This window comes from Streptomyces sp. NPDC048434, from assembly GCF_043200375.1.
Classification (GTDB): domain Bacteria; phylum Actinomycetota; class Actinomycetes; order Streptomycetales; family Streptomycetaceae; genus Streptomyces.
Genome location: NZ_JBICXQ010000031.1, coordinates 1 through 57,671, shown reverse-complemented (window position 1 = coordinate 57,671; position 57,671 = coordinate 1). Strand labels below are relative to the sequence as shown.

Here is a 57,671-nt window from a genome sequence, read left to right as displayed (position 1 = left end):
GGTCGACGCCGTGGTGCTGCCCGGCGGTTTCTCCTATGGCGACTATTTGCGGGCCGGGGCCATTTCCCGGTTCTCGCCGGTGATGGAGACCGTGATCGAGCAGGCCAAGGCCGGTATGCCGGTCCTTGGTATCTGCAACGGTTTCCAGGTGCTCACCGAGACGCACCTGCTGCCCGGCGCCATGCTGCGCAACAACCACCTGCATTTCATCTGCCGCGACCAGAAGCTGCGGGTGGAGAACGCGGAGACCTCCTGGACGTCGGACTATGCGTCCGGCCAGGAGATCAGCATCCCGCTGAAGAACATCGACGGCCGGTACGTCGCCGACGGGCGCACGCTCGACATGCTCGAGGCCGAGGGCCGGGTGGCCTTCCGCTACCTGGACGGCAACCCCAACGGCTCGCTCCGCGACATCGCCGGCATCACCAATGAGGCGGGCAATGTCGTCGGCCTCATGCCGCACCCCGAGCACGCCGTGGAGCCGCTGATCGGTACGGGCCGTACCGACGGCCTCGGATTCTTCACCTCGATCCTGAAGAAGCTGGTCAACGCATGAGCGACGCACGCGCGGCCGCCGGGCCGCAGCCGAAGACGAATGCCGCACCTCTGCGCCGCGCGGGCGGAGAAGCGAGTGAAAGGTGCGCGGCATGACTCTCGACACCGTCAAGCACGCAGCCGAGACGCCGGACACCGGCCAGCCGTGGGCCGAACTCGGCCTGAAGCAGGACGAGTACCAGCGCATCCGTGAGATTCTCGGCCGCCGTCCCACCGGCGCCGAACTCGCCATGTACTCGGTCATGTGGTCCGAGCACTGCTCCTACAAGAGCAGCAAGGTCCATCTGAAGCAGTTCGGCGAGAAGGCCCCCGAGAACGACGCGCTGCTCGTCGGCATCGGCGAGAACGCCGGTGTCGTCGACGTCGGCCAGGGCTACGCCGTCACCTTCAAGGTGGAGTCCCACAACCACCCCTCGTACATCGAGCCCTACCAGGGCGCGGCCACCGGCGTCGGCGGAATCGTCCGCGACATCCTCGCGATGGGCGCCCGCCCCGTCGCCGTCGTGGACCCGCTGCGCTTCGGCGCCGCCGACCACCCCGACACCAAGCGCGTCCTGCCGGGCGTGGTGGCCGGCATCGGCGGTTACGGCAACTGCCTGGGCCTGCCCAACATCGGTGGTGAGGTCGTCTTCGACGCCTGCTACCAGGGCAACCCGCTGGTCAACGCCGGTTGCATCGGCGTCATGAAGCACGAGGACATCCACCTCGCCAAGGCGTCCGGCGCGGGCAACAAGGTCATCCTCTACGGCGCCCGCACCGGCGGCGACGGCATCGGCGGCGTCTCCGTGCTGGCCTCGGAGACCTTCGACGACACCAAGCCCACCAAGCGCCCCGCCGTCCAGGTCGGTGACCCCTTCCAGGAGAAGCTGCTCATCGAGTGCACCCTGGAGATCTTCAAGGAAGACCTGGTCGACGGCATTCAGGACCTCGGCGGCGCCGGGCTGTCCTGCGCCACCAGCGAGCTGGCCTCGGCCGGCTCCGGCGGTATGCGCGTCGAGCTGGACACCGTGCCGCTGCGTGACTCCTCCCTCTCGCCCGAGGAAATCCTCATGAGCGAGTCGCAGGAGCGGATGTGCGCGATCGTCGAGCCCGGGAAGGTCGACCGCTTCCTGGAGATCTGCGAGAAGTGGGACGTCATCGCGACCGTCATCGGTGAGGTGACGGACGGCTCGCAGCTGGAGATCTTCTGGCACGGCGAGCAGATCGTGGACGTACCGCCGCGCACCGTCGCCCACGAAGGCCCGGTCTACGAGCGCCCGTACGCCCGGCCCGAGTGGCAGGACGCCCTCCAGGCCGACGACGCGGCCAAGCTGCCCCGCCCGACGGGCGCGGACGAGCTGCGCGCGCAGGTCCTGAAGCTGGTGGCCTCGCCCAACCAGGCCTCCAAGGCGTGGATCACCGACCAGTACGACCGGTTCGTGCAGGGCAACACCGTCCTCGCGCAGCCGGAGGACGCCGGCATGGTCCGCATCGACGAGGACAGCAACCTCGGTGTCGCGCTCGCCACGGACGGCAACGGGCGCTACGCCAAGCTCGACCCGTACGCGGGCGCGCAGCTGGCGCTGGCCGAGGCGTACCGCAATGTCGCCGCCTCCGGCGCCAAGCCGCTGGCCGTCTCCGACTGCCTGAACTTCGGTTCGCCCGAGGACCCGGCGGTGATGTGGCAGTTCGCCGAGGCCACCCGCGGTCTCGCCGACGCCTGCCAGACCCTCGGTACGCCGGTCACCGGCGGCAATGTGTCGCTCTACAACCAGACCGGCGAGGTGGCGATCCACCCGACCCCGGTCGTCGCGGTGCTCGGCGTCATCGACGATGTGAACCGCCGTACCCCGATCGCGTTCGCGGACGAGGGCCAGCTGATCTACCTCCTGGGTGACACCCGGGAGGAGCTGGGCGGCTCGGCGTGGTCGCAGGTCGTGCACGATCACCTCGGTGGTCTGCCGCCGAAGGTGGACCTGGAGCGCGAGCGGCTGCTGGCCGATGTGCTGATCTCCGCCTCGCGCGACGGCATGGTCGACGCCGCGCACGACCTCTCCGACGGCGGTCTGATCCAGGCCCTGGTGGAGTCCTGCCTGCGCGGCGGCAAGGGTGCGCGCCTCGTCGTTCCCGACGGGCTGGACCCGTTCGTGCTGCTCTTCTCCGAGTCGGCGGGCCGGGCGGTCGTGGCCGTGCCGCGCAGCGAGGAGCTCCGCTTCACCGACATGTGCGGTGCGCGGGGGCTGCCGGCCACCCGGATCGGTGTGATCGACGGCGACGAGATCGACGTCCAGGGGCAGTTCAGCCTCCCGCTGAGCGAGCTGAAGGACGCGCACGAGGCGACGATCCCGGGGCTGATCGCGTAGTCAACTCCTCCGGGCCATGACCCGGGAAGCCTGAGCCGAAGCGGCCCGCCGGTACGTCCGGCGGGCCGCTTCGGCTGTTTCCGGGGCTTCCGCACACCGGCCTCCTGGTGAGCCCTTGCCTGCAATTACGTAATTACGTAATCTCTCGCCATGGATCTCGAACAGCGGGTGGCCGAGCTGGAACGACGGCTGGCCGCTCTGGAGCGGTCCGCCGGTCCGGCCGCCCGTCCGCCCGAGCGCGAGCCCGACGACGACCTGTGGGCCCTGCACGGCCTGCAGGCCCAGCTCGCCGAGCTGGGCGCCGACAACGGCGGAGTGCTCTTCACCGGCGCCGTACGGACACCGGCCGGACAGCGCTACGAGTGGCAGTACGGACTGGCCACCGACACCGTGCTGGACGCCGACTGGGCGGCAGCCGCCGAGCCGTTCGCGGCGCTCGGCCGGCCCGTACGGCTGCGGCTGCTGCGCGAGATCCTCGGCGGCCGCAGCACCGCCGCCGAACTCACCGAGCTGGACGATACGGGCACGACCGGCCAGATCTACCACCATCTCCGGCAGCTCACCGCCGCCGGCTGGCTGCACGCGGCCGCCCGTGGCCGCTACGAGGTACCGGCCCACCGCGTCGTACCGCTGCTGGTGATGCTGACCGCCGCCGGGCGCTGACGCCCGGCCGATCTCAGGGGGACAGGAATGAAGTCCATATCCATGCGGAAACTCTCCGAACAGGCCGCTCGCCTCTGCTTGTTCGCCTTCTTCGCGGTGATCGTGGCGAGCTTCTTCGTCGACATTCCGTACTGGTGGGGCTGGGTCCCGCTCGGCCTCTGGCTGCTGCTCCGCCTGGACATGAACCGCCGTGCGGCGCGCGCGGAGGCGAAGGGTCCGGCAGGCGCCGCCCCCGAGCCGGTGGAGGTCGCCGCGCCGGTCACCGGCCGCTGGAAGGCCCTCAACAGCCCCGCCGACAAGGTCCCCAGTCACGGCACCCGGGCGTACGGACAGGCCTACGCCATCGACATCGTGGCGGAACCCGAGCCCCACTCCCGCCCCGGTTTCGGCTGGTGGCCCCTGGTCCGCCGCAACGAAGCCTTCCCGGCCTTCGGCGCGCCGCTGCTCGCCGTCGCCGATGCCACCGTCGTACGGGCCGACGACCGTCAGCGCGACCACCTCAGCCGCACCTCGTGGCCCGCGGCGGTCTACCTGCTCGCCATCGAGGGGCCGGCCCGTGTACTGGGGGGCGCCCGCCGGGTCATCGGCAACCACGTGATCCTCGACCTGGGCGACGGGACGTACGCGCTCTACGCCCATGTCCGGCGCGGCTCGCTCACCGTCCGCACCGGCGACCGGGTACGGGCCGGGCAGCAGCTCGGCCAGTGCGGGGACTCCGGCAACAGCTCGGAGCCGCACGTCCACTTCCAGCTCATGGACGGCGCGGACCCGGAGGCCGCCGACGGTGTCCCCTTCACCTGGCGGGGGATCGGTGTCCCGCCCAACGGCGAGCTCTTCGACACCGAGGCGCCGGCGGAGACGCCCGCGAGCTGAGGGCCCCCGCCCGCTTGAGCGAGGAGCGGGTGAGGCCGGGCCGGGGCCGCGTGGGGCGGCCCGGCGCCGGCATCCCGGTCTCGTTCTCGCCGGTATCCCGGGCTCGTTGTCAGAGGCGCCGCCTAGGCTGATCGTCATGCCTCCTGCCACCCGGAAGCCGCGCGCCCGCCAGTACGACGCAACGAAGACCCGTGCTGCCGTCACGGCCCAGCTCGCGCACGTCCGGGAGGCCGTAAGCGGTCTTGCGCCGGAGCAGTTCGCGCTGCCGACCCGGCTCGGTGACTGGACGGTGCGCGAGCTGGTGGCGCATCTGTCCATGACGGTCGGCAGTGTGGCGCGCAGTCTTGAGCAGCCGGCCCCGTCGCGAGCCGAGGCCGCCCTGGTGGACTGGCCGTCCGTCGCCGCCCCGCTCGCCTCCTCCGTCGACGACCGCACCCGGGCCCTGGCCGCCGCTCACGACCCGGTGGAGCTGCTGGAGCGCACCGCCGAGGAGTTCGCCCGGATCCTCCCGCCGGAATCCGACGACCGGGTGCTGGCCGCCCGGCCAGGTGCGATGCGGCTGACCGACTACCTGGTCACCCGCTGTGTCGAACTCGTGGTGCACAGCGACGATCTGGCGGCGGCGACCGGTCTGCAGATCCCGTACGACCGCCAGGCCCTGGCCGCCACCACCCGGCTGCTGGCCGATGCGCTGGCCGCCAAGGCGCCCGGCAACTCGGTCGAGGTCCGGGTGCCGCCGTTCGCCGTGGTGCAGTGCGTCGAGGGCCCCAGACACACCCGCGGCACCCCGCCGAATGTCGTCGAGACCGACCCGCTGACGTGGATCCGGCTGGCCGCCGGCCGTACGCCATGGGCCGAGGCACTGGACGCGGCGACGGTCAGCGCCAGCGGGGAGCGGGCCGACATCGGCGGGTATCTGCCCGTGCTGAGCTGAGGCCACGGGCGCGGGCGCGGCGGCGAGGGGCGCGCGGTCCACGGCCGGTGAGCGGAGGTGGACGGCAGGCGGGCGGGGAGTGCGTCGCGTATCTCACACCGGCGGTACCGCCCACCTTGATGACAAGCGTCATAAAGAGAGCAAAGGGCCCATGTCGAGCTGCCCCCGAAGGAGCGGGAAGCGGAACCCGGAAATCCGCCACGGTGTGCGGAAGCCGCAGCTCAGCGAGGCGAGCGCAAGATCGGCTGAGCCGCGGAACGCGGCCGTTCAGCGGCCTGCGGAGGCAGAATTCCCGACGCACCGGCCGTGACCACGTCCCGCACGCTCAACGCGTCGTTCATGCACTCATCCAGGTATGCGGGCATCCCCGGTTCGGATGAATGCGCGACCTGCCCTAGACTCGGTGCCGTGCCACGTGGTGACGGACGACTCAGCCACGACCTGCTCCCCGGTGAGAAGGGCCCCCAGGACGCTTGCGGCGTCTTCGGTGTCTGGGCTCCGGGTGAAGAGGTCGCCAAACTCGCCTATTTCGGACTGTATGCGCTGCAGCACCGTGGACAAGAGTCCGCGGGCATCGCGGTGAGCAACGGCTCCCAGATCCTCGTTTTCAAGGACATGGGCCTGGTTTCCCAGGTCTTCGACGAGACTTCGCTCGGTTCCCTCCAGGGCCATATCGCCGTGGGCCATGCCCGCTACTCCACCACCGGTGCCTCGGTGTGGGAGAACGCCCAGCCGACGTTCCGTGCGACCGCGCACGGCTCGATCGCGCTCGGCCACAACGGCAACCTGGTCAACACCGCGGAGCTGGCGGATCTGGTCGCCGCGCTGCCCCGCGAGGGCGGCCGGGCGACCCAGGTCGCGGCCACCAATGACACCGACCTGGTCACGGCGCTGCTGGCCGGCCAGGTCGACGAGGACGGCAAGCCGCTGACCGTCGAGGAGGCCGCACCCCGCGTCCTGCCGCAGGTCAAGGGCGCCTTCTCGCTCTGCTTCATGGACGAGCACACGCTCTACACCGCCCGCGACCCGCAGGGCATCCGCCCGCTGGTCCTCGGACGCCTGGAGCGCGGCTGGGTGGTGGCCTCCGAGACCGCCGCCCTCGACATCTGCGGCGCCAGCTTCATCCGGGAGATCGAGCCCGGTGAGATGGTCGCGATCGACGAGAACGGTCTGCGCAGCAGCCGCTTCGCCGAGGCCCGTCCCAAGGGCTGTGTCTTCGAGTACGTCTACCTCGCCCGCCCGGACACCGACATCGCCGGCCGCAATGTGTACCTCTCCCGTGTGGAGATGGGCCGCAAGCTGGCCGCCGAGGCGCCGGCCGATGCCGACCTGGTGATAGCGACGCCGGAGTCCGGTACTCCCGCCGCCGTCGGATACGCCGAGGCCAGTGGCATCCCCTACGGCTCCGGCCTGGTCAAGAACTCCTACGTCGGCCGGACCTTCATCCAGCCCTCGCAGACCATCCGCCAGCTCGGTATCCGTCTCAAGCTCAACCCGCTCAAGGAAGTCATCCGCGGCAAGCGCCTGGTGGTCGTCGACGACTCGATCGTCCGCGGCAACACCCAGCGCGCCCTGGTCCGGATGCTGCGCGAGGCCGGCGCTCTCGAGGTCCACATCCGGATCTCGTCCCCGCCGATCAAGTGGCCGTGCTTCTTCGGCATCGACTTCGCCACCCGCGCGGAGCTGATCGCCAACGGGCTGAGCGTGGAGGAGATCGGCAAGTCGCTGGGCGCCGATTCGCTCGCGTACATCTCCATCGACGGCATGATCGAGGCGACCACGATCGCCAAGCCGAACCTGTGCCGCGCCTGCTTCGACGGCGAGTACCCGATGGACCTGCCCGACCCGGGGCTGCTGGGCAAGCACCTCCTGGAGTCGGAGACCGCGAGCGGGGCCACGTCCGACGTGGACGGCGTCCAGACGCTCACCGCCGGGATCGGCGGAGCCGACGCGCTGCGTCGCCCGTAGAGCTCGTCCCCACCCGACACGAAAGTTCTCCGTCATGTCAGAGACCACTGGTGCCAGCTACGCGAGCGCGGGCGTCGACATCGAAGCCGGCGACCGCGCCGTGGACCTGATGAAGGAGTGGGTGAAGAAGGCCACCCGCCCCGAGGTCGTCGGCGGCCTGGGCGGTTTCGCCGGCCTCTTCGACGCCTCCGCCCTCAAGCGGTACGAGCGCCCGCTGCTGGCCTCCGCGACCGACGGGGTCGGCACGAAGGTCGACATCGCCCGCAAGATGGGCGTCTACGACAGCATCGGCCACGACCTCGTCGGCATGGTCGTCGACGACCTGGTCGTCTGCGGCGCCGAGCCGCTGTTCATGACCGACTACATCTGCGTCGGCAAGGTCTACCCCGAGCGGGTCGCCGCGATCGTCAAGGGCATCGCCGAGGGCTGTGTGCTGGCCGGCTGCGCGCTGGTCGGCGGCGAGACCGCGGAGCACCCGGGGCTGCTGGGCGCGGACGAGTTCGATGTCGCCGGTGCCGGCACGGGCGTCGTCGAGGCCGACCGGGTGCTGGGCGCGGACCGTATCCGTACGGGCGACGCGGTGATCGCGATGGCGTCCTCCGGGCTTCACTCGAACGGGTACTCGCTGGTCCGCCATGTGCTGTTCGACCGCGCGGGAATGGCCCTGGACCGGGACATCCCGGAGTTCGGCCGCACGCTCGGCGAAGAGCTCCTGGAGCCCACCAAGATCTACTCGCTGGACTGCCTGGCGCTGACCCGTACGACCGAGGTGCACGCCTTCTCGCACATCACCGGCGGCGGCCTGGCCAACAACCTCGCCCGGGTCATCCCGGAGGGCCTGCACGCCACCGTCGACCGCGCCACCTGGACGCCGGGCCCGGTGTTCGACCTGGTCGGCTCGGTCGGCTCGGTCGACCGCCTGGAGCTGGAGAAGACCCTGAACATGGGCGTCGGCATGATCGCCGTCGTCCCGCAGGGGTCGGTGGAGGCCGCCCTGACCACGCTGGCCGACCGCGGCGTGGACGCCTGGGTCAGCGGCGAGATCACCGACCGTGGTGACCGTGCAGAGGCAGTGACCCTGACCGGTGACTACGCGAGCTGAGCGGACGGACCTGCCCCATGGCCCTGAACGGGCCATGGGCGGGAGTGCCCCCGGTGCCGGCCGGGGGAGTGCTCCCCTGTCCGGCAGCCGTCCTTGCGGCCGGCGCCCCCGCGGCCATCCGGGCAGCACAGAACCCGGTCCGGGTGATGCCCAGGACCGGGTCCGTAATGCTGTTATGGGTGCCGCGAGCGCGCAGAGTGGTCAAGCGCGACGACGTTGCTGGGACGAGTCGCCCTCGTCCTCTTCGTCGTCGTCGCCGTTGTACAGATCTGCGTACCGTGCGTACGGGTCGTCGTCCTCGTCCTCCTCGAACGGCTCTGCGTTCGGAGGCTGCTGGTTCGACGGTGATGCACCCAGCTCGTCGGCCAGTCGTGAGAGATCCGTCCCACCGCTGCTGTACTTCAGCTGGCGGGCGACCTTTGTCTGCTTGGCCTTGGCCCGGCCGCGCCCCATGGGTCGACCCCCTCAATGACGGGGCTCGATGGCCCCAGAGTCTTGACACGCGTTCATGGATCAGAGCGGGCTCTCGACAGAGAGACCGGCCCGTAGGGCTTTAACGGTACCTGCTTCCGCGGCCATACGGTACGTCGCCCGCATCACCCGCCGCTCGGCACGACCTGCAAGGCGCCCCGTCCCCGCTGGTCAACTGCGATTTTAACCTGTCCTGTACGGCGACCCGCCGACGGGTGGTGAGGGAAGTCTCCCCCGACCGCCCGTGGCGGGCCGCGCAAGGCTGCATTTCCGGCTGACAAGGCCGCATTTCCGGCCTGGGTCAGGCGTGCCGCGCCTCCGCCATGCGCTGTTCGGCCAGACGGTCGGCGGCCGCGGCGGGCGGAATGCCGTCGACCTTCGCGCGAGCGAATATCGCCAGGGTGGTGTCGAAGATCTTCGCTGCCTTGGTCTTGCAGCGGTCGAAGTCGAAGCCGTGCAGCTCATCGGCCACCTGGATGACACCGCCGGCGTTCACGACGTAGTCGGGGGCGTAAAGGATGCCGCGGTCGGACAGATCCTTCTCGACGCCGGGGTGGGCGAGCTGGTTGTTGGCCGCGCCGCACACCACCTTCGCGGTCAGCACCGGCAGCGACTCATCACTCAGCGCACCGCCCAGCGCGCACGGCGCATATACGTCCAAGCCCTCGGTGCGGATCAGCGCCTCGGTGCCCGCGACTGCCGTGACCTGCGGGTACTTGGCGCGGACCCGCTCCATGGAGTCGGCCCGGACGTCCGTGATCACGACCTCGGCGCCGTCGTTGAGGAGATGCTCGACGAGGAGGTGGCCGACCTTGCCGACACCCGCGATGCCGACCTTGCGGCCGCGCAGCGTCGGGTCGCCCCAGGCGTGCTGGGCCGAGGCGCGCATGCCCTGGAAGACGCCGTAGGCGGTCAGGACCGAGGAGTCGCCGGCGCCGCCGTTCTGGGGGGAGCGGCCGGTGGTCCACTTGTTCGTACGGGCGATGACGTCCATGTCGGCGACGTACGTACCGACATCGCAGGCGGTGACATAGCGGCCGCCGAGCGAGCCCACGAACCGGCCGTAGGCGAGCAGGAGTTCCTCGGTCTTGATCAGATCGGGGTCACCGATGATCACGGCCTTGCCGCCGCCGTGGTCCAGCCCGGCGAGGGCGTTCTTGTAGGACATGCCGCGCGACAGGTTCAGGGCGTCCAGCACGGCCTCCTCCTCGGAGGCGTAGGCATGGAAGCGCGTGCCACCGAGCGCGGGGCCCAGGGCGGTGCTGTGGATGGCGATCACGGCCTTCAGGCCGCTGGCGCGGTCCTGGCAGAGAGCCACCTGCTCATGGCCCCCCTGCTCCGACCGGAACAGGGTGTGCAGAACGCCGCCGTCGGTGCCGGCGTGGGCCGGACGTACGTCAGTCACTGTGGTGACTCCCATAAGTCGCGAAGGATGCCCTCCTACGGGTGGGGAGGGCCGGTTGAAAAGAGCGTAAGACCTGCCGGGCCGGTTGATCGGTCGGGTGCCCAGGATCACCCTCTCCCGGGGGACGGGCATGGGACGATCTGGTCGTATCGCAGGCCGGCGGGGGCCCTCGGGATCTCCCGGCGGTGGATTTCCCCTTTGAAGGAGCGGGCGTGGCCCTGGCGTCGTCGGTGAAGGTCCCGTACATGGCATATCTACGGGTCTACGAGCCGCTGGCTGCGTTTCCCGAGCCGGAGCGCAGTCACTGGGCGCGCTATGCCAAACGGGAGGACACCCCCACCGCCCAGGACGAGCAGCGCCGGGCGCTGGCCGATCTGCTGGCGACCCCACCGGCGCCGGTGCCGGTCCATGAGAGTGCGGACGCCTTCATCGCCGTCGTGAACGAGGTGACATGCGTCTGTCCGTGGCGCACCCGGCTGCGCGGCTGGCAGGCCCTGGAGGCGCTGGACGAGCTGCTGCCGGCGTCGGTACTGGATGTGGCGCTGCCCCCGGTGGTGCGTCTGCAGGCGGCCACCGACTACGAGCGGTGGCGGGAGCGCAACCCGGACGCCAGGCCCTGGATCCGCGGGGCGGCCTGGCACGTCCCGGTCCGCTGGTTCGTGCTGTTCGACGACGACGAGCGGGAGTACACGAAGGGTGACCAGGCCCCTGTACTGCGTTACCGGACGCCCATGGTGCAGGCGCGGCGACGGGTCGCACGGGGGCTGCGCACGCTGCGGGACGCCCTGGAAGAGGGGCTGCTGATCGACGGCCTGGTAGATGTGGGGCGCTGGCTCGAGGAATTCCATCCGCGCTCGCTCGTGGAGCTGGACTACGGAGGGCTGGTGCACGCGGTGCCCGAGGAGCAGCTCGCCGAGGACCGTTCCGCCGCCGAGGTGGCGGAGGGGCTGGCGGCGCTGCGCGACGGGGACGGCGAGCGGGCCGGGGTCGCGTACGAGAAGCTTTCCCAGCGGTGGCGTGCGGTGCGAGAACGTCAGTTCTCCAGCTGAGCGGCGACGCGGTGGCAGAGGTTTACTGAGCGGAAGCTTTGTGTCCGCTTTTCGGTGGTCGGACGGTAGGGGACGTAGGCCCTGATCCGGGCGATTGCCTCAAGCGTGACCTAAAGCACTGACATCGGGTCTTGCTCCCAAGCCATACCCTCGTGCCAAAATAGGACAAGGAGCCCGAGGTGGGCTCCTTCCGTCCAACTAAGGGCGGATAGATCGGTATTGCGGTCCTTGAGGGGTCTCGTGGCGGCTGATCACGTTGTGACTGATCGTCACGGACGGGTGACTGTCCGCTATGACACGGTCCATCGGCTTCCGTCGAGGTTGAACACCTGAGAGGGCAATTCCATCGGTTTGGCCGACGTGGCTGGACAGATGGTGTAGTTGTAGTGCCGAGGACAAGCCGTTCGTCCTATAACCGACTCGGCCCGCGTCCGCCATTTCGGGCAACGTGGGTCAAGGTGCAGAATTTAGAGGAAAGAACCGTGATGGTTCGGTTCTCCCGAGGAGGCCGCTCATGACCGCTCGCACCCCTGACGCCGAGCCGCTGCTTACCCCTGCCGAGGTCGCCACGATGTTCCGCGTGGACCCGAAGACGGTGACTCGCTGGGCCAAGGCAGGCAAGCTCACGTCCATCCGCACGCTCGGAGGGCATCGGCGTTACCGCGAGGCTGAGGTCCGCGCACTGCTCGCGGGTATCCCGCAGCAGCGCAGCGAGGCCTGAATAACCGCATAACCAGGCCGTTTTCGGGGCCCCCAACCCGAAAATGCCTGCTTTGCACCCCTGGCTCGACCTGCTTCACCATGCTTCACACAGCTTCATACGACGCGGCGCCTGCCCCAACAGGCCCCACACCCGCTCCATCTGGGTACGTCATCGATCGCGCTGGACTCCGCCGGGTCCAGCGCGATCTTTTTGTGTGCGCCCGCTTCAGGGCTCGTCAGAGCGGTCGGGTCGCCCCGGCGCCGACACCCCTCCGGATGCCGGTCACGGTGCCTTCACGGGTCCTGTGGGGGCCTTTGTGCGCGGACCCTGTGGGCTCGTTACTGACCCGTTCACAGGTAGTGCAATTGCACATATTAAATTGACCGGTTGTATGGGGGGTGTAAGTTCCACATCCCGCCAAACTTGTTCGGTGACACCCGTCACACTACGCGGCGCTTGAAGACGATACGTCCGCTGCGGTAGAGAACTTCCCCCCGCCACGCCCAACAGCCTGCCGCCGCGCAGGCGGTGGCACATCCGTCGTTGGTCATCGGATCGCGGGACTTCCGTCCTCGGCCGCCGGCGGCTCACAGGCAGCCGAAGGCGGGACGGTGGCGGACGCGGCCGCCGGATCCCCGGAGCGGGCCGTGTGCGGCTCCATGGCGAGCCGCAGCAGCTGGTGGCAGATGGGGCAGTGCCGCGTCAGATGGCGATAGCCCGTGGCCGCCGACAGATGAGCCCGCAGCAACGCCCTGGTCTCGTGTCGTACCGCAGTCGTCATGGTGCATACCTCCCCGGCCCCCGTGCCCTCCCTCAGTGAGTACCGGCGGTACGTGCCGCCGTCAATACGGCGGGCAGCAAACCGGCTACGCACCGCATTCGGTGGGGGCGGATGTGGACAGAGGTACGGCCCGCGTTCGGTGGGGCCGCGAGCGGAGCGCGGCGGTACAGCCAACCGGTCCGCCAGGGGGAGGGGCGGAGAGGTGTTCGCATCGGCCCGCGGTACGAGCAGGGGAAGCGGTACGACCCCCAACGGCTCGCGGTGCGGGCGGGGCAAGCGGCACGGCCCGCACCGGTTCGCGATGCGGGCCGTACGGGAGTGTCCTGACGGGATGTGCGGTGTCCGGGGCCGGCCGCGCGGTGGGATGCGGGCGGTCCGGAACAGCAGTACGGCCCGCATCCGAGAAGGATGCGGGCCGTAAAAATGCGGTCCTGACGGGATTTGAACCCGCGGCCTCCACCTTGACAGGGTGGCGAGCACTCCAAGCTGCTCCACAGGACCTTGCGTTTCGCTTTCCGCTTGCGGCGGGCTGCGAAGCAAGACTGTACAGCAGGTCAGGGGGTGCGGTCGAACTCGATACCGGCAGCCCTGGTTCCTACGGCGCGGCGGCGTCCACGGCCTTCACGATGCGCTTGTCGGAGACCGGATACGCGGTGCCCAGAGCATGCGCGAAGTAGCTCACCCGGAGCTCCTCGATCATCCAGCGGATCTCCAGGGCCGCGGCCGGTACCGGGCGGCCCTGCGGGAACTGCTCCAGCAGCCAGGCGTATTCGTCCTGCATCTCCTTCACCTTCGCCATACGGGTGCGGTCCCGCTCGGCGTGGGTGGGCAGCTGCTGCAGCCGGCGGTCGGCGGCCACCAGATAGCGCATCAGGTCCGGCAGCCGCTTGGCGCCGTGCGCCGTGACGAAGCCCGGCTTGATCAGCGCCGCCAGCTGCTCCTTGACGTCCGCGAGCGACGGCAGCAGGGAGGGGAACGTCGTCTCCTTCAGCCGGCGCTCGCACGCCTGCCAGGCGGCCAGCACCTCCTGGACCTGCTGGATGGTCCTGAGCGTGACGTCCACCAGGTCGGTGCGGACCGCGTCGAACAGCTTCCGGAAGGACTCCTCGTCCCACGCCGGACCGCCCCGGGCCGCGATCAGGCGGTCGGCGGCGGCGGTCACACAGTCCTCGAAGAGCGCCGTGATGGAGCCGTGCGGATTACGGGACAGCGCCAGCTTCTGCTGATTGCTGAGCTTGCCCTGCGCGAACTTGGCCGGATTGGACGGGATGTTGAGCAGGATGAGCCGGCGGGTGCCCGCCCACATCGCCGTGAGCTGCTCGGCCTCGGTGTCGAAGAGGCGTACGGCGACGCTGCTGCCCTCGTCGACCAGCGCCGGGTAGGCCTTCAGCGGCTGGCCCCCGCGCCGGGTCTCGAAGGTGCGCGCCAGGGTGCCGATCGTCCACGACGTCAGCCCGGTCCGCTGCTCCGGGCCGGCCGGCGCCGGTCCGTCGCCCGCGCCGCCCTTGCGGTCCCCGGCGGGCCGGTCGGCGGCCTGCTCGAAGGCCTTGGAGATGGCCGCCCTGGTCTTCGGTTTGAGCTTCAGCCGCAGCGCCTCCAGGTCCTTGTCCTCGGCGAGCTTGTGACGGCGCTCGTCGACCACCCGGAAGGTGATCCTGAGGTGGTCGGGGATCTTGTCCGGGTCGAAGTCGGCGGCGTCGACCGGTACGCCCACCATCCGCTGCAGCCCCGCGGCCAGAGACGTCGTCAGGGCGCCCTGCAGGGGGACCGTGGAGTCCAGGAAGCGGGCCGCGAAGTTCGGCGCGGGGACGTAGTTACGGCGGATCGGCTTGGGAAGTGACCGGATCAGCTCCGTCACCAGCTGTTCGCGCAGGCCGGGGATCTGCCAGTCGAAGCCCTCGGAGGAGACCTGGTTGAGGACCTGGAGGGGGATGTGGACGGTCACGCCGTCCGCGTCGGCGCCGGGCTCGAACTGGTAGGTGACCTTGAACTTCAGCTTTCCCTGCCGCCAGGAATCCGGATAGTCGTCCTTCGTGACGGCCTCGGCGGATTCATTGATGAGCATCGAGTGCTCGAAGTTCAGCAGCTCCGGCTCTTCCCGGTGCTGCTTCTTCCACCAGGCGTCGAAATGCGCACCGGAGACCACATCGGCCGGAATGCGCTGGTCATAGAAGTCGAAGAGGGTCTCGTCGTCCACGAGAATGTCGCGGCGCCGGGCGCGGTGCTCCAACTCCTCGACCTCGCCGAGAAGTTTGCGGTTGTCATGGAAGAACTGGTGATGGGTGCGCCAGTCGCCCTCGACCAGGGCGTTGCGGATGAACAGATCCCGCGAAGTCTCCGGGTCGATACGGCCGTAGGCGATCTTGCGCTGGGCGACGATCGGGACGCCGTAGAGCGTCACCCGCTCGTACGCCATCACCGCGGCCATCTTCTGTTCCCAGTGCGGCTCGCTGTACGTCCGCTTCACCAGATGCTGGGCGAGCGGCTCGATCCACTCCGGCTCGATCTTCGCATTCACCCGCGCCCACAGGCGGGACGTCTCGACCAGCTCGGCGGACATCACCCAGCGCGGTGGCTTCTTGAAGAGCGCGGAGCCGGGGAACACCGCGAACTTGGCGCTGCGGGCGCCCAGATATTCGTTCTTGGCGTCCGTGTCCTTGATGCCAATGTGCGAGAGCAAACCGGAAAGCAGGGAGGTGTGGATATGGTCCGGCGCCGCATCCTCCTCGCTGAGGTGAATGCCCATGGTCTTGGCGACCGAACGCAGCTGGGAGTAGATGTCCTGCCACTCACGTATCCGCAGGTAATTCAGGAACTCGCTCCGGCACATCCGGCGGAAGGCGGAGGAGGACAGCTCCTTCTGCTGCTCGCGGATGTAGCGCCAGAGGTTGAGGAAGGCGAGGAAGTCGGAGGTCTCGTCCCTGAAGCGGGCGTGCTGCTGATCGGCCTGCTGCTGTTTGTCGGCGGGCCGCTCGCGCGGGTCCTGGATGGACAGCGCCGCCGCGATGACCATGACCTCGCGGACACAGCCGTTGCGGTCGGCCTCCAGCACCATCCGTGCCAGCCGCGGGTCGACCGGCAGCTGGGAGAGCTTGCGGCCGAGCGGGGTCAGGCGCTTCTTGGGGTCCTTCTGCCGGGCGTCGAGCGCCCCGAGCTCGCTCAGCAGATCGACGCCGTCCTTGATGTTGCGGCGGTCCGGCGGGTCGATGAACGGGAACTTCTCGATGTCGCCCAGGCCGGCCGCGGTCATCTGCAGGATGACGGAGGCGAGGTTCGTACGGAGGATCTCGGCGTCCGTGAACTCGGGACGGGAGAGGAAGTCGTCCTCGGAGTAGAGGCGGATGCAGATGCCGTCGCTGGTACGGCCGCAGCGGCCCTTGCGCTGATTGGCGCTGGCCTGCGAGACCGGCTCGATCGGCAGCCGCTGGACCTTGGTGCGGTAGCTGTAGCGGGAGATACGGGCCATGCCCGGGTCGATGACGTACCGGATGCCCGGGACGGTCAGCGAGGTCTCGGCGACGTTCGTGGCCAGCACGATCCGTCTGCCCGTGTGCCGCTGGAAGACGCGGTGCTGCTCGGCGTGCGAGAGCCGCGCGTACAGGGGGAGGACCTCGGTGAACGGCAGGGCCTTCTTGTTGAGTGCGTCCGCGGTGTCGCGGATCTCCCGCTCGCCGGAGAGGAAGACCAGGATGTCGCCGGGGCCTGCCGACTGCAGCTCGTCCACGGCGTCGCAAATCGCGGTGATCTGGTCGCGGTCGGAGTCCTGGCCGCCCTCTTCCAGCAGCGGGCGATAGCGCACCTCCACCGGATACGTACGGCCGGAGACCTCGACGATCGGGGCACTCGGCTTCGCCCCGTCCTCGCCCCCGGAGGCGCCCGACGGACCCGGAGCACCCTCGTCGTCCGTCGCCGCCACGGCGGCGAAGGTGCCGAAGTGCCGCGCGAACCGCTCCGGGTCGATGGTCGCGGACGTGATCACGACCTTCAGGTCCGGGCGCCGGGGCAGCAGCTGGGCCAGGTAGCCGAGGATGAAGTCGATGTTGAGGCTGCGCTCGTGCGCCTCGTCGATGATGATCGTGTCGTACTGGCGCAGCTCGCGGTCCGTCTGGATCTCGGCGAGCAGAATGCCGTCCGTCATCAGCTTGACGAGGGTGTCGCCGCCGACCTGGTCGGTGAAGCGGACCTTCCAGCCGACCGCCTCGCCCAGCGGGGTCGCGAGCTCCTCGGCCACCCGCTCGGCGACCGTACGGGCCGCGATCCGGCGGGGCTGGGTGTGCCCGATCAGCCCCCGGATTCCGCGGCCGAGCTCCAGACAGATCTTGGGGATCTGCGTCGTCTTGCCGGAGCCGGTCTCACCGGCGACGATCACGACCTGGTGGTCGCGGATCGCGGCGAGGATCACGTCCTTCTTCTGGCTGACCGGCAGCTCTTCCGGATACCTGATCCGGGGCACCGCGGCGCGCCGCTGGGCGACCCGCAGCTCCGCCTCGTCGATACCGTCGGCGATCTCGGCGAGTACGGCCGTCCGGGCGTCGGGCTTACGGATCCGGCGCGCGCCGTCGAGCCGTCGCCCCAGCCGCTGCTGGTCCCGGAGCATCAGCTCGGGCAGACGTTCCAGCAGTGCGGGGAGGGTGGGAGCGGAGGTGCCGGACACGGCGGGAGCTTTGCCGTCGGGCAGGGCGGAGGCAGGCTGACTGGACATACGTCCCCCAGGATCTCACCTCACGTAATCGACTGGCGAACCATTTGCCCGCACGGCCGGATCGCGGGCACCGAGGCCGCCGCGTACGGGGTATCTGCCCGGGTATGTCCGGCATCGCTGCTTTAGCGTGTTCCTATGTCTGATCATCGCGGCGATTCCGGCCCGCCCGAGGACTCCGGCCCGCGCGACGGTGGACCCGCTCCGGACGGCGCACACGGCGGGCCGCGGACCCCGGCGGAGAAGTGGACGGCCTTCAAGAAGTCGCCCTACTTCCCCGCGGTCGTGCTGATCTTCATCGTCGCCGCGGCGGCCGGGCTGTTCGCCGGCTCGTACACCTACGCCATGGCCAATCCGACCCCGCGGTCCATCCCCACCGCCGTGGTCGGCTCCCCCGACACCCCGCCGGTGAAAGCGTTCACCCAGGGGATGGAGAAGGCGCTGAGTGCTTCGCTCCAGCTGACCGGCTACGCCACGTACGGCCGGGCCCGGCGGGCCGTCGACGAGCAGGAGGAGTTCGCGATTCTGCGCGCCCGCGGCAAGGGCGTGGAGCTGGATGTGTCCGGCGCCTCGGGCGCCACGGTGGCGCAGCTGCTCGCCCAGTCCGGCGCGAAGGTCGGCAAGGCGATCGGCGTCGACGTCCGGATCCGGGACATCAAGCCGCTGCAGAAGGGCGATCCGCGCGGGCTTGCGCTGTTCTACATCTCGCTGGCCGCGGTGATCATCGGCTTCGTCGGCGCGATCCAGCTCAGCGTGCATGCCAGCGCCCTGGAACCGGCCGAGCGGATCGCCTGCACCGCGGTCTATGCGCTGCTGGGGGGCTTCTCCATTGCGGCGGTGGTCGACTGGTGGCTGGGTGCGCTGCGGCTGCCGTTCATGGAGTCCTGGCTGATCCTCGCGCTGACGATGTTCACGTCCGGCATGGTCTTCTCGATGTTCAACGCCCTCATGGGGCGCTGGGCGATGATCCCCACCTGGGGACTGATGGTGCTGCTGGGCAACCCCTCCTCGGGCGGCGCGGTTTCCTGGCCGCTGCTGCCCTCCGCCCTCGGCCTCGTCGGCCGCTGGCTGCCTCCGGGCGGCTCGGTCAACGCCCAGCACACCGCCGTCTACTTCGGCGGCCACCAGCACGCCTTCCCCTTCCTGGTGCTGGCCGGCTGGTCGGTGCTCTCGTGCACGGTCTTCTGGGTCTGGCGGCACCGCCACCCGGGTGGCCGCGACACGACGCCGGCGCCTGCCGCGGACGCGTGAGACAGCGGGCCCGCGGGCGAGGGCGCCGGGCGAAAAGCGATTTCGACGCCCGTGCGCATGCGCGAGGATGACCGCATGGACAAGGGATTACGGCAGATGGCGGGTATCGCCGTGATGGCCGCCGGTATCGCGTGCGCCGCCTGGCTGGTCTTCGGCGCGCCGCACGGCTGGGAAGGCGATGTGCGGCTGGTGCGGATGGCGATGGGCCTCGGGGCCACGGGGGTGATCAGCGGCGGCGCCCGGCTGATCTTCTGGAAGCCGGAGAGCGAGCGCGCCGGGAAACCGTCGCCGACCGGATAGGAAGAAGGCCCCGATTCGAGGAATCGGGGCCTTCTTCCAATGGGTGTGGCTGGGGCCGGGGTCGAACCGGCGACCTATCGCTTTTCAGGCGATCGCTCGTACCAACTGAGCTACCCAGCCGCAGCGGTCCTGACGGGATTTGAACCCGCGGCCTCCACCTTGACAGGGTGGCGAGCACTCCAAACTGCTCCACAGGACCTTGCATTGTGCGAAAGCGGCGTGAACCAGTCTCGCACACGGTGATGCGTGCCCCCAACGGGATTCGAACCCGTGCTACCGCCTTGAAAGGGCGGCGTCCTGGGCCACTAGACGATGAGGGCTGGTGGCCACCTTGGCGTCGTTACCGGCGCCGTCGGGGACGTGAGAAGCATATGGGATGGGAGGACCGTTCGCCAAAACGGTTTACCGGGGGCTGCCGGAAGGGCTCCTGGCCGGGTGGGAAGGGGTGCCGGACGGCGAGCCGGACGAGGGCCTGGCCGAGTGCGGAGAGCCGGACGGCGAGGGCGTGGCGCCGGGTTGGTTCTCGCGGGGGAGGTGGCGGCTGACCTCGGCCCGCGACAGGCCCAGTCCGCCGAGGGTGATCTCGTCCCACGCCTGCAGCCGTTTCGTCGTCCGGTCCAGATAGAGCACCGACGCCTCGACCGGTGCGGGCTTCTTGTTCTGCACCGCGCGCAGCCCGCCGCCGCCCGTGGAGCCCTCGACCATCAGCCGGGTGCCCTGGGGGAGCGTGGTGTTCTCGCGGTGGTGGATATGGCCGGCCAGCGCCAGCGGGGCCAGGCCGTCCGCCTCGGTCGCCGCGGTGGGGTTGTGGGCCAGCGCGATATCGACGGGGGTGCCGGCCAGCCGCTCGGTGCGCAGCGAGTCGGCGAGCCGGCCGCCGGCGGTGCGCTCGGCGGGGTCGCCGGCCGCCACCACGGAGCGGTCCGGAGTGAACTGCGGGTCGCCGACACCCGCGATGCGTACGCCGGCGACCCGGGCGACCTTGCCGTGGTCGAGGACGGTGACGTGGGTGCGGCCGGTCAGGTACTTCTGCGTGCTGTGTGAGTCGTGGTTGCCGCGCACCCAGACGTACGGGGCGCCGAGGGCGGAGGCCGGGTCCAGGAAGTGGTTCTCGGCGGCCGAGCCGTGGTCCATGGTGTCGCCGGTGTCGATGATCACGTTGATCCGGTACTGCTTCACCAGGGAGGCGATGATCCGCCAGCTGCCCGGGTTGAGGTGGATGTCGGAGACATGCAGAACCCGGATGGTGGTGGGGTCCGGCTGGTACACCGGCAGCGTCGAGGTGGCGTCGTAGAGCTTGGTCACGTTGGTGACCAGGCGCGCCAACTCCTTCTGGTAGACGTTGAATTCGCTGACGATGTTGCGGGCGTTGCCGACCACGGACGGGGCCGAGGAGAGCAGTCCGGAGAACTTCGGTTCCAGTACGGACTTGGGGTTCCAGGTGGCGTACGCGGTCCCCGCGGAGGCGGCGAGCAGGGCGAGCGCCAGACCCCCGGCGGCCAGCGCGCGGCGCGGGCGGCGGTAGACGGCCAGCCCCAGCGCCGCTGCGCCGGACGCCACGGCGACGCAGGAGTGCAGCGCGAGCCCCAGGGTGCCGCGGGTGACGTCGTGGGTGACCTCGTCCTGCAGGCCGGCGAACCTCTCGGGGTGGTCGACCAGCGTCCGGGAGCGGACCGGATCCAGCCGGTCGACATCGACATCGAGCCGTACGGGTGCGTAGTGGCTGCTCAGTTCCAGGTCGCCGAGGGGCGGGACATTGATCCTGGTGCCGCCGGTCAGCGAGGGGCGCAGCGCCATGCTGGTGTCCATGGGGCCGACGGGGGCGTGGACGCCGCCGATCAGGGCCAGCCCCAGCCAGGCACCGAGGGCGGTGACGGCCATCAGGCCGAGGGCGGAGCGCAGGGGGCGGCGCGGGGCGTCATCGAGCAGGGGGGTGGGGGGTGACGGGTGGCCAAGGGGCGGCGGCCTGGTGCGGGTGGCAGCGGAGGACGTACGGCGGGAGCGGTAGGCGCGGCGGACGGCTGCGGGCAGTGCGGGTACGCCGTTGAGCCAGGTACGGAGCAGCCGGTGCAGCGGGTGGTGCGGTGTGTCGGGGTTCGGTATCCGGGAGCGCGCGGCGCGGGCCATTGGTCCCGTATGCCCTGCCGTGGTGCCCGTTAAGCGGGGAGCGGTGGCTTCCGGTTGGGGTGCGGTATGGCGTGCGGACCGCGACGATCGGTCGTGGGGCCGGGTGGCGGAGAATGGTGGTGTGCTGGAAATGATGCGCGAGGAGTTCGAGGAACTGGTCGCCGAGGCGCTGGACCGGATTCCGCCGGAGCTGACCCGGCTGATGGACAACGTGGCAATCTTCGTCGAGGACGAGCCCCCGTCCGGCGATCCCGAGCTGCTCGGGCTGTACGAGGGGACGCCGCTGACCGACCGTGGGGAGTGGTACGCGGGGGTGCTGCCGGACCGGATCACCGTCTACCGGGGGCCGACGCTGCGGATGTGCGACACGCGCGAGGATGTGGTCGCGGAGACCGAAGTGACGGTCGTTCATGAGATCGCGCACCACTTCGGGATCGACGACGAGCGGCTGCACGCGCTCGGCTACGGCTAGGCCTGTCCGAGGGCGGGGTCCCCGCGGCCGGCGCTTATCGGCCAGGTCCGCGGGGCCGGGTCTTACGGGGCGGCGCGGGTCCGGGTCCGGCCGGAAGGCGCGGCCGGTGCGATCGGCCGGGCCGCGTGCGTGTCCTCAGGTGGGGAGCGGGAGTTGGGCAGGGCGTCCGTGCCGCTGTCCCTGCGCTCCGGATCCGGAGGTCCCGCCGTGCGCCCGAGCCCCTGCCACCACTCGTCCCTGACGCCGACACCGTCCCCGTCGTCGTCCACCACCCCTGCCCCCTCGTCGCGCCCGCCTGCGCGCCGTATGTCCTCCCGGGCCGTCGCCGCGGCCGTGGCCGTCTCCGCGCTGGCCGCTTCGCTGGCCGGCTGTATGAGCGTGAGCGATCCGGAGAAACCGAGACCGTCCGGCAGTACCGCGCGCCACGACGGGAGGGACGGGCTGTCCGGCCCCGGCGGGGTGACCGTGGACGGCCGTGGCGGCGGAGCGCGGCGGATGGGCCACAACGGCGCCGGGCACCCGGCCGACGGCGACGACAAGGTGGAGAAGTCGTCGGGGAGTGCAAAGCCGACGCCGTCCGAGCCCGGTACGCCGTCCCAGCCCGTGCAGCCGTCGGGCCCCGAGCCGGGCGCGGGCGGTGCCCACGGCGGTTCCGACGGTCACGGCCGCCCCGGGCACCCGAAGCCGACGCCGTCCCGCCCCGACCACCCCGTCACCCCGCCGGCCTCACCCCCGCCCAGTACGCCCCCCGCGCAGCCGACCCCGCCGCCGAGCAACCCCCCGCCGCCGAGCTCCCAGGCCTCCGGACCGTCCCCCGTCGCACCGATGTCGCCGTCGTCCTCGTACCTGTACGAGGACGACGCATAGCGGATCAAGGAGGGGCACGGCGGAAGGGCGCATGCCCTCGTGCGGGCAGGGGGCGTCAGGGGCGGACGGCAGGGGGCCGGAAGGTCATTTGCCATCCGGGGGCGGGAGTGCGTATGGTGGTAGATCGTTTGATCCCATTTGCCCGGCGCCAGAAAAGAAGCGCGCCGCGTGGCGCGTTCTCTCCCTTGCCGTGGCTGACCGCATAGAGGCGGTCGTGTGAAACACACGGAGTTTGGGCGCGTGCCGAGACTCCGGAAGGTTTCGCATTTCGCATGTCCATTTCCACTGAGCAGTCCGTCATGCCCGCACTCGACGAGCAGACGGTTCCCGAGGTGACGGCGGCCGACGAGGCGCCCGAGACCGACGCGGCGGAAGCCGCCACCGACACCGTCACCTTCGCCGACCTCGGACTGCCCGAGGGCGTCGTCCGCAAGCTCGCACAGAACGGCGTCACCACCCCCTTCCCGATCCAGGCCGCGACCATTCCGGACGCGCTGGCCGGCAAGGACATCCTCGGCCGCGGCCGCACCGGCTCCGGCAAGACGCTCTCCTTCGGTCTGCCGACCCTGGCCCAGCTCGCCGGCGGCAGCACCGAGAAGAAGAAGCCCCGCGCGATCATCCTCACCCCGACCCGTGAGCTCGCGATGCAGGTCGCGGACGCGCTCCAGCCGTACGGCGACGTGCTCGGCCTGAAGATGAAGGTCGTCTGCGGCGGTACGTCCATGGGCAACCAGATCTACGCCCTGGAGCGCGGCGTCGACGTCCTCGTCGCCACCCCGGGCCGGCTGCGCGACATCATCAACCGTGGCGCCTGCTCCCTGGAGAACGTCCAGGTCGCGGTCCTCGACGAGGCCGACCAGATGTCCGACCTGGGCTTCCTGCCCGAGGTCACCGAGCTGCTCGACCAGATCCCCGGCGGCGGCCAGCGGATGCTCTTCTCCGCCACCATGGAGAACGAGATCGGCACCCTGGTCAAGCGCTACCTGACCAACCCGGTCACCCACGAGGTCGACAGCGCCCAGGGCAATGTCACGACCATGACCCACCACGTCCTCGTCGTGAAGCCGAAGGACAAGGCGCCGGTCACCGCCGCCATCGCCGCCCGCAAGGGCCGCACCATCATCTTCGTCCGCACCCAGCTGGGCGCCGACCGCATCGCCGAGCAGCTCGTCGAGTCCGGTGTGAAGGCCGACGCGCTGCACGGCGGCATGACGCAGGGCGCGCGCACCCGGGTGCTCGCGGACTTCAAGGACGGCTACGTCAACGCGCTGGTCGCCACCGACGTCGCCGCCCGCGGTATCCACGTCGACGGCATCGACCTGGTCCTGAACGTCGACCCCGCCGGTGACCACAAGGACTACCTGCACCGCTCGGGCCGTACCGCCCGCGCCGGCCGGTCCGGCACCGTCGTCTCGCTGTCGCTGCCGCACCAGCGCCGGCAGATCTTCCGCCTGATGGAGGACGCGGGCGTGGACGCCTCGCGCCACATCGTCGGCGGCTCCGGTGCCTTCGACGAGGACGTCGCCCGGATCACCGGTGCGCGTTCGCTCACCGAGGTCCAGGCCGAGTCGGCGAACAACACCGCCAAGCAGGTCGAGCGTGAGGTGAGCGAGCTCACCAGCGAGCTGGAGCGCCTGCAGCGCCGCGCCACCGAGCTGCGCGAGGAGGCCGACCGGCTGACCGCCCGCGCCGCCCGTGAGCGTGGCGAGGACCCGGCCGAGGCGCTTGCCGCCGCCGCCGAGACCGCCGAGGCCGAGGTCGCCGCCGCGGCCGCCGTACCGGCCCAGGCCGGTGCGTCGGACGAGCGCCGCGACGACCGGGGCAACTTCGAGCGCCGTGAGCGTCGTGACGACCGTTCCGGTGGTGGCTTCAACCGCGACCGTCGTGACGACCGTTCCGGTGGTGGCTTCAACCGTGACCGTCGCGATGACCGTTCCGGTGGCCGTTCCTTCAACCGTGACGACCGTTCCGGTGGTGGCTTCAACCGCGACCGTCGTGACGACCGTTCCGGTGGCGGCTTCAACCGTGACCGTCGCGATGACCGTTCCGGTGGCCGTTCCTTCAACCGTGACGACCGTTCCGGTGGTGGCTTCAACCGCGACCGTCGCGACGACCGTTCCGGTGGCGGCTTCAACCGTGACGACCGTTCCGGTGGTGGCTTCAACCGTGACGACCGTTCCGGTGGTGGCTTCAACCGCGACCGTGGCGACCGTCCGAGCCGCCCGTTCAACCGTGACGACCGCTCCGGTGGCCGTCCGTCCTCCGGCGGCTACCGCTCCGGTGGCGGCGACCGCCCGTTCAACCGTGACGACCGCTCCGGTGGCCGTCCGTCCTCCGGTGGCCACCGCTCCGGCGGCGACCGTCCGTACGGCCGCCGTGACGACCACCGTGGCGCCACGACCGGCTCCTCCGGCCGCCGTGACGACAAGCCGCGCTGGAAGCGCAACGGCTGATCACCGACGCTGATCCGCAGGGCCCGTACGCACTCAAGTGCCGTACGGGCCCTGCGCGTTGAGGGGCGGGCCGCGCGTCCCGTCCGGCCCGCCGGCGGGCTCCGCGGCGGCCGGCCGGGCAGCCTGATCCCTAATGGCTTCGGGCTGTGGCAGCTCCTCGGGCTATGCTGCTCGGTGCGGGCCATTAGCTCAATTGGCAGAGCAGTGGACTTTTAATCCATTGGTTCAGGGTTCGAGCCCCTGATGGCCCACCAGAAGCGGACGGGAGCGCCGTCCGGCCTGCTGAGCAGCGCCCCGAGGGCCCGGACCGATGCGGTCCGGGCCCTCGGCGTGGGCCGGGTCGCAGGCGGCTCTCAAGTGGGCCTGCGGGGAGCGGGCTTGTGACGCCTCCGGCCGCGTGACCCATCCGGACCCCGACGATTCGCCGCCCGGCGCCGTAGCGGAAACGCTGGGGAGGCCGACGCGGCCGCCACCACGGTGCTCGTACGGACGGGCAGGAGTGGGAAGAGGCCGGTGCGGATGCTCCAGGACGAAGCGCCCTCCAGGGACGACGGGGAGCGGCAGGTGGGCCGCGGCCGGCCGGCCCGCTCCGGCCGCCGCCTGGTGCGCCGGCTCCCCGCCCTCCTGCTCGTCGGCGGCCTCGCCTTCGGCATCGGGACGTCGGCCGGCTACACCGCCGCCCCTTTCTTCTGCGCCGCCCCGCTGATCGCCGCGTCGCTCTCCTCCCTGCGCACCACCGCCCTCACGGCCCTGGCCGCCGTGCTCGGCGAGATCTGGGTCGTCACCTATCGCGGTGTCGTCGAGGACACCTACGAGTCGGTGGCGGAGATCGCCATGGTCTTCGTGGTCGCCCTGCTGGCCCTCGGCATCAACCGGTTCGTCCGGGTGAGCGATGCCCACCTGGCATCCGTACGGGACATCTCGGAGGCCGCCCAGCGCGCCGTACTGCCCACGCCGCCCGAACGGCTCGCCGGCCTCGCCGTCGCCGCCCGCTACGTGGGTGCGCTGGCGGATGCCCGGATCGGCGGCGACCTCTATGCGGTGCAGGACACCCCGCACGGCGTACGGCTGATCGTCGGCGACGTTCGCGGAAAGGGGCTGGAGGCGGTGGAGGCCGCAGTGATCGTCATCGGTGCCTTCCGCGAGGCGGCGGAGCAGGAGACGACGCTGGAGGCGGTGGCGGGCCGGCTGGAGCGGGCGCTGCAACGGGAGGGCGGACGACGCGCGGGGCTCGACGAGTTCGAGGGGTTCACCACTGCCGTCCTCGCCGAAATCCCCGCCAACGGGCAGTCCGTTCTGCGGGTACTCAACCGCGGCCACCCGTCCCCGCTGCTGCTCACCCCGGACGGCGGGCTGCGCGAGCTGGTGCCCGCGGTGCCGGCGCTGCCCCTGGGCATGAGCGAGGTGGCGAGCTGGCCGGACCGGTCGGACGAGACGTTCTTCCCGGCCGGCGCGCTGCTGCTGTTCTTCACCGACGGGGTGACCGAGGCCAGGGACCTGCTGGGCCGCTTCTACCACCCGTCGGGCAGACTGCGCGGCCGTCGTTTCGCGGGCCCGGACGCCCTCCTGGACGCCCTCGTCGAGGATGTCGCACGGCACACCGGCGGCGCACCGGCCGACGATATGGCGCTGTTGGCGGTGCAGCGGCCGATGGGGGCGTAGGGGAGGGACGCGCAGGGCGTCGGGGGACGGGGAGCCCGGGACCGTACGGGCGTCCGCTCAGTCCCCTGCCACGCCTCCCGCGGCGCCTTCCGTCCCCGGCAGCCGGTGCAGGCTCTCCCCGTGCGGACCGGTGAGTGCGACCGGGCGCTCGTCCAGGGCGAGGGTCAGCATCAGCGCATCGTCCGGGTGCGGTGAGCGATGCGCCGGCGCGGTGATCCAGGGCAGGACGGAGTGGTGCTCGTGGGAGAGCCAGTGGCCGCCGCCGGGCCGTCCGCGCAGCAGCGACCGTACGAGACGCGCGAACTCCTCGCGGCGGACGGGCGGGAGGCCGCTCAGCACGGCGCTGTGGAAGATGACCAGCGTCGCCCCGGGCGGCGCCTCGGCGGCGAGCGCGGGCAGCTCGTCGAGCAGATCGCCGCGCACCATCCGCGACCGCGGTGCCGGCCGCACCGCCTCGACGGCCGCGGACAGCTGGGCCGCCCGCTCCTCGTCGCCCGGCCATACGAGCGCCTGCAGCCAGCGCAGATCGTCCGGTTCGGCAACCGGGTCGAGCGGATCGGGGCCGATACCGGCCCGCCAGACGATCCGGGGCATCGGGCCGGGCAGCTCGTCGCCCGTCCATCCCGTACGGCACCTCAACACGAGGGGGCTCTCCGGTGCTCCTGCCTCGGCCCGGAGGGTGTCGCCCCGGAGGGCGTCTCCCGGGAGGGCACCCCTGTCCGCGCCCGCCGCCTCGTCGTCCTCGTACCGGTAGCGATAGCGGTCGGGATGCAGACACAGCCCCGCCGACGTGCCGACTTCCAGCAGCGCCAGCGGCTGCGGCAGGCGGGCGAGCAGCGGCAGCAGCGTCGCGCAGTGGGCCGGCTCATCGGTCCGGGGCGAGCGCTGCATGATCACCGCGCGCACCTCGTCCCAGTGCCGGATCGTCCACTCGCGCCAGCGGCCATACGCCATTTCACCGCGCGGCCCCAGCTCGGCGTGCGGGCCGTCGAGATAGCGGACGGCGGCGAGCAGAAGGTCCGGCTGCTGTTTGCCGCCGGCCGGCAGCGACCCCGACAGCAGATCGCAGAGCTCCTGGTCCTGGCTGATCCACGCGCTCAGCTCCTCGTGCGCCGCGGACCGCCCCCGTGCCCGACGCCAGGAGAATTCCCCGTACCGCTCCGCCACCTCCCAGGCGCCGGCGGCAGCGCTCTCGACGTTCCCGGTGTTCCCGACGTTGACGGCCATGATCCGACGTTACTGCTCTCACGTTCCGTAACCGAGGGGCACCCCTCCGCATAACAACTGGCACACAATCCACGCGAGATCGTTTAGGTGTGGGCGGCCAACTCGCCCGTTTTGTGGCCGTGGTGGCCGAAAAAGTCCACGCCAAAGCTGTTGTGGGGCCGTGATGAATTCCCGGGAAGGCTTGGAATCCGGCTGCGATCTCTATTACTGTCCGATAACGCAGCGCGGTCGTCCCAGCCGTCGCAAGAGGCGGCACCGCGCGCCGACGCCGAATCCCGCACGCGCTTTTCACGCACCTCCAGCACCTCGAACTGCACCAAGGGAACCGGGGAACCACTTCCTTGGGGTGAATCGGACGCCCTCCGCCAGGGGGCGCCCGTAGGAGACCTTCCTGCTCCGAACCCGTCAGCTAACCCGGTAGGCGAGAAGGAAGGAAAGGAGAGCGCCCCCGTGGCGTCCAACAGGCCTGCCCCCGAGGGTCCGTCCGCCTACGACCTCGATGACCGAGGTGCCTTCCCGGGCCCCGGTGATGCGGACACCATCAACGACGGACCGTGGGAGGAATGGAATCCCACCGAGGATTCCGTCCGCTCCGTCCGCGGCAAGCACCGGGTGGCCAAGCAGCGCGGCGGACTCGCCCGCGGCGGCACGGTCCTGGGAGTCGGCGTCATCGCGGCCGTCGGTGCCGGCGGAATGGCGTCGGCCGAGGGCCGCCCCGCGGTGCCGATCTCGATGCCCGACGTCGGCGGGATGGCCGACGAGCTCGCCGGCAAACTGCCGGACGCCAAGTCGCTCCCCGGCATCGGTGACCTCATATCCGACTCGGGCGCGGACTCCACCGCGGCCGAGGGCGCCGCCACGGGCGATGCGGCTGCGGCGGTCTCCGGGCCCCTCACCCGGGCCGCCGGGACGGACTCGGACACGGGCGCCGCCGAGGCGCTGCGCAGCCGCATCCTCCAGCAGGCCGACGCGCAGCAGGGCGCAGCCGATCAGGAGTCCCGCGAGGCCGCCGAACACTCCGCATTCCAGAAGGCCGAGAACGAAGCCGCCGCTCACCAGAAGTCGGCCGAAAAGGCCGCAGCAGCCAAGAAGGCGGCCGAGATGGAGGCCAAGCGCGAGGCCGAAGAAGCGGCCCGGCAAAAGGCGGAGGCCGCCCGCCTCGCCAAGCTGGCGAAGAACTTCATCGCCCCGGTCTCCTCGTTCACCCTCACCGCGGGCTTCGGCCAGGCCGGCGACCGCTGGGCCGCGGACCACACCGGACAGGACTTCGCCGCGCCGACCGGCACTCCCGTCAAGGCAGTGCACTCCGGCACCATCACCCAGGCCGGCTGGGCCGGCTCGTACGGCTACCGCATCGTCCTCACCCTCGACGACGGCACCGAACTCTGGTTCTGCCATCTGTCCTCGATGGTGAAGACCTCCGGCAAGGTCACCACGGGCGATGTCATCGGCCGGGTCGGCGCCACCGGCAATGTCACCGGCCCCCACCTCCACCTGGAGGTGCGCCCCGACGCCGGCGACCCGATCGACCCCATGCCGTGGCTGCGCGACCACGGCATCAACGTGTGAACTTCTGACGGGGTTGCTGTTGGGGGGAGTGGGAGGAATAACTCCCCGCCCCCCAACGCTGCAACCACGCATGACCGCCACACACACCCCCCGAAACCGCCGGCCCCTCGGCTCGCTCTCCGTCTCCTCGCTGTCCCTCGGCGGCAATGTCTTCGGCTGGACGGCCGACGAAGCCGAATCCTTCGCCGTGCTCGACGCCTACGTGGCGGGCGGTGGCAACTTCATCGACACCGCCGACGTCTACTCGGCCTGGGTCCCCGGTAACAAGGGCGGCGAATCCGAGACGGTCCTCGGCAACTGGCTGTCCTCCCGCGGCAATCGCTCCGATGTCGTCATCGCCACCAAGGTCGGTGCCCACCCGGACTACAAGGGCCTGTCCGCCGCCACCATCAAGTCCGCGGTCGACGAGTCCCTCACCCGCCTCCGCACCGACTACATCGACCTCTACTACACCCACTACGACGACGAATCGGTCGAGGTCGGGGAGTTCCTCACCACGCTCGACGACCTCGTGCGGGCCGGCAAGGTCCGCGAGATCGCCGCGTCCAACATCTCAGCGACGCGCCTGGAGGAGTCCCTGGCCTTCTCCGCCCGCGAGGGTCTGGCCCGCTACGTCGCCCTCCAGCCCCACTACAACCTGGTCTCCCGCGACACCTACGAGGGCGAGCTCGCCGACGTGGCCGCCCGCCACGGCGTCGCCGCGGTCCCGTACTACGCCCTCGCCTCGGGCTTCCTGACCGGCAAGTACCGTCCGGGCACCGCCACCGAAAGCGCCCGCTCCGGCGCCGCCGCCCGGCATCTGACCACCGACCGCGGCCTCCGCGTCCTCCAGGCCCTCGACACCGTCGCCACCGCCCACGAGGCCGAGGTGGCCACCGTCGCCCTCGCCTGGCTCGCCGCCCAGCCCACCGTCGCGGCCCCCCTCGCCAGTGCCCGGACGGTGGCCCAACTGCCGGCGCTGCTGGCGGTGGGGGACCTGACCCTGACGGAGGCGGAACTGACACTGCTGAGCGAGGCGTCGGCGTAACCGACACCTCAACAGGGTGGTGGGGTGGGGCGGTTGTGGTGGCGCGCCACCCCCACTTGCTGCCGTCACACCCGGGTGGCGCGGTCCGTCATGCCCGTGCCGTCACACCCGGTGGCGCGGTCCGTCATACCCGTGCCGTCACACCTGACGGCGGTCAACCACCACCCACGACGTCACGGCAACCCCTCCCGCCACCGCGCACACCGCAGGCCAGGCCCCGATCTTCTTGGCCAACGGATGCGACCCGGTAAACGCGGCCACGTACGCCCCACCCAGCACCGCCGCCGTCGCATTCCCCGCCTTCTGCTGCCATCCCCTGGCCGCCACCACTCCGCCCACGGCGAGCGCCACCCCACCAAGCGGCCGCTTCCTGGTCCAGCGGGCTACGGCGTAGCCGCCGACGAGCCCACCTGCGGCCACCACTGCCGTAGGAATCCCAGCCATCACTCACACCCTTCTACAAACAACGACACATCTCTTCTTTCGACCCTACGTCGCACCATCGGCGCCAGATTCGTGGGCCGCAGCGTCGTGGACTCGGTAAGCACAGCAACGAGTTGAGCCTGAACACGTACTCTGGCAGTGACGTTGCGTGTGCAGAGAGGGGCCGAAGGTGTCATCTGGCGCTACTCCGGAACTGTCTAACGAGCCGATTGCGTTCGGCCAGCGAATGCAGGTGCTCCGTCTTCGCCGCGGTATGAGCCGGACGGTGCTTGCCGGCCTGCTGGGCAAGTCCCCCAGCTGGGTAAAACAGGTTGAGGGGGGACGGCTCCAGATGCCCAAACTCCCCGTGGTCCTGCGGATTGCCGAGGCTCTCCGCGTGCCGAGTCTCTCCGATCTTGTTGGCGATCAAGCAACGGCCATCTCGCTCTTCGCCGGTCCCGGCCATGCCCGCCTCCCGCAGGTGCGGGATGCCATCAATGAGTATCCGCTGACGACGTTGCGCCAGGCCCCGTCCGCCGCGCATCTGAAGAGCCGCATCGCCCATGCGTGGCAAGCGCGACACTCCGCCCCTCATCACCGCGACGTGATCGGCGAACTGCTCCCACACCTCATTCGCGATGCTCAAGCTTTCTTGGCTCAAGCGGAGTCGGGAACGGAACGGAGGGCTGCACAGTCCGTGGTGTCCGAGGTCTATAGCCTCAGCCAGTTCTTCCTCGCGTACCAATCTGACTCTTCGCTGCTGTGGCGGGTAGTGGAGCGCGGGTTGGTTTCCGCTCAAGAATCCGAAGATCCACACACCATCGGTGTCGCAGCGTGGCTTGCCTCGCAGGCGCATCGCGACAGTGGCCCCGCGCATTACGATGCCGCCGACGCCGTGAACCTTGCGACTCTCCGCTACCTCGAACGTTTCCTCTCGGAGGCGGACAATGACGTACTTGCCATCGCTGGGGCACTGAACTTCGAAGCCGGATATACCGCTGCCCGGCGAGGAGATGCCGGAACAGCCTGGCGTTACTGGGATGCCGCGCGATCCATGGCAGGGCGACTTCCCGCGAACTATTTTCACCCCGTGACCTCGTTCTCAAGAGCGATCATGGGAGCGCATGCGGTGACCGTAGCCGTGGAGCTGCACGCGGGCGGTGAGAGTGTCAGACAAGCCGCCGCTGCGGATGCGACGCTCATTCCGTCTCGCCCGCGGAGCGCTCGCCACCGCATTGAAGAGGCGCGTGGGTACCACCTCGACGGCCAGGCTGAGACTGCGCTGGCAGTTCTGCACAAGGCATACCAGGCCGCGCCCGAAACCATCCGCTACAACGGATATGCGCGGCGGATCGTCTTGGAAGAGACCGAGTCAAAGAGCCCGGGACAGCGCCGGCGAGCGAGCGAACTCGCAGTGAAAATCGGTGCGTTGGTGGCATAGGTACGGGGGGCACAAACTGTGCCCCTGACGCTCTCTGTGTGGCCCTACGGTCAGTTTGGACTGACTGACGAGGACCCCCGCGACCGCTCTACACGGTCCGGGGGCATGGCCAACCTGAGAGAGCAGGTCAACGTGGTGCACGGTATCGCCCGAATCTTCGAGCCTGTTTTGCGGACGCTGTTACCTACATCGAGCCGACATAGGCCAGTAGCCGACCCCACAGCTATCGCGGGCCGCACGGCTTCGCATGCCGTCACCGAGCCGCGGAGGCACACAGCTGACCTTGAGCTGCGCGGCGAGGACACCGCGCTGGTTCGGCCGTACGTGCTCGCCCATGTGCGAGAGGAGAAACAGCGACTCCGACTACAGCGGCGACGACTGGACGTGAACCTAGCTGCCCGTGGCTTGGACATCCGCCCCGAAACGATGTGTGGCGTGAAGGGGGCTGCCTGATGATTGCCCGTCAACCTCTGCGCCTGCTTCCCTGGCCGAACCCGGCAGGCCAACCGTGCTACCTGTCGACGGACGGGACGGGCTATTTGTCGCGCCTTGCGGACGAGATGGAGCAGATGCAGCTCGACATGGGCATCGATCTTCTCGATTTTGCGCGCGAACTCCTTGATGACAGCAAGGTCGCTTCCCATGAACTCCGGTTCCTTGCACACCGGTTGACGGAGTCGCTCCGTGATGCGCTACGCGTCGCTGAGAGCCGCGGCGACCGGATTCCCGTACAGGGCGACGATGAGCCAGGGGAGGCGGGGCGCCGAACCGGAGCTGAGTAGCGCGGGTCTGGCTTGTGTGACTGCTGAGCCTGTGGAGGCCTGAGTAGCTAGCCGATCCCTGCAGGCAGCCCTTCAGGGGGTGTGGTGCTGACCACACCCCCTGAAGGCGTGCGTCATGGGAGGCGACGGGTTGACAGGATTCGTCTATGGCGAAGGCGCGGTCATCCAACCCAATCCGTTTTGGCCCTCCTCAAGACGTAGAGGAGGGTCAGTGGTTCGCGGGACATGCGGAGTTGCATGCCGCCGGTGTGCATCGTGCGTATGGCCAGGGCATCTCTGGCACCGCTCACGAGGGTGTCGATTCCATCGTTCTCTCTGGTGGGTATATCGACGACGAGTACGGTGAGTGGGAGATCATTTATACGGGCGAGGGTGGTCGTGACAGGGAGACGGGCCGCCTCTACGCAGACCAAACCTTGACGGCACCGGGTAATGCTGGGTTGCTGCTCAACGAAGGACTTGGTCACCCGGTGCGTGTCGTACGCGGCTTGAAAATTCGGGGAAAAACGCGGCGCCGTGCCACCGGGGGCTACGAGTACTGCGGTCTCTTTCACGTCGCAGAACACTGGACGACAGTCGGGAAGGAAGGTTTCCGCATCTGTCAGTTCAGACTGCTCAAGTTGGAGCCGGGGGAGACGGCAAGGCCGCATCCCGTCTCTCCGGGTGAGAGTGATGACACCACCACGGAAGAGCAGTTGCGCCGCATCGTCGCTTATGAGCGGCTGATTCGTGACTCTAAGGTTGTCCGGAAAGTGAAGGAGATCTACGACAACACGTGTCAGATCTGCAATTGCCGACTGGTGGTGTCACCTGGTGGCGAGGCGTATAGCGAAGCGGCTCATATTCATGCGTTGGGAAAACCCCACAGCGGTCCTGATGAATTGTGGAACGTTCTATGCCTCTGTGCGAACTGCCATGCACTCTTTGATCGAGGAGCGCTTCAGCTCAGCGATGATTTCGATGTGTTTGATGGACTGACGCAGCGATTCGTAGGGGCCCTGAACATGGCCAAGGAACACCAGATCAAAGTGGCCTGTGTGCGTCAGCATCGAGCGCGCTGGGCTGACCGTTTCACCGAATGAGATCTGCCGGCTGAGTCGCGTGGGCGGGCATCGGTAGGGAGGGCGAGTGCGCACGTGTATCCGCCGGTCGACGCTCACGCTGCAGCAAGGTGTCACGTCGGATCGTCAACGGCTTGGCACTCAAGGGAAGAAGCGCCGCACTTACTTGGTGTTCAGGGCTGTTGGCATCGGCCAGGCCCGTAGAGCCCCGAGCAGTCACGGCCCGTACGTGCCGTTCTCGGCAGCCCTTACCGCTGTCCCTTGGCAACCCACGCATCCAGCAGCGCCGTCCGCCCCCACGCCTGGTAATGCCACAAATGCTCCAACAAATGCTGCTCTCTGCTCATGAAGTCCGCGGACGGTCCCAAGAGATGAGCCCGCCGCCGATGGAACGACAGGGCCGTGGCGATGGTGGCGTATTCGGTGACGGCGCGGGCGGCCGCCGGGCCGTGGGTGTCGTGGGCGATGTCGCGGGCCAGGGCGCGGGTTTTGAGGGAGGAGAGGGCGGCGGGTTCGGTGGGGGCGAGCCAGCCGGCGGTGATGTAGGGGGCGAGGTAGCCGCGTAGGGAGAGCAGTTCTTGGTTGCGGGCCCAGACGGCGAGCCAGGTGAGGGCGAGGAGGACGGGGACCATGAAGAGGCCGTAGACGGTGAGGAAGCCGGGGTCGCCGAGGGTGGAGGCGCCGTTCCAGATGGCGTGCAGGAGGACGGCGGTGAGCAGGCCGAGGAGGGTGAGCGCGATGCGGGCGGTGCGGCGGCGGGGGTAGCGGGTGGCGGCAATGCCGAATGCGAGACCCGTGAGGATCGTGAAGAGCGGGTGGGCGAAGGGGGAGACGACGATGCGGAGGAAGAAGGTGCCGGCGGTGAGGGAGTCCAGGCCGGAGTGGCCCATCGACTGGTCCTCGCCGAAGGCGTTGCCCAGGTGGAGGACGTTCTCGGTGAAGGCGAAGCCGGTGGCCGTGATGCCGGCGATGACGATGCCGTCCGTGATGCCGTCGAAGTCGCCGCGCCGGAAGCGATAGAGGAGGAGCACGGCGGCGGCCTTGACCACCTCCTCGACGACCGGGGCGATGACAGTGGCGCCCCAGGCCTCGGCCTCGGACGGAGACGTCGAGGCGATGTTGGCGGCCAGCCAATCGGTCGCGAAGCCGTTGGCGAGGAGCGCGACCAGGGCGGCGGCGCAGGCGCCCCAGGTGAAGGCGAACGCGAGGTTGCGCCAGGGCTCGGGCTCGACGCGGTCGAGCCAGCAGAACGCCGCCAGGAGGAGCGGCACCGGGAAGACGGCCAGGCCGAGGCCGACCAGGAAGCCCTCGGTGCCGGTCTCCTGGCGGACCATGCCGATGATGATCACGCCGGAGAGCGCGAGCATCGAGATCAGGGCGAGGGCGCGGAGGGTGGCGCTGTGCCAGGGGGCCGCCCGCCGGCGGCGTGCGGCCGCGTCCGCGTGCGGGTGGGGTGTGTACGGGGGAGGGGCGGGTGCGGACGGCGGGTGCGGGGGCGGCTGGGACGGGTGCACCCATCGACCCTAACGAGCGGCGTGCGCCCTACGCGTCGCGGCGGCGGAAGAGGAGGTCGTGGACGACATGCCCCTTGTCCAGGCCCTGGCCCTCGAACTTGGTGAGCGGGCGGAAGTCCGGGCGCGGCGCATAGCCGGGGTAGAGGTTCTCCAGCGTCGGCTCGGCGGAGAGGACCTCGAGCATCTGCTCGGCATACGGTTCCCAGTCGGTCGCGCAGTGGACGAGGGCACCGGGGGCGAGCCGGGTGGTCGCCAGCGCGATGAACTCCGGCTGGACGAGGCGGCGCTTGTGGTGGCGCTTCTTCGGCCAGGGGTCGGGGAAGTAGACGCGCAGGCCGGCGAGGGAGCCAGGGGCCAGCATTTCGCGCAGCAGGATGATCGCGTCGCCGTTGGCCACCCGGATGTTGGACAGGCCGTTCCGCTCCGCGAGACCGAAAAGATTGCCCTGCCCCGGGGTGTGGACGTCGCAGCCGAGGATGCCGGTGTCCGGGTCCGCGGCGGCCATCTGCGCCGTGGCCTCGCCCATGCCGAAGCCGATCTCCAGGACGACCGGCAGCCCGTCGAAGAACGCGTCGAGATCGATACGGGAGAGCCCGTCGATGTCCAGCCCCCACGTGGGCCACAGGCGGCGCAGCGCATCCGCCTGGGTGGGCGAGACACGGCTGCGGCGCGGCTGGAAGGAACGGATCCGCCGCTCGTGATGCGAACCCGCGGGGTCGGCCGCGGGGCCGGTCCCGTCGGGGAACATGGGCTCACCGCGGCGCGGAGTGGCGGCCGAGACGGCGGTGGCGCCGAGGCTGCGGGCCTCCTGCGGGTGGGCTTCTCGCGCGTTGGCTTCTCGGGCGGCGGGTTCCGGGGTGGGGGATGCCTGGGGGGCGGCGGCCGCGGCGACGGCTCCCGGAGCGTCTGGTTCCGCGGCGGCGGTGGCGGGGGTGGTGGGGTTCTCGGACACAGTGCGTCGATTCTACGGCGGCGCAGGGTCGGGGAGAGATTCCCAGGGCTCACGCCGAGCCTTCGGGGCACTGGCTGGGCGGGAGGGGCGAAACCCTTCCCGGAGAGGGGGGTTGGCGCGGCCTGTAGTGGCACGCATACGATGCGGGGCTGACGTGAGCAAAACAAACCAGGGGGTTGGTTCATCGTGTCGCAGGGCGGCCAGGGGTACGCCGGGAATCCGCAGGGGCCGCAGCCGCCCGGCCAGGGAGCTCCGGGAGTGCCGCCCGTCGGCCCGCCGGCACCGGGGCAGGCCGTGCCGCCGCCCGTCCCTCCGCAGGGGCAGCAGTCCGGGCCGCACATGGGAGCCCCCGGGTATCAGCCCCAGGGGCAGCCCGGCCCGCCGCCGGGTCCGGGAGCGTACGGTGCCCCGGACCAGCCGCACACCGGTCCGGGGCAGGTACCCGCCGCCCCAGGCCCGTACGGCGCTCCGCCCGCTCAGCCCGGGCCGGGAGCCGTGCAGTTCCCCCCGCCCGGCCAGCCACCGGGGCCGCCTCCGCAGGGCTACCCCGCTCCGCCCGCGCCGCAGGGAGGCCAGCAGCCACCTCCGCCGTACGCCCAGCATCAGGGCCAGGTGCCTGGCCAGGCGCCGTTCCCCGGCGGGCCCATGGCGCCTCAGTTCCAGGGAGGGCCGGCCGGATCCGGCAGGCCTGGGCGTAGCGGTGTGCCCGTGCCGCTCATCCTGGCGATCGTGATGGTCGTGCTGGTGGTCGCCGGGGTCGGTGGGTACTTCCTCTTCTCGGGGAACGACTCTGCCGATCCGGGTGCCGGTCGGCCCGCGAACGCCATGCCGCGGCAGTGGGAGGCAGCGTCGCCCATGTCCGAGCGCGAGGGCCAGAACGAGAACGGGCTGCGCTCGATGTGGTTCAACAACGACGACGTCATCTACGGTGACGGCGAGGGCGTACGGGCCTACAACCGCAAGACCGGCAAGAAGAAGTGGACGGCCAAGACGCCCAAGGGCGCGGGCGAAGTCTGCGCGATGTCGAAGGAGCCCAGCGACGACGGCGTGGGTGCCGTGGTCTTCGACGCGGGGGGCGACGACTGCTCCTATCTCTCCGTCCTCGACACCGACACCGGCCGCACGCTGTGGTCCAAGAACCTCCAGGACGGGCAGGACGCGGAGCGCCAGCCGCGGGTCGTGGTGAACAGCAAGGTCGTCGCCGTCACGATCGGTCAGACCTACGCCGGCTTCTCCATCGCCCATGGATCGATGGTCTGGCAGCTGACCGCGCGCGGTCACGCGTGCACCAACTCGGTCGGGCTGAGTCCCCAGTACCTGGCCGTGGTCAGCGACTGCCCCGATGCGAAGCCGAAGCAGCAGATGTCGCTCCAGGACCTGGAGTACGCCAGCATCCATTCGAAGATCACGGGTGAGAACCATGCAATCGAGCAGGTCCTCTCGGACTGGCCCCTGACGCTCCTGATGGACGACGGTAGCTCGGTCGACCCCGCCCGGTTCGTCCAGACCTATACGAAGGAAGGGAAGCCGGACCACTCGTTCAAGCTCGAGGGCGAGCTGAAGGAGATGAAGTTCGATCCGCGCAGCACGTACGTGGATGAGGACGAGCAGGTTCTGGTGGCCGGCTACGGCGCCAACAACGGCCTTGCGGCCATGGACCTGAAGACGGGCAAGCTGCTCTGGAAGAAGCGCGGCTCGGCGGCCATCGCCGGTGCGGACCACGACGGCTTGGTCATGGTGACCGATTCGCCTGACAGTGGCGCCTCCGCCGTGAACGCTCTGATGGTCTCGGTCGGCGTGCGTGACGGCAAGGAGAAGGTGAGGGGCGCGCTCTACGAGAAGGAGCACAACCTGCCGGCTCCCAGCGACATGTCGCTGGCCTGGAACGGCAACGACAACACGCTCTTCGTCCAGAGCGAGCGTCTCAGCGACAACCGGCCGAGCGTGCAGGCCTTCAAGGCGCCGGTCGGCTGACGTCTCCAGGTGGTTGCCGCCACCGATCCGCCGCCTCTCGGCCTCGCCCCTCAGAGGGAGGGCCGAGAGGTTTTTGTCATGCGCGCCCCTGTCCCACCACCCCCAGCACCCGCCGTGCCACCTCCCGCCCGATGGGGAGTGAGGCCGTGGCGGCCGGGGACGGGGCGTTGAGGACGTGGATCATGCCGGGGGATTCGGCGAAGAGGAAGTCGTCGACGAGGGTGCCGTCGGGGAGGACGGCCTGGGCGCGGACGCCGGCCGGGGACGGGACCAGGTCCTCCTCGCGGGCGGCCGGGAGCAGGCGGCGGACCGCGTCGGCGAAGGCGTGCCGGGACAGGGAGCGATGCAGTTCGCCGGCGCCGTAGCGCCAGTGGCGGCGGGCTATCCGCCAGGAGCCGGGGTAGGCGAGGGTGCCGGCCAGCTCGGCGGGGCGGATCGTGCGCCAGTCGTAGCCCTCGCGGGCCAGGGCGGGGACGGCGTTCGGGCCGATGTGGACGGCGCCGTCGATGCCGCGGGTCAGATGGACGCCGAGGAAGGGGAAGGCCGGGTCGGGGACCGGATAGACCAGGCCGCGGACGAGCGAGGCGCGCTCCGGAGCGAGGGTGAAGTACTCCCCGCGGAACGGGACGATCCGCATGCCCGGGGCGTCGCCGGCCAGCCGGGCGATCCGGTCGCAGTGCAGACCGGCGCAGTTGACCAGGGCGCGGGCGCGGTGGACCGTGCCGTCGGCCGTACGGACCGCGACCCGGCCGGGGCGGCGGCCGATGGTCGTCACCTCGGTGCCGTAGACGATGCGGGCGCCGGCGTCCTCGGCGAGGTGGGCGAACCGGCGGGCGACCGCGCCGAAGTCGCAGACGCCGGTCGTGCCGACACGGATGGCGGCTACGCCGCGCACCTCGGGTTCGTACTCGGCTATCTGGGCCGGGCCCAGCTCGCGCACCGGCAGGCCGTGTTCGCGGCCGCGCTGGATCAGGCCGTGCAGCCGCGGCAGCTCGCTGCGGTCCGTGGCGACGATCAGCTTGCCGGTGACCTCATGCGGGATGTCGTGTTCGGTGCAGAATTTCACCATTTCCGCCGAGCCCTGGAGGGCGAAGCGGGCCTTGAGCGAACCGGGTGGGTAGTAGATGCCGCTGTGGATCACGCCGCTGTTGCGTCCGGTCTGATGGCGGGCCGGACCGGACTCCTTCTCCAGGACCACGACGCGCGTGCCGGGCGCGGCACGCGTGATCGCGTAGGCCGTAGAGAGTCCGACGATGCCGGCACCGATCACCAGCACATCGCAGTCGTACGCCGCCACTACACCTCCCCAACCGCATGATCACAGGCTCGCCCGTCGCCGCGGACCTGCGCATCATCGCCGACGACGTATCCCATCATGACGGCCGGCACTGACAATGCCGATCGGACAGGCCCGGGATGCCGGGGCGCCGGGGCGGCGGGGCGGCGGTCTGCCGAGATGGCGGTCTGCCGCGGTGGTGGTGCGCCTAGCCGCCCCCGCACGGCCCGCCCCGCACCGGCCCCTAAGCCGGCGCCGCCAGCAGTGGTCTCGCCCGCTCCCGCAGCTCGACCACCCGGGGCTCATCGCCGTACGGCTCCAGGCGGTGCAGCAGATCACGGACGTACTCGGTGGTGCGGGCGGAGGAGATCCGGCCGGCCACCTCGACCGCGCGGGTGCCCGCCGCGCAGGCTGCGTCCAGATTGCCGGACTCCAGTTCGGCGACCGCGGACACGACCAGGCGCAGACCGTGCGAGCGGACGAACTCCTCGGTCGGGCGGGACAGTGCCTGCTCGGTGAAGCGGCGGACCTGACGCGGCAGCCGCAGATCGCGGTAGCACTCGGCGGCGTCGGCGGCGAAGCGTTCGTACGAGTAGAAGTCCAGCCACGACGGGTCGGGGTCGCCGCCGCGGGAGCGCTCCAGCCAGCCCTCGGAGGCCTTCAGCGCCACCTCGCAGGCGCGCGCCTCGCCGGCCTTGGCCTGCGCCCGCGCCTCCACCAGGCGGAAGAAGCTCATGGTGCGGGCGGTGGCCAGACCGCGGTTGCGTTCCAGGGCGGCCTGGGCGAGATCGACGCCCTCGTCGGCGAAGCCGCGGTAGGTCGCCTGGAGGGACATCGAGGCGAGGACATAGCCGCCCAGGGGGACGTCGGCGGCCGCGCGGGCCAGCCGCAGTGCCTGGATGTAGTACCGCTGCGCGGCCTCCTGCTGGCCCGTGTCGAAGGCCATCCACCCGGCGAGCCGAGTGAGTTCGGAGGTCGCCCCGAACAGCGCGCGGCCGACTTCGTCGCTGTACGAGGCCAGAAGTAACGGTGCCGCATCCACCCGGAGGCACTCCGGCACCATGGAGGAACGCCAGTCCCCGCCGCCGTACTTGGAGTCCCAGCGGCGCGCGTCCTCCGCCGCCTCGCGCAGCTTGCTGACGTCGCTGTGGCCGACGTGCTGCGGAATCCCGCCGTCGCCGGCCGCCGCGGCGTCCTTGTCGCGCGCCTCGGCCGCCTCCCGCGCCACCGAGCTGTCGGCCGGGGATATCAGCCAGCGCGAGGCGGGGGTGGCGTACGCGCTGACGGCGAAGGATCCGGCCAGGCTCTGCCAGATGCCGCCGCCGCCCGCCCGCCGTCCGGCCAGATCGAGACGGTACAGCTCGGTGGCGGAACGCACCGCGGCGCCCACATCGCGGGGAAATGCCAGGCCGACCTCGGGCGCCGGGTCCGCGTCGGCCAGCCCGATCTCGTGCAGCGGGACCGGCCGGCCGAGCTTGCTGCCGATCGCGGACGCGATCAGATGCGGCGCGGCGCCTTGGGGCACCATGCCCTTGGAGACCCATCGCGCCACCGACGTCTTGTCATAGCGAAGCGTCAGTCCGCGCTGCGCACCGAGGTCGTTGACCCGGCGTGCCAGTCCGGCATTGCTGATACCCGCGAGGGCGAGAACAGTGCCGAGCTTTTCGTTCGGCCCGCGTATATCCCTGGACATGCGCACCCCTCGACACAGCGACGGCCGCCCCGGTACCCCGGGGCATGCGTCCACCCAGAGTAGTTCGCCGGATCCCGACCGTTAAGAGTTGGTGTCCCGGATGGCGAGATTCGTGTTCAAACAGGGGTACGGGAATTGGCATGTGCTCCGGGTACGTGTGCCCGTGCGCCCGTCCGTGCGCGCTGGCCCCCTCTTATCGGGAGCGCTTCCATGGCTTCTGCGTGGGTCGGCCCGCTGCACTGGATCCAGTGGGCTGGGGGATACCGTCACCTCATTCCCCGCGGGTGACGGTCCGGTCCGGGGGGCGCAGCCCGCCTCCCGGACCGTCGCGCGGACCGGTCGCCGGCCGGCCGTGCCACCGGTTGACGCAACGCCCCAATACGTCAACTGGGCTGTATGGAACGGACTTTGGCCGAAAATCGACGGGTGATGATTTCACGCCGCCGCCCGCTCGGGGATCGCCCCGGGGGCCACACGGGGGGCCTTCCGGGGCCGGTGCGGCGGAGCGCTCGCGCACGGTGCGAGGGCGCTCCGCGGGCCCGCTCGCATGGCCGTCCCGCAGGTGCTCCGTGCCGCCTCCGCTCCGCCGTCCGTGGCCCGTCCGCGGTGGCCCGTGACGCCCCCGTGGGCCCGCCGACGGCCCCTCGGTGGCCGCGCGCGCCGCGAACCGCCCGTATACAGGGCCGCTCCGGCGCCTCCCCCGTGCCCTTGTCATGGCAGCATGGTCGCCACAACAGCTCGGCGACGGCCGGGCAATCCGCTGTGCGGGGCGGCCGTTGGCCCCGGCGCACGGGGAATCGGGTGGAGGCGGCGATGCGCTGGTTGGTGGGGTGGAGCAGTGCCGCCACGGGTCAGGCCGCCACGGGGCCGACGGCCGGCGAGGAGAGCCGTGCGGTTCTCCCTGTAGGCGCCCAGCTCCTCTGGGCCGAACCGGATCCCCTCTGGGCCGTCGGCGACTGGCGGCCGGACGAGGTGCGTGTCGTACAGGCCGATCCCGAGACCCGGCTCGCCGTCTTCGGCGCCTGCGGAGCCACCAACGACCAGCTGCGGGTGGGCCTGTTCGCGGCGCGCGGGGGCGCACTGCGCCATCTCACCGCCTGGCCCGGCAGCTACACCGCCGTCGTCCAGGTAGGGCGGCGGATCACCGTCACCGGCGACCTGGCCGGCGCCCGCCCCGTCTTCCACACCCCCTGGGCCGGCGGCACCGCCTACGCCACCGCCGCCCTCCCGCTCGCCGACCTCGTCGAGGCCAGCCTCGACGTCGGCCACCTGGCCGCGCTGCTGGCCTGCCCGGACATCCCCGAGGCCCTCGGCGCCGGCACGCCGTACGAAGGGGTCCGCCGGATCCCGCCCGGCCACGCCCTGGTGCTGCGCGGCGGCGCCCGCGACATCACCTCCTTCGAGCCGACCGCCTCGCTCGCCGTCGCCGCCCCCCAACTCGCCCCGGAACAAGCCGTGGACGGCGTCCGCGACGCCCTGGTCGAGGCAGTCCGCGCCCGGCTGGCCGGGCCCCGGCACGCCCCCGATCCGGACGGCCTCGACGGCCTCGACCCCGGACCGGTGCCCGGCATGGGACCCGCAGAGCGGCGCGCGGCGCGCGGGGCTCCGGCCCCCGGCATCGGCGCCGACCTCTCCGGAGGCAGCGCCTCCGGAACCCTCGCCCTGCTGGCCGCCGGCCTCCCCGGGCAGCCCGGACGGCTCAACGGCCACGGCGAACGCCTCCTGGCCGTCACCTTCAACGACCGCGCCACCAGCGGCGGACAGGCCTACCACGACGCCGAGTTGGAGCGCGCCCGCAGCCTCGCCGACAACCCGCGGCTGCACCATGTCGTCGTCGCGGCCGGCGAAGAGGCCCTCCCGTATACGGACCTCGACATCGGCCCGCTCACGGACGAGCCGGGCCCCTCCCTCACCAGCGCGAGCCGCCATCGCCGACGGCTGCTGGCCGGCAGCGCCGACCACTTCGTCGGACACGGCGCCCGCCAGGTCCTCGACGCCCACCCGGCCCGCCTCGCCGACCTCCTCATGGACCGCCGCCGGCGCCATCTGCTGCGCCCGGTCACCGCGCTGGCCAAGGCCGACGGCACCTCCGCACAGTCCGTCCTCGTGCCCTTCACCGTCTACCGCGCGGCCCGCAGGCTCGCCCGTACGCCGTACTCTGCCGGCCTCACCGATACGGCGCGGCGCCTCCTGGAGCGGCAGTTCGCCGACGAGCCGGTGGCCGGCGGGGCCGTGGACGCCTCGCTGGCCGCGCTCGCCTGGTGCGGGCCGGGGCCCGCGGCGCGCTGGCTCACGGGGGAGGCGCTGGCCGAAGTATCGGTTCGGCTCAGCGATGCGGCGACCCGTTCGCCCGCCGTGGGCCGCCCCGGTGAGCGGCGGGCCCGTGCCGCGCTGGCCCGCCAGGCCGCTGACCACCGCGTCTTCGAGCAGGCCGCCGAGGTCCGCAACCAGCGGCTGCACGCCCCGTTCCTCGACAACCAGGTGGTGCTCGCCTGCCGCGCCCTGCCGGACACCCTGCGGGTGCAGCCGGGTGCGCGGGCCGCCGTGCTGCGCTCCGTACTGGCCGGGGCCGGCGTACGGGATCTGCCGCCCGGATGGGGCGCCACCTCGCACCTCACCCACGCGGCAGCGGTGCGCGCCGGGCTGCGCGGCGCCGTCGGTGACCTGGTGCAGCTCTTCGACACGCCGCTGCTGGCCGATGCGGGGCTGGTGGAGGCCCGGGTGGTCCGCAAGGCGCTGCGGTCGGCGGCGGAGGGGGCGGCGCTGCCGTTGGACGGGCTGGCCGAGCTGGTCTCCACGGAGCTGTGGCTGCGGCGGCTGGTGGCGCGACGGGGGACGTGCTGGACGGGGGCGGGGGCGCCGCGCCAGAAGGCGGTCGCGGGTGGCGTGGTACCCCGTGCCCGCCTGGCTTGAGCCCGGAGGCGCTGTCGTCGGCGGGTGACCTGACGGGGGTGGGTTTCCGTTGCCCGCCTCCGGCCCACGCCCGCCCGTTGCGGCCCGGCCGACCCCGCGTGGGCGGAAAGCGGGCAGCCACCTGTGCGGGGCTGTGGATAACGAGGGGCCGGGCTAGTCCGGGTTGTGGATAAAAATCGGGGGAGCGGCGTGGGTCGGGACAATGACCGGGTGAGATTTCGGATTCTGGGTGCGACGGAGGTCCTGGACGCGCGGGGGCAGCCGATGCCGCTGGGTGGCGCGCGGGTGCGGGCGCTGGTGGTCGCGCTGGCCTTGCGGGGCGGGCGGCCGGTGGCCGTGGAGACGCTGATCGACGAGGTGTGGGCGGTCGATGCCCCGCCGCAGGATGCGCCGGGTGCGTTGCAGGCGCTGGTCGGGCGGTTGCGGCGGACGCTGGGCAAGGGCGCGGTGGAGTCGCTGCCGGGCGCGTATCGGCTGGTCACGGGGCCGGACGAGGTCGATCTGCAGCGCTTCGAGCGGCTGGTTGCCGACGGGACGCGCCAGCTGCAGGAGGGGGATGCGGCCGCGGCGGCCGAGACCTTGCGCGCGGGGCTCGCGCTGTGGCGGGGGCCGGCGCTGGCGGATCTGCCCGACGCGGCGGCGGCCGCCCACGGCCCGGAGGCGTTGCGGCTGGCGGCGCTGCACCGCCGGATCGGCGCGGATCTGGCGCTCGGCCGTGCCGAGGAGCTGCTGCCCGAGTTGCGGCAGCTGACCGCGGACCATCCCCTGGACGAACCGTTCCGGGCCCAGCTGATGCGGGCTCTGCACGGCGCGGGACGGGGCGCCGATGCGCTGGCCGCGTACGAGCAGACCCGGCAGCTGCTCGTGGACCGGCTCGGTGCGGACCCGGGGCCCGAACTGCGCGCACTGCACGCCCGGTTGCTCGTACAGCACGCGGAGCCGGAGGCGGCAGCTCCGGCCTCGGACGCGGCGGCCCCGGCCCCGGAAGCGGGGCCCCGCTGCGGCAATCTCCGGGCCCGGCTCAACTCCTTCGTCGGACGGGAGGCCGAACTCTCCTCGCTCCAGTACGCCTTGCGGTCCCACCGGGCCCGGCTCATCACGCTCACCGGGGCGGGCGGCTCCGGCAAGACCCGGCTCGCCGAGCAGCTGGCCGGTTCGCTGGCCGGGGACCACCCCGACGGCGTCTGGATCGCCGAGCTCGCGCCGCTGGATGCGCCCGAGGCGGTGCCGGGGGCCGTGCTGTCCGCGCTCGGACGACGCGACACCGCCGTCTTCGCGCCGGCCATGGAGGCCCGTAAGGCCGCCGAGCACACCGACCCGGCGGCCCGGATCGTCGACCACTGCGCGCCGCGCCGCCTGTTGCTCGTCCTCGACAACTGTGAGCACGTGGTCGGCGCCGCCGCCGCACTGGCCGATCTGCTGCTGCGGCACTGCCCGGGGCTGACCGTGGTGGCCACGAGCCGGGAGCCCCTGGGTGTACCCGGCGAGGTTGTACGGCCGTTGGAGACGCTGCCACCCGAGCCCGCGCACCAGCTGTTCGCCGAACGGGCGGTGGCGGTGCGGCCGGACTTCCGGACCGCGGACGATCCGGCGGCGGTGGACGAGATCTGCCGCCGGCTGGACGGTCTGCCGCTTGCGATCGAGCTGGCCGCGGCCCGGCTGCGGCTGCTCTCCCCGCGCCAGATCGCCGACCGGCTCGACGACCGTTTCCGGCTGCTGACCAGCGGCAGCCGGACCGCGCTGCCGCGCCAGCAGACGCTGCGCGCGGTCGTCGACTGGTCCTGGGATCTGCTCGACGAGCGCGAGCGCGCGCTGCTGCGCCGGCTGTCGGTGTTCGCCGGCGGCTGCACCCTCGCGGCGGCCGAGGCGGTGTGCGGCGAACCGGCCGAGGACGTGCTCGACCGGCTCGGGGCGCTGGTGGACAAGTCGCTGCTGATCGTCGACCACCGGGGCGCCGAGCCCCGCTACCGCATGCTGGAGACCATCCACGCCTACGCCAGGGAGCGGGCCGCCGGCCGTCCCGAGGAGCACGAACGCACCCTCGCCCGGCACACGGATCACTTCCTGGACTTCGTCACGGACGCCGACCCGCGTATCCGCTCCGACGAGCAACTGCCCTGGCTGGCACGTATCGAGGCCGAGCTGGACAACGTACGGGCGGTGCTGCACCGCGCGGTCACCGGCCGGGACGCGGACACCGCACAACGGGCCGTCATGGCCATGGGCTGGTTCTGGTGGCTGCGCAACTACCGGGAGGAGGGCGCCTCCTGGGCGGAGCGGACCGCGGCCCTCCGTCCCGGCCCGGAGCACCTCACCGAAACGGACCCGGCGTTCTGGGCGCAGATGGACCTCCGGCTGTTGCTCCTCTTCCTGCTCCAGGACCAGCGCCTCGACCGCAAGGACGACACCCCGAAGCACCGCGCCCTGATCGACCGGCTGCTGACCGCCTACCGCCGCCCGCATCCGCGCAGTGCCCGCTTCCCCGGGCTGTTGTGGCCGTTCACCGTGTACTTCCTCGGCGGCTACGACCAGATCCTGCCGCTCATGGAGGGCGCGGTGGCCACCACCCGTGCACTGGGCGGCAGTTGGGAGCTGGGCGTCTCGCTGATGTTCCGTACGCATCTCGCGATCGATCTGCCCGGCGGACTGGAGTCGGCAGAGGCGGACGAGCAGGAGCTCACCGAGCTGGCCCGGCGGGTCGGCGACCGCTGGATGCTCGCCCAGGTGGCCGCCGCCACGGCCGAGATGCGCCAGATCCGCGGCCGCTACGACGAGGCACGCACGGCCTACGAGGAGGCGCTCGCGCTGACCTGCGAGCTGGGCGCGTACATGGAGGGGCCGTTCATCCTGTCCCGGCTGGCCGAACTCCACTTCGCGGGCGGTGATGTGGACGGCACCGAGAAGGCGCTGGTGCGGGCGGACGAGCAGGCAGCCGAGTGGGGCGTACAGGACCCGCGGGCCTTCAACCACTCCCTGCGCGCCCGGATCGCCCTGCGGCGCGGAATGCCCGAGGCGGCGCGCGAGGCCTGTGAGGCGGCGCGCGCAGCGGCCGCGCTGGGGACCCCGCCGCCCCGATTCACGGTGGTACTGGACGCGTTGGCGGGCCGGATAGCGGCGGAGGCGGGCGAGCTGACGGAAGCGCTGAGCCGGTGCCATCAGGCGCTGAGAGCGGGGCTGACGCTCTACTGCACCGAGCCGTTGCTGGCGGCCGTCGTGGAGTCCGCGGCCCTGGCACTGCAGCGGTCCGGCCGTCCGCACGACGCGGCCCGACTGCTGGGCGCCGCGGACGCCTGGCGCGGCGACGTGCCCAGGAACGTCCCCGAAGAGGAGGACGTACAGCACACGGCGGCCACGCTCCGCGCCGAGCTGGACGGCGCGGGCGAGGGCATACCCGGCGGCGGATACGACGGCATACGGGACGGCGGATACGACGGCATACGTGTCGACGGTTACGAGGCCCTGCACGCCGAGGGCGCACGCCTCACTCCCGCCGAGGCCGTCGCGCTCCTGGCGCCGCACCCCGAAGCCGGCGGCCCGGCCCCGCCCCCCGACACCCAGGGCCAGCAGCCGTCCCGGCCCCTCAACGACAGCTGATCGTCGACTGCGCCCAGTCCCCCAGCGCCACCACATCAACGGGCGACGTCGACTCGGTCACCAGCCGCAGCGTCCTACGGCCCGCCAGCGGAACATGCACCGGCACCGCCCTCTCCCCGCCGCGCACCACCGCCGACCGCCACTGCCGCACCCCGTCCGCGTAGACGGAGAAGCGCAGCGACCCCAGCCCCAGACTGAGATCGTCGATGCCCGCAACGGCGTCGTACGCGGTGCACCTGCGGTTGAGGTCGATGGTCACCGAGGACTGCGCGTGCATGCTCACGCCACCCGCATACGTCGTGCCGGCGATCTTCGGTGACTGCCGCTGCCACAGCCAGCTGCTCCCGACGGTGCGCACCTCCGGCTTGCTGCCGTCGCCCGTGAAGTCGTGGTCGAGCGCATTGAGCCGGTAGGCGGTCGGGGCGGGAAGCGGCGGCTTCGGTGAGGGTTCCGGCGGCGTGGGCCCGGGGGCCGGCGCCGTTGGCGGGGCCGGAGCCGACGGCGGGTCCGGGTGGGGCGTGGGCCGCTGCGGAGTCCGCGGCGGGGCGGGCTGCGGCTCGGGGCGCGACGTGCGCGCCGGGGGCGACGTCGGCTGCGGCTTCGCGCTCTGCTTCGGGGCCGGTGCCGCGCCGGCCGCGGGCGGCAGCGCCGACCTCGACGGTCCGGGCGCCGGCTTCCGCGGCGCGGCGGGGGCCGGCTGTGCGGACCCGGCCCGCGGCTCCGGCGCCGGCTTCGGGGAGCCGGTCAGCGCCAGCGCCAGCGCCGCGCCCGCCACCACCGTCGCCCCCACGCCGATACCGACCTTCACCGCCGCGCCCAGCCCCTCACCCGCGGCACCACCGGCACCTCCCGCCGCACCGGAACCACCACCGCCCGCCGCCGCACCGGCACCGGCCGCCGCGCCCGCCCCCGCGACCCCCGCCGCCGCCGCCTTGACGGCGTACCCACCGGCGAACCAGCCGATGACCGCGACCGGCAGCAGCGCCCCGATCCGCTGATTGACGTCCTCGACCTCCAGCGCGGCCACCCGGCACCGGGCACATGCGTCCAGATGCTTGCGCAGCCCCCGCTCGGCCCGCATCCGCAGCCCGCCACGGGCATACGCGCCGAGCCGGTCGGCGTACCGGGCGCAGTCGCCGCCGGCGGTCAGCGACCGGCTGACGTGCGCCTGCAGATACGCCTGCCTGAGGCCCTCCCGGGCGCGGTGCGCCAGTACGGCGGTGGCGTTGGCGGTCAGCCCGAGCAGCGGGGCGACCTCGCTGGGCGACTCGTCCTCGACGGCGGTGTGCCACAGCACCGTCTGATACCGCTCCGGCAGACTGCGGAACGCCTGCACGGCCATCGACTGCTCGGCCTCGTGCAGGGCACGCACCTCCGCGCCCAGGTCCAGGGTGTCCTTGTCCCCCGGGGCACCGGCCACGGACACCGCGAACACCGCGAAGTCCTCCACCAGTTGCTCCCGCCGCGCCGTCCTCGCCCAGGAGGCGGCGACCCGGCGGACGGTCGTCAGCAGATAGGCGCGCACCGCGGAATCAGGGCCCGCGCCGCCGCGCACCGCCTGCAGCGTGCGCGCGAAGACCTCGCCGGTCAGATCCTCCGCGGTGTGCACGTCCCGGCAGCAGCCCCGGGCGTAGCGCCGGACCGCCACGGAGTGCCTGCGGTACATCTCCTCGTACGCACTGTCGTCCCCGGCCCGCAGATCGGCGAGCAACTGGGCGTCGGACGGCGGAATATCGCCGCCTTCGGGGGTGCCGGCCGGGCCCGCCCGGCGGGAGCGCTCCCGCTGCGGCGGCACGCCGTGCCCCTCGTCCGCCGGGTTGTCGGCGCGATCGTGCCGCTCAGCCGGCCCGTCGGCCGGGGCGCTGGACCCCAACGGCCCGGCCTGGCCCGGGATCCGTTCGGACGGCGTCCCCTCGGTCCCGTCCACCCCGGCCTCGCCGTCGCGCCGCCCGTCTCGCCCGTCAACACCCATCTTCGAGGCCCCCGAAGCCGCCGTCACACCGGAATACCGCGCCAGCGTGCCATACGGAACCCCGGCAGTTGAGGGTCCTGAGCGCCATCCACTCATCCGGGGTGTGCACACGGACGACCGCACGGGCGTTCACCCTTACGAGCCATTCCACGCATACGGGCCATGCTCTCCGCGGACCCGTACGGGCGGGACGCCATGCGCGGAACCCGTACGCACCCCGAGGGGCACCTACGGGTTCCGCGGTCGCGTACGACACCGTCCGGCGGACCGGCCCTCCGGTGGACCCGGCGATCGGTTCCACCCGTACGGGGTCGGCCGCCGAGTCTCACCCGACGGGTCGCGAACGCAGCCCTTCCAGCAGAATCTCCAGCAGCCGCGCGGAGGCGGCCTGCTGATGGCCGGGATCGGGCAGCGTGGGCGCGCCCGTGGCGATCACTAACAGGATGTCGGAGACCGTCACATCGGCGCGCAGCTCACCCGCCTCCTTGGCCCGCTCCACGAGCCGCCCGACGACCTCCAGCAGCGCGTCGGCGCCGGTCGTCCCCTCGGCAGCGGCCGGCGCGGCCGGTTCGCCCTCCGGGGTGTCGCGCGAGGCGACCAGCCGGAGATCGACGGGAACCCCGTCCGTGCCGGGCGCCATCCGCTGCTGCGGCACCCGTGCCTCGCTCAGGCCGTCCGGCACCCGAGGCCCTTCGGTACCGTCCGACGCCGGCTCAGCGGGCCGTTCGGTGTCCGCGCTCACCCGCAGAATGCCCGGCGGCAGCAGCCGTCCGGCACCCGAGGCGACCGAGGTCCGCAGAAAGCGGGACAGCGCCGACCACGGATCGTCCTCCTGGCCCAGCGCCGTACGCGCCTGGTCCGTCAGCCGTGAGGTCTCCTCCTCGGCTATCCGGCGCACCAGCACGTCCTTGCTCGGGAACCGGCGGTAGACCGTGCCGACACCGACCCGGGCCCGCCGTGCCACGTCCTCCATGGGCGCGCCGTATCCCAGCTCGCCGAACACCTCGCGCGCGGCGCGCAGCACATGTTCCAGATTGCGCTGGGCATCCACCCGCAGCGGCGTGCTCCGGCCGCGCGCCCCCGTGCGGGCACCGTTGCTCACACCGGTGCCGTTGCCGTTGGCTCTGTCGTTTTCCTTCTCGCTCCCGGCGCCGTCGGAGGCATGTGCCACAGCGACGGTGGTCGGCCAATGAGAGCCCTGAATGTGCATAGTGATCCCCCGGTAATGTCGTCTCCCCCCGGAGACTCCCCGCCCTGACAGTCAGGGCGTACCGATGACAGGGTGCACCCCAACGAGATACGAACATAGTTGAGCCCGGGTCAAGAATGAAGGGGGCGTTCCGCGCAATGCGCCCCCCGATCGGACCAAGGGGCCTGATCCGCCCGGTTTACGCCCCCGCTCTTCCGCCGCCACCCACCCCCTGACCAGGGCGCCTCCTCCCGTACACGCGGAATATGCCGTTCCGTCCCCAGGGCAGCGGCCGGTCATACATTTCGACGGGCCTGTGGACAAAGGCGCTCCGGCGGTGCGTCATGGAAGGGTGCTGTGCTTTCCCGGGGGTGCAGCTCCCGATGGTGGCCGTGCCGCCGGCCGCCCTCCGGATCGGTGCCGCCCCGGGCCTGGTCGACACCGCGAGGAGAACCTCTGTGAAGACTGTGTCTTCGAACGACGTGACGCGCATTCTCGTTGTCGGCGGCGGCTACGTGGGGATGTACACCGCCCTGCGGCTGCAGCGGAAGCTGAAGCAGGAGCTGCAGCAGGGCGCCGTCGAGATCATCGTGGTCGACCCCGAGCCGTATATGACGTATCAGCCATTCCTGCCCGAGGCCGCGGCCGGTTCGATCTCCCCGCGCCATGTCGTCGTACCGCTGCGCCGGGTGCTGCCGCAGTGCAAGGTCGTCATCGGTGAGGTCACCGCCATCGACCACGGCGACCGCAGGGCCACCATCACCACCCTGGCCGCGGAGGAGGCCGGCAACGGCGCCGTCGAGGTGGAGTACGACGAGCTGGTCCTGGCGCCGGGCTCGGTCTCGCGCGCCCTGCCCGTCCCGGGCCTGGCCGACGTCGGCATCGGCTTCAAGACCGTCGAAGAGGCCATCGGACTGCGCAACCACGTCCTCGCACAGCTCGACATCGCCTCCTCCACCCGCGACCCCGCGGTCCGCGACGCCGCGCTCACCTTCGTCTTCGTCGGCGGCGGTTACGCGGGCGTCGAGGCGCTGGCCGAACTGGAGGACATGGCCCGCTACGCCGTCCGCTACTACCACAACATCCAGCCCGAGGACATGAAGTGGATCCTGGTCGAGGCGACCGACCGGATCCTGCCCGAAGTGGGCCCCGACATGGGCCGCTACGCCGTACGTGAGCTGCGCGCCCGCAATATCGACGTACGGCTGGAGACCCGGCTGGACTCCTGTGAGAAGCGGGTCGCCCAGCTCAGCGACGGCTCCCGCTTCCCGACCCGGACCCTGGTGTGGACCGCGGGCGTCAAACCGCACCCCATCCTGGCCGCGACCAAGCTGCCGCTGAACGCCCACGGCCGCCTGCAGTGCACCGCCGCGCTCCAGGTCGACGGCGTCGAACACGCCTGGTCCGCCGGCGACGCGGCCGCGGTCCCCGACCTGACGGCGCCGCCGCCCGCCAAGCCCGACGAGCCCCGCGTGCTGTGCGCCCCGAACGCACAGCACGCCGTCCGCCAGGCCAAGGTGCTCGCCGAGAACATCGCGGCGGCGGTGCGCGGCGGCCCGATCCAGGAGTACGAGCACAAATACGCCGGCTCGGTGGCCTCGCTCGGCCTGCACAAGGGCGTTGCGCACATCTACGGGCGCAAGCTGAAGGGCTACCCGGCGTGGTTCATGCACCGCGCCTACCACCTCAGCCGGGTGCCGACCTTCAACCGCAAGGCACGGGTGCTCGCCGAATGGACGCTCGCCGGCCTGTTCAAACGCGAGATCGTCTCGCTCGGCTCGCTGGAGAATCCGCGCGCCGAGTTCGAACTCGCCGCGGGAACCGGACGGCACAACGAAGCCAGTTGACGCGCTGTACCGCACAGAGTTGACGTGCCGTCAGCCCTGGAGCGGCCGGAGGTTCGGGAGTGCGGAACTCCACAGCGGCACCCGGGCGTCTGACGGATGTCCGTCCGGTCGGCCACACTGGACGTGTGACCATGGGTGGGCTCGTATCTGCAAAGAGTGACAATCACGAGGATTCTGGACGTTTGCTGCATTCCGCAAAAGGACGCCGAGAGTGTCCCCAGCCGACCTTTCCCCGGCCCCCGGCCGGGAGGTCCCGCCATGCCGACGGCCCGAGCCCGCGCGACGACGCGAAGTAAGAGGTACCCCTCCGTGATCTTCACGCGCTGGAGCGCCAAATTCCCCGGCACACAACGGCGTGCCGCCGCGCGGTCCGACCGCGCCGCACCCCGCCCCGCGTCCGGCACGCCGGCGGCCCCGCCCGCCGCGTCCCCGGGCCCGTCCGCCGTGCCCGCGCCGTCCGCCGTGCCCGCGGCGGACAACGACACGCCGGCCGCCCCGACGGCCGCGACCACGGGCTCCGTCCCCGCGGCCCGCGCCGAGCACGCGGAAACGGCGCCGTCCCGGGAAGCCGCCCCCCTGGCGCTGCCGCCCACGGTCGACGCGCTGTCCGTCCACGACATCCTCGGCACCATCCCCGCCCTCGTCGCCGTCGTCTACGGCCCCGAGCACCGCCTCGCCTACGTCAACGGCGCCTACGCCGGTGTCTTCGGCTCCCGTCCGGCCGGCCACACCGCCCGCGAAGCCCTCCCCGAGCTCGACACGCTCGGCCTGCTCCCCCTGATGGACCAGGTCCTGCGCAGCGGCAAACCGCGGACGGTCAAGTCCCGCAAGGTCCCCGGCGGCGCGGGCGGCGACCGCTCCCGCGACGGCTACTACACCTTCACCTGCACCCCGATCGAGGTCGCGGCGAGCGGCCCGGCCCCCGACCCCGAGGTCGCCTGCGTCGCCCCGCACAAGGGCGTCCTGGTCTTCGGCGCCGAGGTCACCGACCAGATCGAGTCCGCCGAGCGGCTGCGGGCCAGCGAGGCCCGGCAGCGCGAGGCCGCGGTCACCCTCCAACGCTCCCTGCTGCCCCAGGAACTGGAGCAGCCCGACGACCTCTGTGTCGCCGCCACGTACCAGCCCGGCGGCACGGACGCCGCGGTCGGCGGCGACTGGTACGACGTCATCACCCTCGGCGCCGGCCGTACGGCCCTGGTCATCGGCGATGTCATGGGCCGCGGAGTGCGCGCCGCCGCCGTCATGGGCCAGCTGCGCACCGCGGTCCGCGCCTACGCCCGCCTCGACCTCCCGCCGCACGAGGTCCTGCAGCTCCTGGACGGCCTGGCCGCCGAGATCGACGCCAGCCAGATCGCCACCTGCGTCTACGCCGTCCACGACCCGAACGAGGGCCGGCTCGTCTACGCCTCGGCCGGCCATCTGCCCATCCTCGTACGCGACCCGGACGGCACGGTCCGCCGCGCCGCCGAGCCGACCGGACCGCCCCTGGGCACCGGCGGCTGGCTGCACACCTCTGGTTCGGTCCCCCTGGGCCCCGGCAGCAGCGCCGTCCTCTACACCGACGGCCTGGTCGAGCGCCGTGACAAGGACATCGACCACGGCGTCGAGGCCCTGGAGCGCGCCTTCGCCGGTGCGGCCGGCGCCCCGGACATCGTCTGCGACCGCCTGCTGCGCTCCCTGGGCATCACCGCCAGCCATGACGACGATGTCGCCATCCTGGTCCTGCAGCACCCCGAACGGACCGGCCATGACGCCGAGCTGTTCCACAACGCCGCGCTCGAACTCCACGGCGGCACCGAAGCGGCCCCGCGCGCCCGCGCCTTCGCCTCCGGGGTCCTCGCCTCCTGGCGCTTCCCGACCGAGCTGCACGACCTCGGCGTGCTGGCCGCCAGTGAACTGGTCGCCAACTCCCTCCAGCACGGAACCCCGCCCATGCGCCTCCGCCTGCGCCGCACGGACCGCCGTCTGATCGTCGAGGTCACCGACGGCGACGACCATCTCCCGCGCCGCCGCCGCGCCGAACCGGCCGACGAGGCCGGCCGGGGCATCTCCATCGTCGCCACCATCGCGTCGTCCTGGGGCTCCCGCCGCACCCCGGGCGGCGGCAAGGCCGTCTGGTGCGAATTCGCGCTGCCACGCGGATAGCGACGTACGCCAACGGCCCCGGTCCGATCGGACCGGGGCCGTTGGCATGCGGGCGCGGCGCCAGGCGCGTGGGCTCAAGGCCCACTGCCCGAGCTCGACGGCACGAGGCTCAGGCGCCGCAGGCCACAGCTTCCGCCTCGGCCGGCACCCGCGCCGCGGGCAGGGAGGCCACTGCCCGGTGCGGATTGTCCTGCGCCGGACGCAGCATCCGCCCCAGCCACAACGACAACCCCGTGATCCCCAGCGCACACACCACGAGCATCCCGATGTACGTCACATACATCCCGTGCCCCACCATCAGCGCGCCCACGGCCGGACCGACCGCCAGCGCCAGCTGCTTGACCAGGGCGAATGCCGAGTTGTACTGGCCGATCAGGGAAGCCGGCGCCAGATCGGCCACCAGCGGAGCCACCGTCGGCGACAGCATCGACTCACCGATACCGAACAGCGCATACGTCGAGATCAGCAGCGTCGTCGCCACCACCTGCGCGCCATGCACCAGCCCGGACAGCCCGGCGGCTATCCACGCCACCGTCCAGACCATCCCGACCAGCGCCATCACCCGGCTGCGGCGACGCCGCTCGACCAGCTTGAGCACCACGAACTGAGCCGCCACGATCGCCGCCGTATTGGCCGCCAGTGCAATACCCAGGCTCGACGGCGCGATCCGGGTGACCTCGGTCGCGTAGGCCGCCAGCCCCGACTCGAACTGCCCGTAGCAGGCGAAGAACAGCACGAACCCCAGGACGCACAGCCACACCATCCGCCGGTCGGCGAACATCGCCCGCCAGGCACCCTTGGCCCGCTCCTCGGTCGGCACCGCGTCCTCGACCTTCGGCACCCGCGGCAGCCGTACGGTCGCCACCGCCGCGCCGAGCACCAGGAACATCACGGCCTCGATGGCGAACAGCCGCACAAAGCTCGACGCATGCGTCTCGTCGACCAACAGCCCGCCGACGAGTCCGCCCACGCCCAGCCCCAGGTTGTTCATGAAGAACTGGGTGGCGAACGCCCGCGACCTCGTCAGCGTCGTCGAGCACCACACGATCATTGTCGCGAGCGCCGGCTGGATGACCGCTATTCCGGCGCCGAGGGCGATGGCCGACGCGATGACCAGCGGCTCGGTGGCGGACAGCCCGATCCCCAGCGAACCGATGGCGGCGGAGACCGTGCCGACGATGGCCACCGGCAGCGGCCCGCGCCGGTCGATGGCACGACCGGTCAGCGGCAGGACGACCAGCGCGGCCACCGCAAGCATCGCCAGCACCGCACCGGCAGTGCTCGCGCCGAGATCCCGCACCTTCGCCACGTAGACGTACAGATACGGAACGGTGAAGCCGCTCCCGAACGCGCTCAGCGCGTTCCCGAGCTGGATCCGGCGCAACGCGGCGCCCATCGCGGTGGTCACACTCACCTACCTAGGTCAGGTCATCGAACGGGATAAGGGGACGAACCGAGGAGCTGCCACAGACGCCAGGGCGAGAACCGTCCGGAACCGGACAGTCTCACCCTGAAGACTTCAACTCTAAAGTTCGAAGTTAAAGACTACATGCCGAAGAACTTCAACGCCAATGACTTCCATGTCATACTGCGCCGCATGCCTGAGCCCTCAGATGCGGCCGCCGACGCTGCCGAGCCGAGCCTCGAGGAACAGATCGCGGCCTACCAGCGCGAATTCCAAGACCTCGACCCCCAGGTGGAGCAGGTCGTCTCCGCACTTCAGCGCCTCAACCGGCGGATGAACGTCGCCTACGGGCGGCAGACCGCCACCCTTGGACTGAGCAACGCCGAGTGGGAGGTCCTCAAGGCCCTCGTCGTCTCCGGAGCCCCCTACCAAATGGGCCCCGGCGAACTCGCCAAGCTCCTCGGCCTCACGCCGGCCGCCATGACCCACCGCATCGACCGCATGGCGAACGAGGGGCTGGTCACGCGAGAGCGCGACGAGACCAACCGCGTCCGCGTCATCGTGGCGCTGACCCACGAGGGTCGCGAGAAGTGGCTCGAGGCGATGCGCCTGGCGACGGTCTTCGAGGAGGACCTCCTCCAGGACCTCTCCGGCAAGGACCGTCAACTCCTCGGCCAGGTCCTGACCCGTCTGCTGCGCCGCGTCGAGGACGCCCAGCCGGACGCCGACGGGCGTCTGAGTGACCTTGACTGACGCGAGTTGACACTGCCCTTCCCGATCCGTAGTGTTCTCCGAGTTGCCACAGAGCCGGAACGGTTCTGAGGCGACCATCCCGCCGCTTCGCGGCACACCACTACTGCACGGCCCCTCACCGGGACTGATTTCGGTATGCCGAAATTCGGACCGTGACGTGATTATGCGTCAACGAGGAATTCCGCTAAAGTAGTGATCACGCCGAAAGGCGCGGCAGATCAAATAGCCGCACCACGG

40 protein-coding genes, 5 tRNA genes and 1 riboswitch (1 of these 46 running past the window's edge) are annotated in these 57,671 nt (G+C 71.1%); of the genes, 27 read left to right on the top strand and 18 right to left on the bottom strand.

The annotated features are described in order from the left end of the window. The 7 genes from purQ to purM form a co-directional block, all read left to right on the top strand. Positions 1 to 556 carry the 3' portion of a phosphoribosylformylglycinamidine synthase subunit PurQ gene (purQ, locus tag ACGFWI_RS31160; RefSeq protein WP_393909389.1) on the top strand. It extends 125 nt beyond the left edge of the window, so 556 of the gene's 681 nt are visible here — the last part of the coding sequence; its start codon lies beyond the left edge, outside the window; the stop codon is at positions 554 to 556. Positions 557 to 647: 91 nt separating this feature from the next. Continuing rightward, positions 648 to 2,897 (top strand): phosphoribosylformylglycinamidine synthase subunit PurL, encoded by a 2,250-nt coding sequence (purL, locus tag ACGFWI_RS31155; RefSeq protein WP_393909388.1) that lies wholly within the window; start codon positions 648 to 650, stop codon positions 2,895 to 2,897. Positions 2,898 to 3,047: 150 nt separating this feature from the next. Beyond that, positions 3,048 to 3,560: an ArsR family transcriptional regulator gene (locus tag ACGFWI_RS31150; RefSeq protein ID WP_393909387.1), complete on the top strand. Its 513-nt coding sequence runs from the start codon at positions 3,048 to 3,050 to the stop codon at positions 3,558 to 3,560. 36 nt (positions 3,561 to 3,596) lie between these two features. Further along, positions 3,597 to 4,433 carry a M23 family metallopeptidase gene (locus ACGFWI_RS31145; RefSeq protein WP_393909443.1) on the top strand — a complete coding sequence of 279 codons (837 nt, stop codon included), beginning with the start codon at positions 3,597 to 3,599 and terminating at the stop codon, positions 4,431 to 4,433. A 136-nt stretch (positions 4,434 to 4,569) separates the two neighbouring features. Further along, positions 4,570 to 5,367 carry a sterol carrier family protein gene (locus tag ACGFWI_RS31140; protein ID WP_393909386.1) on the top strand — a complete coding sequence of 266 codons (798 nt, stop codon included), beginning with the start codon at positions 4,570 to 4,572 and terminating at the stop codon, positions 5,365 to 5,367. A gap of 408 nt (positions 5,368 to 5,775) precedes the next feature. Further along, the gene (purF, locus tag ACGFWI_RS31135) at positions 5,776 to 7,335 is read left to right on the top strand and encodes an amidophosphoribosyltransferase (protein ID WP_393909385.1); all 1,560 of its coding nucleotides are present in this window, start codon (positions 5,776 to 5,778) and stop codon (positions 7,333 to 7,335) included. A gap of 34 nt (positions 7,336 to 7,369) precedes the next feature. Next, positions 7,370 to 8,437 carry a phosphoribosylformylglycinamidine cyclo-ligase gene (gene purM / locus ACGFWI_RS31130; protein WP_393909384.1) on the top strand — a complete coding sequence of 356 codons (1,068 nt, stop codon included), beginning with the start codon at positions 7,370 to 7,372 and terminating at the stop codon, positions 8,435 to 8,437. Positions 8,438 to 8,638: 201 nt separating this feature from the next. Here the strand turns inward: purM and ACGFWI_RS31125 are convergent, their stop codons facing one another. Beyond that, on the bottom strand, positions 8,639 to 8,890 hold the full coding sequence (locus ACGFWI_RS31125) for a DUF3073 domain-containing protein (protein WP_393909383.1): 252 nt from the start codon (positions 8,888 to 8,890) through the stop codon (positions 8,639 to 8,641). 319 nt (positions 8,891 to 9,209) lie between these two features. Beyond that, a complete protein-coding gene (locus ACGFWI_RS31120) occupies positions 9,210 to 10,328 on the bottom strand; it encodes a Leu/Phe/Val dehydrogenase (protein ID WP_393909382.1) in 1,119 nt (372 codons plus the stop codon). A 197-nt stretch (positions 10,329 to 10,525) separates the two neighbouring features. Here ACGFWI_RS31120 and ACGFWI_RS31115 point away from each other — a divergent pair, with 197 nt between their 5' ends. Both ACGFWI_RS31115 and bldC read left to right on the top strand, forming a co-directional pair. Next, positions 10,526 to 11,362 carry a hypothetical protein gene (locus ACGFWI_RS31115; protein WP_393909381.1) on the top strand — a complete coding sequence of 279 codons (837 nt, stop codon included), beginning with the start codon at positions 10,526 to 10,528 and terminating at the stop codon, positions 11,360 to 11,362. Between the two features lie 514 nt (positions 11,363 to 11,876). Beyond that, positions 11,877 to 12,083 (top strand): developmental transcriptional regulator BldC, encoded by a 207-nt coding sequence (bldC, locus tag ACGFWI_RS31110; protein WP_003949541.1) that lies wholly within the window; start codon positions 11,877 to 11,879, stop codon positions 12,081 to 12,083. A 529-nt stretch (positions 12,084 to 12,612) separates the two neighbouring features. Here bldC and ACGFWI_RS31105 read toward each other — a convergent pair. The 3 genes from ACGFWI_RS31105 to hrpA form a co-directional block, all read right to left on the bottom strand. Then, complete coding sequence (locus tag ACGFWI_RS31105; protein WP_393909380.1) at positions 12,613 to 12,846, bottom strand: DUF6274 family protein; 234 nt, start codon at positions 12,844 to 12,846, stop codon at positions 12,613 to 12,615. A gap of 426 nt (positions 12,847 to 13,272) precedes the next feature. Continuing rightward, a tRNA-Asp gene (locus ACGFWI_RS31100) sits at positions 13,273 to 13,347 on the bottom strand. Positions 13,348 to 13,441: 94 nt separating this feature from the next. After that, complete coding sequence (gene hrpA / locus ACGFWI_RS31095) at positions 13,442 to 17,548, bottom strand: ATP-dependent RNA helicase HrpA (protein WP_393909379.1); 4,107 nt, start codon at positions 17,546 to 17,548, stop codon at positions 13,442 to 13,444. 135 nt (positions 17,549 to 17,683) lie between these two features. Between hrpA and ACGFWI_RS31090 the strand changes: the two genes are divergently transcribed. Continuing rightward, positions 17,684 to 18,796: an ABC transporter permease gene (locus tag ACGFWI_RS31090; protein ID WP_393909378.1), complete on the top strand. Its 1,113-nt coding sequence runs from the start codon at positions 17,684 to 17,686 to the stop codon at positions 18,794 to 18,796. A 75-nt stretch (positions 18,797 to 18,871) separates the two neighbouring features. Continuing rightward, on the top strand, positions 18,872 to 19,096 hold the full coding sequence (locus ACGFWI_RS31085; protein WP_393909377.1) for a hypothetical protein: 225 nt from the start codon (positions 18,872 to 18,874) through the stop codon (positions 19,094 to 19,096). Between the two features lie 46 nt (positions 19,097 to 19,142). On the opposite strand, the gene ACGFWI_RS31080 is transcribed toward ACGFWI_RS31085, so the two are convergent. The 4 genes from ACGFWI_RS31080 to ACGFWI_RS31065 all read right to left on the bottom strand — a co-directional run bounded on the left by ACGFWI_RS31080 (position 19,143) and on the right by ACGFWI_RS31065 (position 21,223). After that, positions 19,143 to 19,216: transfer RNA gene (locus ACGFWI_RS31080), tRNA-Phe, on the bottom strand. A gap of 4 nt (positions 19,217 to 19,220) precedes the next feature. Beyond that, a tRNA-Asp gene (locus tag ACGFWI_RS31075) sits at positions 19,221 to 19,295 on the bottom strand. Positions 19,296 to 19,343: 48 nt separating this feature from the next. Beyond that, positions 19,344 to 19,416 (bottom strand) — tRNA-Glu (locus ACGFWI_RS31070). 82 nt (positions 19,417 to 19,498) lie between these two features. After that, positions 19,499 to 21,223, bottom strand: a complete 1,725-nt coding sequence (locus ACGFWI_RS31065; RefSeq protein WP_393909376.1) for a metallophosphoesterase — start codon at positions 21,221 to 21,223, stop codon at positions 19,499 to 19,501. 121 nt (positions 21,224 to 21,344) lie between these two features. On the opposite strand from ACGFWI_RS31065, the gene ACGFWI_RS31060 reads away from it, so the two are divergent. From ACGFWI_RS31060 to ACGFWI_RS31040, 5 genes are all read left to right on the top strand, one after another. Continuing rightward, on the top strand, positions 21,345 to 21,695 hold the full coding sequence (locus tag ACGFWI_RS31060) for a metallopeptidase family protein (protein ID WP_393909375.1): 351 nt from the start codon (positions 21,345 to 21,347) through the stop codon (positions 21,693 to 21,695). A gap of 306 nt (positions 21,696 to 22,001) precedes the next feature. Beyond that, positions 22,002 to 22,562, top strand: coding sequence for a hypothetical protein (locus ACGFWI_RS31055; RefSeq protein WP_393909374.1), 561 nt, complete (start codon positions 22,002 to 22,004; stop codon positions 22,560 to 22,562). A 272-nt stretch (positions 22,563 to 22,834) separates the two neighbouring features. Continuing rightward, positions 22,835 to 25,015, top strand: a complete 2,181-nt coding sequence (locus tag ACGFWI_RS31050; protein ID WP_393909373.1) for a DEAD/DEAH box helicase — start codon at positions 22,835 to 22,837, stop codon at positions 25,013 to 25,015. 178 nt (positions 25,016 to 25,193) lie between these two features. Continuing rightward, a tRNA-Lys gene (locus tag ACGFWI_RS31045) sits at positions 25,194 to 25,269 on the top strand. Between the two features lie 265 nt (positions 25,270 to 25,534). Continuing rightward, positions 25,535 to 26,677, top strand: a complete 1,143-nt coding sequence (locus ACGFWI_RS31040) for a PP2C family protein-serine/threonine phosphatase (protein ID WP_393909372.1) — start codon at positions 25,535 to 25,537, stop codon at positions 26,675 to 26,677. 57 nt (positions 26,678 to 26,734) lie between these two features. Here the strand turns inward: ACGFWI_RS31040 and ACGFWI_RS31035 are convergent, their stop codons facing one another. Then, the gene (locus ACGFWI_RS31035; RefSeq protein WP_393909371.1) at positions 26,735 to 27,904 is read right to left on the bottom strand and encodes a DUF2332 family protein; all 1,170 of its coding nucleotides are present in this window, start codon (positions 27,902 to 27,904) and stop codon (positions 26,735 to 26,737) included. A 283-nt stretch (positions 27,905 to 28,187) separates the two neighbouring features. Then, positions 28,188 to 28,343, top strand: a riboswitch (cyclic di-AMP (ydaO/yuaA leader). Positions 28,344 to 28,354: 11 nt separating this feature from the next. Here ACGFWI_RS31035 and ACGFWI_RS31030 point away from each other — a divergent pair. Continuing rightward, a complete protein-coding gene (locus ACGFWI_RS31030; protein ID WP_393909370.1) occupies positions 28,355 to 29,473 on the top strand; it encodes a M23 family metallopeptidase in 1,119 nt (372 codons plus the stop codon). 70 nt (positions 29,474 to 29,543) lie between these two features. Next, positions 29,544 to 30,500, top strand: a complete 957-nt coding sequence (locus ACGFWI_RS31025) for an aldo/keto reductase (RefSeq protein ID WP_393909369.1) — start codon at positions 29,544 to 29,546, stop codon at positions 30,498 to 30,500. Positions 30,501 to 30,638: 138 nt separating this feature from the next. Here ACGFWI_RS31025 and ACGFWI_RS31020 read toward each other — a convergent pair whose 3' ends face one another. Continuing rightward, entirely contained in the window at positions 30,639 to 30,944 is a 306-nt protein-coding gene (locus ACGFWI_RS31020; protein ID WP_393909368.1) for a hypothetical protein, read from the bottom strand. 169 nt (positions 30,945 to 31,113) lie between these two features. On the opposite strand from ACGFWI_RS31020, the gene ACGFWI_RS31015 reads away from it, so the two are divergent. The 3 genes from ACGFWI_RS31015 (at position 31,114) to ACGFWI_RS31005 (ending at position 34,228) form a co-directional block, all read left to right on the top strand. Beyond that, positions 31,114 to 32,364 carry a helix-turn-helix domain-containing protein gene (locus ACGFWI_RS31015; protein WP_393909367.1) on the top strand — a complete coding sequence of 417 codons (1,251 nt, stop codon included), beginning with the start codon at positions 31,114 to 31,116 and terminating at the stop codon, positions 32,362 to 32,364. Between the two features lie 452 nt (positions 32,365 to 32,816). Next, positions 32,817 to 33,146, top strand: a complete 330-nt coding sequence (locus tag ACGFWI_RS31010; protein ID WP_393909366.1) for a hypothetical protein — start codon at positions 32,817 to 32,819, stop codon at positions 33,144 to 33,146. A gap of 146 nt (positions 33,147 to 33,292) precedes the next feature. Further along, complete coding sequence (locus ACGFWI_RS31005) at positions 33,293 to 34,228, top strand: YDG/SRA domain-containing protein (protein WP_393909365.1); 936 nt, start codon at positions 33,293 to 33,295, stop codon at positions 34,226 to 34,228. 227 nt (positions 34,229 to 34,455) lie between these two features. Here the strand turns inward: ACGFWI_RS31005 and ACGFWI_RS31000 are convergent, their stop codons facing one another. Then, positions 34,456 to 35,721, bottom strand: coding sequence for a PrsW family intramembrane metalloprotease (locus ACGFWI_RS31000; protein ID WP_393909364.1), 1,266 nt, complete (start codon positions 35,719 to 35,721; stop codon positions 34,456 to 34,458). 28 nt (positions 35,722 to 35,749) lie between these two features. Next, the gene (gene trmB, locus ACGFWI_RS30995; RefSeq protein ID WP_393909363.1) at positions 35,750 to 36,673 is read right to left on the bottom strand and encodes a tRNA (guanosine(46)-N7)-methyltransferase TrmB; all 924 of its coding nucleotides are present in this window, start codon (positions 36,671 to 36,673) and stop codon (positions 35,750 to 35,752) included. Positions 36,674 to 37,381: 708 nt separating this feature from the next. Between trmB and ACGFWI_RS30990 the strand changes: the two genes are divergently transcribed. Next, positions 37,382 to 38,647 carry a PQQ-binding-like beta-propeller repeat protein gene (locus ACGFWI_RS30990; protein WP_393909362.1) on the top strand — a complete coding sequence of 422 codons (1,266 nt, stop codon included), beginning with the start codon at positions 37,382 to 37,384 and terminating at the stop codon, positions 38,645 to 38,647. Between the two features lie 76 nt (positions 38,648 to 38,723). Here the strand turns inward: ACGFWI_RS30990 and lhgO are convergent, their stop codons facing one another. Next, entirely contained in the window at positions 38,724 to 39,944 is a 1,221-nt protein-coding gene (lhgO, locus tag ACGFWI_RS30985; protein ID WP_393909361.1) for an L-2-hydroxyglutarate oxidase, read from the bottom strand. A 223-nt stretch (positions 39,945 to 40,167) separates the two neighbouring features. Next, a complete protein-coding gene (locus tag ACGFWI_RS30980) occupies positions 40,168 to 41,616 on the bottom strand; it encodes an MFS transporter (protein ID WP_327225871.1) in 1,449 nt (482 codons plus the stop codon). 813 nt (positions 41,617 to 42,429) lie between these two features. Between ACGFWI_RS30980 and ACGFWI_RS30975 the strand changes: the two genes are divergently transcribed. After that, positions 42,430 to 44,529, top strand: a complete 2,100-nt coding sequence (locus ACGFWI_RS30975) for an asparagine synthase-related protein (protein ID WP_393909360.1) — start codon at positions 42,430 to 42,432, stop codon at positions 44,527 to 44,529. Between the two features lie 210 nt (positions 44,530 to 44,739). Next, positions 44,740 to 48,123, top strand: coding sequence for a BTAD domain-containing putative transcriptional regulator (locus ACGFWI_RS30970; RefSeq protein ID WP_393909359.1), 3,384 nt, complete (start codon positions 44,740 to 44,742; stop codon positions 48,121 to 48,123). Here the strand turns inward: ACGFWI_RS30970 and ACGFWI_RS30965 are convergent. Next, entirely contained in the window at positions 48,110 to 50,095 is a 1,986-nt protein-coding gene (locus ACGFWI_RS30965; protein ID WP_393909358.1) for a sigma-70 family RNA polymerase sigma factor, read from the bottom strand. The two genes, ACGFWI_RS30970 and ACGFWI_RS30965, sit on opposite strands and share 14 nt — an antisense overlap. A gap of 325 nt (positions 50,096 to 50,420) precedes the next feature. Then, on the bottom strand, positions 50,421 to 51,305 hold the full coding sequence (locus ACGFWI_RS30960; protein ID WP_393909357.1) for a TetR/AcrR family transcriptional regulator: 885 nt from the start codon (positions 51,303 to 51,305) through the stop codon (positions 50,421 to 50,423). A gap of 446 nt (positions 51,306 to 51,751) precedes the next feature. Between ACGFWI_RS30960 and ACGFWI_RS30955 the strand changes: the two genes are divergently transcribed. Together ACGFWI_RS30955 and ACGFWI_RS30950 are read left to right on the top strand one after the other, a co-directional pair. Then, complete coding sequence (locus ACGFWI_RS30955; protein WP_393909442.1) at positions 51,752 to 53,131, top strand: NAD(P)/FAD-dependent oxidoreductase; 1,380 nt, start codon at positions 51,752 to 51,754, stop codon at positions 53,129 to 53,131. A gap of 309 nt (positions 53,132 to 53,440) precedes the next feature. Then, on the top strand, positions 53,441 to 55,276 hold the full coding sequence (locus tag ACGFWI_RS30950; RefSeq protein WP_393909356.1) for a SpoIIE family protein phosphatase: 1,836 nt from the start codon (positions 53,441 to 53,443) through the stop codon (positions 55,274 to 55,276). A 109-nt stretch (positions 55,277 to 55,385) separates the two neighbouring features. Here ACGFWI_RS30950 and ACGFWI_RS30945 read toward each other — a convergent pair whose 3' ends face one another. After that, on the bottom strand, positions 55,386 to 56,684 hold the full coding sequence (locus tag ACGFWI_RS30945; RefSeq protein ID WP_393909441.1) for an MFS transporter: 1,299 nt from the start codon (positions 56,682 to 56,684) through the stop codon (positions 55,386 to 55,388). A 189-nt stretch (positions 56,685 to 56,873) separates the two neighbouring features. On the opposite strand from ACGFWI_RS30945, the gene ACGFWI_RS30940 reads away from it, so the two are divergent. Continuing rightward, positions 56,874 to 57,434 (top strand): MarR family winged helix-turn-helix transcriptional regulator, encoded by a 561-nt coding sequence (locus ACGFWI_RS30940; RefSeq protein ID WP_393909355.1) that lies wholly within the window; start codon positions 56,874 to 56,876, stop codon positions 57,432 to 57,434. Positions 57,435 to 57,671: the final 237 nt, after the last annotated feature.

Bases quoted from the DNA above. Each gene is read 5' to 3' on its own strand.
- ACGFWI_RS31055 (WP_393909374.1), top strand. From the start codon at position 22,002: ATGTCCTCCCGGGCCGTCGCCGCGGCCGTGGCCGTCTCCGCGCTGGCC.
- ACGFWI_RS30975 (WP_393909360.1), top strand. From the start codon at position 42,430: ATGCGCTGGTTGGTGGGGTGGAGCAGTGCCGCCACGGGTCAGGCCGCC.
- ACGFWI_RS31105 (WP_393909380.1), bottom strand. From the start codon at position 12,846: ATGACGACTGCGGTACGACACGAGACCAGGGCGTTGCTGCGGGCTCAT.
- ACGFWI_RS31040 (WP_393909372.1), top strand. From the start codon at position 25,535: ATGCTCCAGGACGAAGCGCCCTCCAGGGACGACGGGGAGCGGCAGGTG.
- ACGFWI_RS31065 (WP_393909376.1), bottom strand. From the start codon at position 21,223: ATGGCCCGCGCCGCGCGCTCCCGGATACCGAACCCCGACACACCGCAC.
- purL (WP_393909388.1), top strand. From the start codon at position 648: ATGACTCTCGACACCGTCAAGCACGCAGCCGAGACGCCGGACACCGGC.
- purM (WP_393909384.1), top strand. From the start codon at position 7,370: ATGTCAGAGACCACTGGTGCCAGCTACGCGAGCGCGGGCGTCGACATC.
- ACGFWI_RS31085 (WP_393909377.1), top strand. From the start codon at position 18,872: ATGGACAAGGGATTACGGCAGATGGCGGGTATCGCCGTGATGGCCGCC.
- ACGFWI_RS31140 (WP_393909386.1), top strand. From the start codon at position 4,570: ATGCCTCCTGCCACCCGGAAGCCGCGCGCCCGCCAGTACGACGCAACG.
- bldC (WP_003949541.1), top strand. From the start codon at position 11,877: ATGACCGCTCGCACCCCTGACGCCGAGCCGCTGCTTACCCCTGCCGAG.
- hrpA (WP_393909379.1), bottom strand. From the start codon at position 17,548: ATGTCCAGTCAGCCTGCCTCCGCCCTGCCCGACGGCAAAGCTCCCGCC.
- ACGFWI_RS31150 (WP_393909387.1), top strand. From the start codon at position 3,048: ATGGATCTCGAACAGCGGGTGGCCGAGCTGGAACGACGGCTGGCCGCT.
- ACGFWI_RS31050 (WP_393909373.1), top strand. From the start codon at position 22,835: ATGTCCATTTCCACTGAGCAGTCCGTCATGCCCGCACTCGACGAGCAG.
- ACGFWI_RS31090 (WP_393909378.1), top strand. From the start codon at position 17,684: ATGTCTGATCATCGCGGCGATTCCGGCCCGCCCGAGGACTCCGGCCCG.
- ACGFWI_RS30940 (WP_393909355.1), top strand. From the start codon at position 56,874: ATGCCTGAGCCCTCAGATGCGGCCGCCGACGCTGCCGAGCCGAGCCTC.
- ACGFWI_RS30980 (WP_327225871.1), bottom strand. From the start codon at position 41,616: ATGTCCAGGGATATACGCGGGCCGAACGAAAAGCTCGGCACTGTTCTC.
- ACGFWI_RS31125 (WP_393909383.1), bottom strand. From the start codon at position 8,890: ATGGGGCGCGGCCGGGCCAAGGCCAAGCAGACAAAGGTCGCCCGCCAG.
- ACGFWI_RS31025 (WP_393909369.1), top strand. From the start codon at position 29,544: ATGACCGCCACACACACCCCCCGAAACCGCCGGCCCCTCGGCTCGCTC.
- ACGFWI_RS31010 (WP_393909366.1), top strand. From the start codon at position 32,817: ATGATTGCCCGTCAACCTCTGCGCCTGCTTCCCTGGCCGAACCCGGCA.
- ACGFWI_RS31035 (WP_393909371.1), bottom strand. From the start codon at position 27,904: ATGGCCGTCAACGTCGGGAACACCGGGAACGTCGAGAGCGCTGCCGCC.
- ACGFWI_RS31005 (WP_393909365.1), top strand. From the start codon at position 33,293: ATGGCGAAGGCGCGGTCATCCAACCCAATCCGTTTTGGCCCTCCTCAA.
- ACGFWI_RS30960 (WP_393909357.1), bottom strand. From the start codon at position 51,305: ATGCACATTCAGGGCTCTCATTGGCCGACCACCGTCGCTGTGGCACAT.
- ACGFWI_RS30965 (WP_393909358.1), bottom strand. From the start codon at position 50,095: ATGGGTGTTGACGGGCGAGACGGGCGGCGCGACGGCGAGGCCGGGGTG.
- ACGFWI_RS31120 (WP_393909382.1), bottom strand. From the start codon at position 10,328: ATGGGAGTCACCACAGTGACTGACGTACGTCCGGCCCACGCCGGCACC.
- ACGFWI_RS31020 (WP_393909368.1), bottom strand. From the start codon at position 30,944: ATGGCTGGGATTCCTACGGCAGTGGTGGCCGCAGGTGGGCTCGTCGGC.